Raw genomic sequence first — 56,261 nt, 5'->3', positions numbered from 1 at the left:
AGCGGTAGGTCGCCGCGAGCGGAATGCCGAAGCGCGCCTGCACGTACTCGGGAAAGCGCGTGTGATAGGCGGTCGTGAACGGCAGGTCATGGTCGATCGCATAGCGGCGCGCGGCGAGCCCGAGCGGGCCTTCGGTCGCGATATGGATGGCGTCGGGGCCGAACGCGCTGACGCGCTCGCGCAGATGCCGCTTCGGAAAGAGCGACAGCTTGATTTCCGGGTAGGTGGGGCACGGCATCGTGCGGAACTCGAGCGGCGTGAGCATATCGACCTGGTGCCCAAGCGCGATGAGTTCGCGCGTCGTGTTCTTCAGCGTTCGAACCACGCCGTTGACCTGCGGCTCCCATGCATCGGTCACGATCATTACTTTCATCGGTCGTCGGCCCTCTTGTCGTTCGGTGGTGCGGTTATGGCTGCGTGGCGCAGATGGGTGCTGCGGTACTCAGTCAATCGATCGGTAAATCGGGCAATCGGTCGATCGGTCGATCGGTCGGTCAATCGGTTACGCGCGACCGCCACGGATCAGGCGGCGCTCACGCGAGCCTTGCGGGCGGAGGCCTGCGCCTCGGGCGCGCGCATCACGGTCCAGTAGACGATGCGCAATTCGCCCTCGAAGGTCTCGACGAGCGCGGTGAGGCTTTCCACCCAGTCGCCGTCGTTGCAGTAGAGGATGCCGTCGATGTCGCGGATCTCGGCCTTGTGGATGTGCCCGCACACGACGCCGTCGCAGCCGCGCCGGCGCGCTTCGTCGGTCATCACGCGCTCGAACGACGAGATGAAGTTCACCGCGTTCTTCACCTGGTGCTTGAGGTACTGCGAGAGCGACCAGTACTGGAAGCCGAGCTTCGCGCGAATGCGGTTGAACCAGCGGTTGAGCAGCAGGATCAGCGTGTAGGCCGAGTCGCCGAGATAGGCGAGCCACTTGGCATGCTGGATCACGCCGTCGAAGAGGTCGCCGTGCACGACCCACAGGCGCTTGCCCGAGAGCGTGGTGTGGAAGGCCTCTTCGCGCACATGGATGTCACCGAACGCGAGATTGCAGAACTGGCGCGCGGACTCGTCGTGGTTGCCGGGGATGTAGATGACCTGGGTGCCCTTGCGCGCCTTGCGCAGCACTTTCTGCACGACGTCGTTGTGCGCCTGCGGCCAGTACCAGCCCTTCTTGAGCTGCCAGCCGTCGATGATGTCGCCCACGAGGTACAGGTATTCCGACTCGTTGTGGCGCAGAAAATCGAGCAGATACGACGCCTGGCAGCCGCCGGTCCCGAGATGGATGTCGGAGAGCCAGATCGTGCGATAGCGCGTCGGATCGGGATGATCGTCGTCGTGGCTGCCGGTGTCGGGGTCGTTGTCGAGCGGCAGGGGCGGGGCCGGGAAACTGGCGCCGCCCCCGGGGGCCGGGTGGAACGTGGCGGAGTCGGTGCCTCGTCCGGTGGTTTGCCGGAACAGGGTGGTCGCTGACGTCTTTTGGGCCATGGCGCACGCGGCGGGTTTGTAATACGCGCATTGCGCCATGCGGGCGTGACGGCAACATGACAGTCACGAGAAGGTCTTGTTACGCAGTCCTGCGTTGTGCCTTCCGGCCGGCAGGAGAGGCTTATGCCGTCGCGCGTTGTGGCGTGACGGCGACGATGCGCGTGCCCGCGATGCGGTCGTGCAGGAACTGCCGGTCGCGGGCGAAGCGGGCGCTCGCGGCCCAGAGCGCGAACCACGCAGCGCAGAGCGCAAGCGTGTGCGCAACGGTGAGATGCAGGAGCGGATGCAGCACGAGCGGCGGCAGGAACCAGAGCCACGCGGCCCCGTAGCGCAGCGCCGCGCGCGCGAGGGTGGGCGGCGCGCCGCGCGGACCCACCACGCGCAGGCGCCAGGTTTTCATCGGCAGCGTCTGGCCGCCCTTGTGCCAGAAGCCGACGAAGTACACGCCGGCCACGAGGATGATCCAGGCCGCCATCAGGTTGTGGTACGTGTAGCCGTTGCGCTGCTGCATGACGAGGCTGAACGCGAGCCCTGCGGCGAAGACCACGCCAAAGAGCAGCACGCTCTCGTAGACGAACGCGGCGAGGCGGCGTCGAATCGAGACCGGAGGCGCTTCGGTGGGAGTGGTCGCGGCGGCGGGCGGGAGGGCGGCGGCTTGGGCGCTTTCGGACACGATGGCGTCGGTTGGGAGACGAGTTGTGGACGAGGACGCCCCAAGCATAACCGCGAAAGCGCGCGCGGCGATACGGCGGCAAGGCCGCTACGGGGTTAACGATGGCGAGGCGATGCCCCGCGGGAATGTCGGCGGGGTGACGCGCCGGGGGGCTTCAGGAGCCCTTGAACGCCGCGGGGGCCTCGGCGGGCGAAACCGGAATCGGCGTGGCGGGCACGAAGCTGCCGGCAGCGGGAATGCCCGCCGCGAACGACGATGCCGCCGGTGGCTCACCGGGCGCGCCCGGCGTGGCGGGTGCGAGCCCCGAGCCCGTGCTGCTTGCGCCTGCGGCACCCGACGCGCCCGTGACGCCGGGCGGCGCATGGGGCAAGCCGCGCCGGTCGCGCTCGTTGACGAGCCGCTCGATATCGCGAATCTCGCTCTTGTTGCCGCTGGGCGGCGCGCTGACGACGGTCGGGCGGCGCTTGTGCTCGCTGGCGGCGAGGCGCGCCTTCTGCTCTTCGGAAAGCTGCTGATACGCCTTCCAGGCGCGCTGACGCGCCTGCGCCGGCAGCTCCTTGGACACCTGGTAGTTCTCGCGTGCGACGCGGCGCTGCTCGGGCGTCATGCGCACCCATTCGGTCATGCGCTCATGCAGTCGCTTTTGCGCTTCGGGTGACATCTTCGGGTAACGTGACGCGATCTTTAGCCATTTTCGCTTGCGCTCGTCACTGAACTGGTCCCAGTCGGCGGCGAAGGGGGCGAGTGCGGCGTGCTGGGCTTCGCTCAGGCGCGCCCATGCGAGCGGGCTGTCCTGGCCGGGCAGCGGCGCGAACGTGGTCGCGAGCGAACTGTCGGGCGTGGGGGCTTTCGCCTGCGTGGCGACACCGGCCGCGGGCTCGCCAGCCGGCTCGGGATGAAAGCGCGGGTAGGTCGCCACATACGACACTACCGCCGCGACCACAGATCCAATGACAACGGCCAGGCCGCGCTTGTAACTCACCCCGTCAGTCTCCCGCTTAAGCGTTTTTCCTTAGTGCGCGCGCGTCAGATACGCGTTGAACCCGTGATCGAGGTAGGCGGTGAGCGGCAGGTCGTCGCTCAACATGGCCGCGTCGATATCGGCGAGTTCGGCAGTGCGTTGCTGATCTTCGAAGTACGCGATGGCAAAGAGTCCCGCCACCAGCGCCGCGAGCGGCCAGGCGAGCGCGAAGCGCGCGAACGCCGAGCGGCGGCGCTTGGGCAGGCTCATATCCGCGCCGCTCATGCTGCCCACGCCCGGCGCGGCAAGCGCCGGCGCGCGCACGAGCACGAACTCGGCCTTTTTGCGGGCGAGCGCGGCCTTGCGGGCGGCGGCGAGTCGGGCAGTGGTGGGAGCGGGCAGGCTGGCGGCACTCTCGTCGAGCGCGCGACGCATCTCCTGCACGAACGCTAATTCTTTGTTTTCGAGGGCGGAGCTCATAGCGTGATTCCTTTGGCCTTGAGCGCATGAGCCAGCGTGTGGGTGGCCCGGGAGCAGTGCGTTTTCACACTGCCTTCGGAGCACCCCATGGCGGCGGCAGTCTCGGCGACATCCATATCCTCCCAGTAACGCATCAGAAACGCCTCCCGTTGACGTGCCGGTAATTTCTGGATTTCGTCGTCGATCATCTGGAGCACCTGGGCGCGCTCGATCTGCTGCTCGCTGCTTTCGGCGCCGACTGTGCCCTGCTGGGCCTCGAAGGTCTCGAGGGGGTCGAAGTCCTCGTCGTCGGCGTTGCCGAGCGACGAAAACAGGCTCACCCACGTATTGCGTACTTTCTGCCGACGAAAATAGTCGTGCATCGTATTTTGCAAAATACGCTGGAAGAGCAGGGGGAGTTCGGCGGCCGGACGGTCTCCGTATTTTTCCGCGAGCTTGATCATCGCGTCCTGCACGATGTCGAGCGAGGCGTCGTCGTCCCTTACGGCGTAGACCGTCTGCTTGAACGCGCGTCTTTCGACGCCTGCCAGAAAGTCGGCGAGTTCCTTGTCTGATGCCATCCGTTGCAGGGCGCCGCCACCAGCGTACGCGTAATCGTTCGAAAAATGTCGTAAAACTCGCGGATCCTAGCAAATTTTCGCGCCTACAGGGTAGCGGGAAGGCCGTGAGAATGCTTCGCATCATGGATGTGCGTGCCTTGGCAGCCACCCGCCAGCCTCTTTGTGGGCTGCTTTACCGGCCTTCGCCGCCGCCGCGAGGTGTGCGCGCTCGCGCAACGTTCATGCCCGGCTTCTCAATAATTGCTTGACCGAAAGGCGGCGAGCCGCTATCTTCGACGGTTCGCAACATAAGTGACTTGTCTCAATTCAGGTGTGGCCCATGAGGCTCATCTGTCAACTGGACGCGCCGCTTGAACCCGAGCCACAAGCCCGGCAGAGAGCACCCGATCAATTTTTTGCCGAAAATTCGAAAGGTCAATGATGAATATGCCCAGCGCGGAATTCTCCACGTCGGTCCCCCCTTCGCAAGAATCTGACCCCCAAGCTCATACCTCCATCGGCGGAACCGTGCTGATGAAGGCGCTCGCCGACGAGCAGGTCGAATTCATCTGGGGTTATCCCGGCGGCTCGGTACTCTACATTTACGACGAGCTGTACAAGCAGGACAAAATCCAGCACGTTCTCGTGCGCCACGAACAGGCAGCCGTGCACGCGGCCGACGCCTACGCGCGTTCGACCGGTAATGTCGGCGTGTGTCTCGTGACCTCGGGACCTGGCGTCACCAATGCGGTGACGGGCATCGCGACGGCCTATATGGACTCGATCCCGATGGTGATCATCAGCGGCCAGGTGCCTACCGCCGCGATTGGTCAAGACGCCTTCCAGGAGTGCGATACGGTCGGCATCACGCGTCCCTGCGTGAAGCACAACTTCCTCGTGAAGGACGTGCGAGACCTCGCCGCTACCGTCAAGAAAGCTTTCTACATTGCGCGCACCGGCCGTCCCGGCCCCGTGCTGATCGACATTCCGAAGGACGTGTCGAAAACGCCGTGCGCGTATGAACCGATCAAGAGCGTCTCGCTGCGCTCGTACAACCCGGTCACCAAGGGCCACTCGGGGCAGATCCGCAAGGCGGTGTCGCTGCTCCTCTCGGCCAAGCGTCCGTATATCTACACCGGCGGCGGCATTATCCTCGCGGATGCGTCGCGCGAACTGAACCAGTTCGCCGATCTGCTCGGCTATCCGGTCACGAACACGCTGATGGGTCTGGGCGGCTATCGCGCAAGCGACCGCAAGTTCCTCGGCATGCTCGGCATGCACGGCACGTACGAAGCCAACATGGCGATGCAGCACTGCGACGTGCTGATCGCGATCGGTGCGCGCTTCGACGACCGCGTGATCGGCGACCCGGCGCACTTCGCCTCGCGTCCGCGCAAGATCATTCACATCGACATCGACCCGTCGTCGATTTCGAAGCGCGTGAAGGTCGACATCCCCATCGTCGGCGACGTCAAGGAAGTGCTCAAGGAGCTCATCGAGCAACTTCAGCACGCCGAACACGGCCCGGATACGGCCGCCCTGGCCGACTGGTGGAAGGACATCGAAGGCTGGCGCGAGAAGAACTGCCTGAAGTTCGACCGTTCGAGCGAAATCATCAAGCCGCAGTACGTGGTGGAAAAGGCGTGGGAACTCACGGGCGGCAACGCGTTCGTGTGTTCGGACGTCGGCCAGCACCAGATGTGGGCTGCGCAGTTCTACCGCTTCAACCAGCCGCGCCGCTGGATCAACTCCGGTGGCCTCGGCACGATGGGCTTCGGCCTGCCGGCGGCGATGGGCGTGAAGATGGCGCACCCGGACGACGACGTGCTGTGCATCACGGGCGAAGGCTCGATCCAGATGTGCATTCAGGAGCTGTCGACCTGCAAGCAGTACGACACGCCCGTGAAGATCATTTCGCTGAATAACCGCTACCTCGGCATGGTCCGCCAGTGGCAGCAGATCGAATACAGCAAGCGCTATTCGCATTCCTATATGGATGCGCTGCCTGACTTCGTGAAGCTCGCCGAAGCGTTTGGCCACGTCGGCATGCGGATCGAAAAGACTGCGGACGTCGAGCCGGCGCTCAAGGAAGCGCTGCGCCTGAAGGACCGCACGGTGTTCCTCGATTTCCAGACCGACCCTTCCGAAAACGTCTGGCCGATGGTACAGGCCGGCAAGGGCATCACCGAGATGCTGCTCGGCTCGGAAGACCTGTAACGGTATTTGCACGGCGCCGTTTCGACCTCGCGCGGCGCGCGTCCACACAACGGGCGCGCGAGTTCGCGGGGGAGGGCGGCACCCAGGCTAACTGGATAAATCGCGGATCACATCATGAGACACATCATTTCCGTTCTGCTGGAAAACGAGCCTGGCGCGCTCTCGCGCGTGGTTGGCCTCTTCTCCGCACGCGGCTACAACATTGAAACCTTGACGGTGGCGCCGACCGAAGACCGTTCGCTCTCGCGCATGACCATCGTTTCCATTGGCTCGGACGACGTGATCGAACAGATCACGAAGCATCTGAACCGCCTGATCGAGGTGGTGAAAGTGGTCGACCTTACCGAGGGCGCCCACATCGAGCGCGAGCTGATGCTGATCAAGGTAAGGGCGGTCGGCAAGGAACGTGAGGAGATGAAGCGGATGGCGGATATTTTCCGCGGACGCATCATCGACGTCACCGAAAAGACCTACACGATCGAACTGACGGGCGCGAGCGACAAGCTCGACGCGTTCATCGAAGCGATCGACGCAACCGCGATTCTCGAAACCGTCCGTACGGGCGGCTCGGGCATCGGGCGCGGAGAGCGCATTCTGAAGGTGTGACCCGACCACAGTCGATCTTGCACCGGAACTTGACCGGATGCGTCTTTAATCGCATCCGGTGCAGCAAAAGCTAACAGCAGTACCGAAATTCACCAGACTCTCGCCAAGGAACCAACATGAAAGTTTTCTACGACAAGGACGCCGATCTCTCCCTCATCAAGGGCAAGCAGGTCACGATCATCGGTTACGGCTCGCAAGGCCACGCCCACGCGCTGAACCTGAAAGACAGCGGCGTGAACGTCACGGTCGGTCTGCGCAAGAACGGCGCATCGTGGAGCAAGGCTGAGAACGCCGGCCTGCAAGTCAAGGAAGTGGCCGACGCGGTGAAGAGCGCCGACGTTGTCATGATGCTCCTGCCCGACGAGCAGATCGCCGATGTCTACGCGAAGGAAGTTCACGCGAACATCAAGAACGGCGCAGCCCTCGCATTCGCGCACGGCTTCAACGTTCACTACGGCGCGGTGATCCCGCGTGCGGATCTGGACGTCATCATGATCGCGCCGAAGGCGCCGGGCCACACGGTTCGCGGCACCTACTCGCAAGGCGGCGGCGTGCCCCACCTGATCGCTGTCCACCAGGACAAGTCGGGCGCAGCACGTGACATCGCCCTGTCGTACGCAGCAGCGAACGGCGGCGGCCGTGCCGGCATCATCGAAACGAACTTCCGCGAAGAAACGGAAACCGACCTGTTCGGCGAACAGGCTGTTCTGTGCGGCGGTACGGTCGAGCTGATCAAGGCTGGCTTCGAAACGCTGGTGGAAGCCGGCTACGCGCCGGAAATGGCGTACTTCGAGTGCCTGCACGAACTGAAGCTGATCGTCGACCTGATCTATGAAGGCGGCATCGCCAACATGAACTACTCGATCTCGAACAACGCCGAGTACGGCGAGTACGTGACGGGCCCGCGCGTCGTCACGGCAGAGACGAAGAAGGTCATGAAGGACGTTCTCAAGGACATCCAGACCGGCGAATACGCCAAGAGCTTCATCCTGGAGAACAAGGCCGGCGCACCGACGCTGCAATCGCGTCGCCGCCTGGGCGCCGAGCACCAGATCGAAACGGTCGGTGCGAAGCTGCGCGCGATGATGCCGTGGATCGCTGCAAACAAGCTCGTCGACCAGTCGAAGAACTAATCTGACGGTTTCGGGCTGATTGCGCGTGCGGTTTTATGTAGTCGCGCAGCAGCTTGATCTGAGTCAGACCCGAAAAAGCCGCCCAGGTGGGATGAACCCTGGGCGGCTTTTGCTATCCTACGGTTTTTAAAATAACAGCGAAGCCACCATGAATTACCCTCATCCGATCATCGCGCGCGAAGGCTGGCCGTTCATCGCCATTGCGGCCGTCGTGGCGCTCTTGATCCATGCGGTCGCAGGCTTCGGACTCGCATGGCCCTTCTGGCTGATCCTGATCTTCGTCGTGCAGTTTTTCCGCGATCCGCCGCGCCCGATCCCGAGCCAGCCCAACGCCGTGCTGTGCCCGGCCGACGGCCGCATCGTCGCCGTGGAAACCGCGCATGACCCGTATGCAAACCGTGAAGCGCTGAAGATCAGCGTGTTCATGAACGTCTTCAATGTGCACTCGCAGCGCTCGCCCGTGGACGGCGCCGTCGCCAAGGTCGAGTACTTCCCGGGCGCGTACCTGAACGCCGCCATCGACAAGGCTTCGACCGAAAACGAGCGCAACGCAGTGGTCCTGACGATGGCCGACGGCACGACCGTGACCTCGGTACAGATCGCGGGTCTGATCGCGCGGCGCATTCTCTGCTACGTGCGCGCCGGCGAGCCGCTTTCGCGCGGCCAGCGCTATGGCTTTATCCGCTTCGGCTCGCGTGTGGACGTCTACCTGCCGGTGGGCAGCCGCCCGCGCGTGTCGATTGGCGAGAAGGTGTCCGCCTCGTCGACGATCCTCGCCGAACTGCCGACCCAATCGGCATAAAGGAGGGCAGCGATGGCCGGATTCAAACAGCGTCGACCCCGTAACCCGGCCGGCGCGCCGTTGCCGCGGCCGTTTCGGCGCAACAAGGCCGTGCAGGAGCCCATGGGCGTCGCCGCGAGCCGGCGCGCGGCGCGCCAGGAATTCCTGAAAAAGCGCGGCATTTACCTGTTGCCCAACGCGTTCACCACGGCGGCGCTCTTCTGCGGCTTTTTCGCGGTCGTGCAGGCCATGAACGTGCGCTTCGAGGTGGCGGCGATCGCCATTTTCGTGGCGATGGTGCTTGACGGCATGGACGGGCGCGTCGCGCGCATGACGCACTCGCAAAGCGCGTTCGGCGAGCAGTTCGACAGCCTCTCGGACATGGTGTCGTTCGGCGTGGCGCCCGCGCTCGTGATGTACGAGTGGGTGCTCAAGGATCTCGGGCGCTGGGGCTGGCTGGCGGCTTTCGTCTACTGTTCGGGCGCGGCATTGCGTCTCGCGCGCTTCAACACGAACATTGGCTCGGTCGACAAGCGCTTCTTCCAGGGCCTGCCGAGCCCGGCCGCAGCGGCGCTCATTGCCGGCTTCGTCTGGCTCGCCACCGACAACCGCGTGCCCGTGAAGCTCTCGTGGCTGCCGTGGGTGGCCTTCGTGCTGACCATTTACGCGGGCGTGACCATGGTGTCGAACGCGCCGTTCTACAGCGGCAAGGCGCTCGACGTGCGCCACCGCGTGCCGTTCGCGGCCACGCTGCTCGTGGTGGTGGCGTTCGTGCTGGTGTCGTCGGACCCGCCGCTGATGCTGTTTGGCCTGTTCGTGCTCTACGGCCTTTCGGGCTATGTGTTCTGGGCGTATCAGGCCATGCGTGGACGCAACAATCCGGCCCGCTCGTCGCCGCGTGAGCGGTAGGGCGCACGCGCCGGATCGATGAAAAAGAGGGCTGCGCGTGAGCGCGGCCCTTTTTCTTTTTCCGGTCGGCCGCGCTGGTCGCTTCCAATTGCGCTATCGGCGGATTCCGGCTATAGTCGGCGGCATGGACACCATCCAGTTCCCCCTCTTTTCCCTTCAAGCCGGCGCGCTACTAAGCACGCTAGCGCTAGCGCGCCTGCCGCGCTGATCTCGCTCGCCCTCCGTAAGCCTCGTTCATTGTCAGCGTCGCCATCGGTGGCGCGAACACCCAAAATCCGTTTTAGACACTGAACAAGTCCCCCTGGAGACCCGAAATGGCAGCAGACAAGCTCATCATCTTCGATACGACGTTGCGTGACGGTGAACAGTCGCCCGGCGCGTCGATGACGAAGGAAGAGAAAATCCGCATCGCGAAGCAGCTCGAGCGCATGAAGGTCGACATCATCGAAGCCGGCTTCGCGGCCAGCTCGAACGGCGACTTCGACGCGATCCACACGATCGCAGGCCTGGTGAAGGACAGCACGATCTGCTCGCTCGCCCGCGCGAACGACAAGGACATCCAGCGCGCCGCCGACGCGCTCAAGCCCGCCGACCACTTCCGCATTCACACGTTCATCGCCACCTCGGCGCTGCACATGGAGAAGAAGCTGCGCATGTCGCCGGAACAGGTGCTCGAGCAGGCCAAGCTCGCGGTGCGCTTCGCACGCAAGTTCACGAACGACGTGGAATTCTCGCCCGAAGACGGCAGCCGCTCGGACATGGACTTCCTGTGCCGCGTGCTCGAAGCCGTGATCAACGAAGGCGCGACCACGATCAATATCGCCGATACGGTCGGCTACGGCATTCCGGAGCTCTACGGCAAGCTCGTGAAGACGCTGCGCGAGCGCATTCCGAACTCGGACAAGGCCGTGTTCTCGGTGCACTGCCACAACGACCTCGGCATGGCCGTGGCGAACTCGCTGGCCGGTGTGCAGATCGGCGGCGCGCGCCAGGTGGAGTGCACGATCAACGGTCTCGGCGAGCGCGCGGGCAACACGTCGCTCGAAGAAATCGTGATGGCCGTGAAGACCCGCAAGGACTACTTCGGCCTCGACCTCGGCATCGACACCACGCAGATCGTGCCGGCGTCGAAGCTCGTTTCGCAGATCACCGGTTTCGTCGTGCAGCCGAACAAGGCGGTGGTGGGCGCGAACGCGTTCGCACACGCTTCGGGCATCCACCAGGACGGCGTGCTCAAGGCGCGCGACACCTACGAGATCATGCGCGCGGAAGACGTGGGCTGGAGCGCGAACAAGATCGTGCTCGGCAAGCTCTCGGGCCGCAACGCATTCAAGCAGCGTTTGCAGGAACTGGGTATCCAGCTCGACAGCGAAGGCGAACTGAACAACGCATTCGCGCGCTTCAAGGAACTGGCCGATCGCAAGTCCGAAATCTTCGACGAAGACATCATCGCGATCGTCACGGAAGAGTCGGCGCAGGCGCAGGACCAGGAGCACTTCAAGTTCATCTCGCTCGCGCAGCACTCGGAAACGGGTGAGCGTCCGCACGCACGCGTGGTGTTCTCGGCCGACGGCAAGGAAGTGACCGGGGAAGCCGCGGGCAACGGCCCGGTGGACGCCACGCTCAACGCGATCGAAACCGAAGTGGGCAGCGGCTCGGAACTCCTGCTGTACTCGGTGAACGCGATCACGACGGGCACCCAGGCGCAGGGCGAAGTGACGGTGCGTCTCTCGAAGGCCGGCCGCATCGTCAATGGCGTGGGCACCGATCCGGATATCGTCGCCGCTTCGGCGAAGGCGTATATCTCGGCGCTCAACAAGCTGTACTCGGGCGACAAGGTGAATCCGCAGCGCTCCGAAGCGTAACAAGCGCTATCAGCGAAGGCGAGGCAATCCGCCTCGCCTCGTCACGCAAAATGAAAAACCCCCGGGCGCTGCAAGCGCGCGGGGGTTTTTGTTTCTGTGTCGCGAAATCAGAACGTGCTGCGACGGTCCGGGTCGTGCAGCGGGTCGGGCGTCTTCTGCGTGAGCCGCAAAATGCCCTGATCGTCGAAGTAGAAGCTGTAGAGCATGTACCAGACGTTGTCTTCCTGGTAGCGGTAGGTCCAGGCTTCTTTCTTCATCAGCGGGAAGTAGGCGGTTTCCACCGGGCGGCCGAAGTTCACGAGCACGTCGGTGCGCGTCCATTTGCCGATTTCGGCGCGATAGAACTCGTTGGGTTGCAGCACCTGGCGCACGTTCATGACCTTGCCGCTCGCGTCGATGTCGGCGGCGGTGGTGGTTTCGCCCATTGGCTGGGTCGGCCACATGAGGCGCTTGCCGCCGTCGGGCAGGTCGTAGACCTCGGCCGGCGGCCCGAAGCGCGCGATGACGGATTGCGCGTCGTCGCCGGCGTGGAATTGCTGCCACGGCTGCGCGCAGCCGGCTAGCGCGAGGGCGCCCACGCCTGTTACGAGGGCGAGGCGCGCGTGGCGCGAGACGAGGCGCAGACGCGTGGCAAGCGAGGTTGAAAGGCGCGTGTGCATGATGTCCCCCGTTTGGCCTGGTTCCCGTGATCCAGTGGCCGCCGTGAATGTGGATCTCTTATTTTGACACGGCGCGCCGAGAGCGCGGGGCCCGGCTGTCTCGTTCTGTCTCGTTGCGTGGCGCAGGCCGGTCTTGCCGTCGCGCGCGCTCGCGGCCTATGATCCGCGCTTCGAATGGAAATCCGCTTGGCGCCATCCCGGCATCAAGTCGGCATCAGAAACGAGGGAAGAGCGCATGAAGGCACGAATGACGCGCGCCGCGGCGGCGATGCTCGCCATGGCGGCGGCGCTGGCAACGGGGTTGGCAGCCTCGCACAGCGCGCAGGCGGACGAGGCGCCCACGGGCAAGCCCATCCAGTTGGCGCTGATCGAGGGGATGTCCGGGCCGTTCGCCGACGCGGGCGCGGCCGTGGAGCGCAACCTGCGCTTCGGCGTGGAGCGCGTGAACGCGCGCGGCGGCGTGACGCTCGGCGACGGGCGCCATCCGCTCGAACTCGTCGTGCTGGACAGCAAGGGCAGCACCGAAGCGGCGCTCGTGCAGTTGCGCGCGGCCCAGGATCGCCACATCGGCTATGTCATGCAGGGCAACAGCTCGGCGGTGGCGGCGGCGCTCGTCACGGCGATCGACCGCCAGAACGCGCGCGAACCCGACAATCGCGAGCTTTTCCTCAACTATTCCGCCGACGATCCCGCGCTCACCAATGCGAACTGTAGCTTCTGGCACTTCCGCTTCGACGCGCACGCCGGCATGCGCATGGACGCGCTCGCGGACGTGATCGAGGCCGACAAGTCGGTGAAGAAGGTCTATCTGCTGAACCAGGACTACAGCTTTGGCCACGACGTGAGTACGCTCGCTCGCGCGGCGCTGGCGAAGGACCGGCCGGACATCGCCGTCGTTGGCGACGAGTTTCACCCGATCGGGCGCGTGAAGGACTTCGCGCCGTATATCGCCAAGATCCGCGCAGCCGGCGCGGACGCCGTTATTACGGGCAACTGGGGCAACGACCTCACGCTGCTCGTGAAGGCCGCGCGCGAGCAGGGGCTCGACACGAAGTTCTACACCTTCTATGGCAACAGCCTCGGTGCGCCGGCCGCGCTCGGCGACGCGGGCGTGAAGCGCGTGATCGCCGTGGCCGACTGGCATCCGAACGCGGGCGGCGCGGCCTCCGACGCCTGGTACAAGGCATTTCGCGCGCGTTATCCGGCTGCCCAGGACGACTACCCCGTGCTGCGCATGTCGATGATGGTGGAAATGCTCGCCCAGGCCATGACGAAGGCCGGAACGGCCGACCCCGTGGCGGTCGCGAAGGCGCTGGAGGATCTGCACTTCCAGGGGGACGAAAGCGGCTTCCACCCGATGTGGATGCGCGCCGACGACCATCAGGCGATCCAGCCCCTTTACGTCATGCAGATGGACAAGCAGGGCACGGCTGGTGTGCGTTACGACAACGAGGGTTCCGGCTACGGCTTTCGCACGATGCTGGCGCTGCCCGCGCAGCGCACCGTGCCGGCCACATCGTGCAAGATGAAGCGCCCTTGACGGCTTCTTGTGTGCGGGTTCGCGGCAAATCGGGGCTGTGCTACAATACGCCCCTTGTCGCAAATCCGCGGCAAGGCAGTAAAGAACCAAGCCACGGCACGGCCTTTCTTCCGTGACCGCTCGTTTGTTTTAAAGGAAAAGCAAAATGTCCGTAGCAGATATCAAGAAGTCCGAAGTCGTCGCGCAATTCGCGCGCGGCACCAATGACACGGGTTCGCCCGAAGTTCAGGTTGCGCTCCTGACGTCGCGTATCAACGAACTGACCGCGCACTTCAAGTCGCACGCCAAGGATCACCACAGCCGCCGCGGTCTGCTGCGCATGGTGAGCCGCCGCCGCAAGCTGCTCGACTACCTGAAGGGCAAGGACGCTGATCGTTACCGCGCGCTGATCGAAAAGCTGGGTCTGCGCAAGTAACCGGAAGGTCTTTCACAAAGATGCCTGTGTCAGTTCCGCTGATGCAGGCATTTTGTTTTTGAACGGCGCGCTTCGTACACGTCTTCGTACAAGTTTCACGCGCTGCGCGCCGGGTCAAAACACACAGCATCACCACGCAGCATCAGCAGTACAAGCAGCAGGGCCGGGCCTCGAGGCAGAGCTTTGTGTCATTCCAGCGGATCGTGCGCGCCTGTGTCGCAAGGTCGCGACCCGCTGGAATGGCATAACACTCCTCTACCTGTGCGGTGCCGGAGCCTGTCTTGCCGCAGCGCCCGCGTGTGCGGGCGCCGCATAACAAATGAGTAAGGAGTGAGTGACCATGACCATGTTCAATAAAGTCGTGAAGGAATTCAAATGGGGCCAGCACAATGTGCGCCTCGAAACCGGTGAGATCGCCCGTCAGGCGAGCGGTGCCGTCATCGTCGACGTCGAAGACACCGTCGTGCTCGCGACCGTCGTCGGCGCGAAGACCGCCAAGCCGGGCCAGGACTTCTTCCCGCTCACCGTCGACTACATCGAAAAGACCTATTCGGCCGGCAAGATCCCCGGTGGCTTCTTCCGCCGCGAAGGCCGTCCGTCGGAAGGCGAAACGCTGATCTCGCGCCTGATCGACCGCCCGCTGCGTCCGCTCTTCCCGGAAGGCTATTACAACGAAGTCCAGGTCGTGATCCACGTCCTGTCGATCAACCCGGAAGTCCCGGCTGACATCCCCGCGCTGATCGGCGCGTCGGCTGCGCTGGCGATCTCGGGTCTGCCGTTCAACGGCCCGGTTGGCGCCGCACGCGTGGCCTACATCAACAACGAATACGTGCTGAACCCCACGCGCGCGCAGATCAAGGAATCGCGCCTCGACCTCGTCGTGGCCGGTACCGAGCGCGCTGTGCTGATGGTGGAATCGGAAGCCGACCAGCTGCCGGAAGACGTGATGCTCGGCGCGGTCGTGTTCGGCCACGAGCAGATGCAAACGGCTATCGACGCCATCCACGAACTGGTTCGTGACGGCGGCAAGCCCGAGTGGGACTGGACGCCGGCGCCGAAGGACGAAGCGCTCATCGCGCGCGTCACGGCCATCGCCAACGACAACCTGCTCGCCGCGTACCAGTTGCGCGACAAGCAACAGCGTTCGACCAAGCTGAAGGAAGTCTACGCAGCCACGTCGGCCAAGCTCGAAGAAGAAGCGGCTGCGGCCGGCACGACGGCGGCCGACAAGGCCACGGTCGGCAACGTCATGTTCGACCTCGAAGCGAAGATCGTCCGCTCGCAGATCCTGAACGGCGAGCCGCGCATCGACGGCCGCGACACGCGCACGGTTCGCCCGATCGAAATCCGCACGGGCGTGCTGCCGCGTACCCACGGTTCGGCGCTCTTCACGCGCGGCGAAACGCAGGCGCTGGTTGTGGCGACGCTCGGCACCAAGGGCGACGAGCAGATCATCGACGCGCTTGAAGGCGAATACCGCGACCGCTTCATGCTCCACTACAACATGCCCCCGTTCGCGACCGGCGAAACGGGCCGTGTTGGCTCGCCCAAGCGCCGTGAAATCGGCCACGGCCGTCTCGCGAAGCGCGCGCTCGTCGCGTGCCTGCCGAGCGCCGAAGAGTTCGGTTACTCGATCCGCGTGGTGTCGGAAATCACCGAATCGAACGGTTCGTCGTCGATGGCTTCGGTGTGCGGCGGCTGCCTCGCGCTGATGGACGCAGGCGTGCCGATGAAGGCGCACGTCGCCGGCATCGCGATGGGCCTGATCCTCGAAGGCAACAAGTTCGCCGTGCTGACCGACATCCTCGGCGACGAAGATCACCTCGGCGACATGGACTTCAAGGTTGCCGGTACGGAAGCCGGCGTGACCGCGCTCCAGATGGACATCAAGATCCAGGGCATCACCAAGGAAATCATGCAGGTCGCCCTCGCGCAAGCGAAGGAAGGCCGTATGCACATCCTCGGCAAGATGACCTCGGCGGTGTCGGGCGTGAACACGGAGCTGTCGGCTTACGCTCCGCGCATGATCACCATCAAGATCAACCCGGAAAAGATCCGCGACGTGATCGGCAAGGGCGGTTCGGTGATCCGCGCGCTGACGGAAGAAACCGGCACGACGATCGACATCTCCGACGACGGCGTCGTGACGATCGCTTCGACGTCGAGCGAAGGCATGGCCGAAGCGAAGAAGCGCATCGAGAACATCACGGCCGAAATCGAAGTGGGCCAGGTGTACGAAGGCGCCGTCCTCAAGCTGCTGGACTTCGGCGCGATCGTGAACCTGCTGCCGGGCAAGGATGGTCTGCTGCACATCTCCGAGATCGCCAACGAGCGCATCAAGGACATCAACGACTATCTGAAGGAAGGCCAGGTCGTGAAGGTCAAGGTCATCCAGACGGACGAGAAGGGCCGCGTGCGCCTGTCCGCCAAGGCGCTGCTCAACGAGCAAGCCAGCGGCGCACCGCAGGGCGAACCGCAGGAGTAAAGCGGTAAGCTCCAACGGCCGGCAGCGTGCAGAACGCGCCGGCCGTTTTTTATGACAATGAGGGTGAATGGCCTTGCGCACGCGTCGATCATGTCGCGTGCGCAGCGCCATCCAGACAGGGGCGCGGAGCTCTGAGGAGAGGTGACATGAAGGCAGTCGAGATTACCGAATTCGGTGCGCCGGACGTGCTCAAGCTGGCCGAGCGGCCGACCCCCGAGCCGAAGGCGGGCGAGGTGCTGATCAAGGTGGGCGCCTCGGGTGTGAACCGTCCCGACGTGTTCCAGCGCAAGGGTTCGTACGCGCCGCCGCCGGGTATTTCCGACCTGCCGGGCCTCGAAGTGGCGGGCGAGATCGTCGGCGGCACGGTCGACGAAAAGAACAATCCGTTCGGCCTGAAGATCGGCGACCGCGTGTGCGCGCTGATCGCGGGCGGCGGCTACGCCGAATACGCGGTCGCGCCGCTCGGGCAGTGTCTGCCCGTGCCGAAGGGGCTCACGGACGTCGAGGCGGCGTCGCTGCCCGAAACCTTCTTCACGGTCTGGAGCAACGTGTTCCAGCGCGCCTATCTCGGCAAGGGCGAGGGCGGCGAGAACGAAACGCTGCTCGTGCAGGGCGGGTCGAGCGGCATTGGCGTGACGGCCATCCAGATCGCGCATGCGCTCGGCTTTCGCGTGTTCGCGACCGCAGGTTCCGACGACAAGTGCCGCGCCTGCGAGGCGCTAGGCGCCGATCGCGCCATCAACTATCGCACCGGCGATTTCGTGGAGGTCGTCAAGGCGCTCACGAATGATCGCGGCGTGGACGTGATTCTCGACATGGTGGCGGGCGGCTATGTGTCGCGCGAACTGTCGGCGCTGGCTACCGGCGGCCGTATCGTGCTGATCGCGACGCTGGGCGGCTCGAAGGCTGAGTTGAACATGGGCGAGATCCTGCGTCGCCGCCTGACGGTCACCGGCTCGACGCTGCGCGCGCGTTCCGTCGAGTTCAAGGCGCAGATCGCGCAGGAACTGAAGACGACGGTCTGGCCCCTGATCGAAGAGGGCCGCATCAAACCCGTCGTGTTCCGCGTGTTCCCCGCGACGCAGGCTGCCGAGGCCCATGCGCTGATGGAAAGCAGCGAGCATATCGGCAAGATCGTGCTCGATTGGAGCAGCGCGGCCTGAGTCCAGCGCTGATCGCGGCCCGGCGCGAGCGGCTTGCGCCGGTTCCCCGCGGTTCGTGCTTGATTATTCGGGATTTTTTCGGGTATTTTTTGCGCCTCGCGGACGGTGTGGTTTGACCCGCCTGGATTTCACGCAGTAAAATTATGTGTTTTGCGTCCGCTTTTAACAGCAACCGGAACAATGACGAAACAACGATCGAAGCTCGTAGTCGGTAACTGGAAGATGCACGGCCGCCTCGCGGCCAATGCGGCATTGCTCGAAGGCGTCGCGCGCGGCGCGCAGGCGCTGCCCGCGGACGTGCGCGTAGGCGTGTGCGTACCGTCTGTCTACCTGGCGCAGGCGCAGGCGCTGCTCGGCGGCAGCCGGGTCCTGTGGGGCGCGCAGGACGTGTCCGCGCACGAGCAGGGCGCGTACACGGGCGAAATCGCGGCGGGCATGGTCGCCGACTTCGAAGCCGCTTTTGCGATCGTTGGTCACTCGGAGCGCCGCGCTTACCATGGCGAAAGCTCCGAACTCGTCGCGCAGAAGGCGCAACGCGCGCTCGCGGCAGGCATCACGCCCATCGTCTGCGTAGGCGAAACGCTCGAGGAGCGCGAGTCGGGTGCGACCGAGCGCGTGGTTGGCGCACAACTCGACGCGGCGCTGGCGGTGTTGTCGGCCGACGAGGCGGCGCGCATCGTCGTCGCCTATGAGCCCGTCTGGGCGATCGGCACGGGCAAGAGCGCGACCTCGGAGCAGGCTCAGCAGGTACACGCGTTCCTGCGCGGGCGTCTTGCGGCCAAGGGCGCCCAGGTGACGGACGTGCCGCTGCTCTACGGCGGCAGCGTGAAGCCGGAAAATGCGGCGGAGCTCTTCCGTCAGGCCGATATCGACGGTGGCCTGATCGGCGGTGCATCGCTGAAAGAAGGGGATTTCCTCGCGATCTGCGCGGCCGCTGCGGCGGGCGCCAGCGTTGCGGGCTAAAGGCTTGCGCACGGCTCGCTCGGGATAGAGCGCGTCGTGCGGGCTGCTTATGCGTTTGCCTCGGCCAGGGGCGGGCGCTCAACCAGGACTCAGGTGAGTGTGATGCTGTATTTGAAAACGTTGATTATCGTCGTCCAGCTTCTGTCGGCGCTCGGGGTGATCGGCCTCGTATTGCTGCAACACGGCAAAGGCGCGGACATGGGCGCGGCTTTCGGCAGCGGCGCCTCGGGCAGCCTGTTCGGCGCGAGCGGTTCCGCGAACTTTCTTTCGCGGACTACTGCCGTTCTCGCAACGGTGTTTTTCGTGTCGACCCTTGCATTAACCTACCTGGGGTCGTATCATGCGAAGCCTTCGGCGGGCGTGCTTGGCGCTGCGGCACCAGCCCCTGTCGTGGCCTCGGCTCCGGTTGCTTCGGCACCCGCGGCATCTGCTCCGGCGGCGGCTTCTCCGGTTGCAGCAGCCTCGAACCCGGGCAACGATGTACCGAAATAATTCTGAAAAACTTGTTTTTGTGCGTTGAACAAAGAACGGAAACAAGTTAGAATTTAAGTCTTGAAGCGATTCGCGGGTTACAAGAATTTGTTGTCCCGGATTGCATGTAGTGCCGACGTGGTGAAATTGGTAGACACGCTATCTTGAGGGGGTAGTGGCGAAAGCTGTGCGAGTTCGAGTCTCGCCGTCGGCACCAATGTTATCTAAAAAATGCCAGCCGCTTGCTTCAGCTTCGGCTGGCATTTTTGCTTCTTACGTCGTGTTCGTTTTCTGTTCGCAGCGCGAAGTACGTGAAGTGATTCCCGCGGAGCGATGCAAGTTCCTGCGGAACCTCAGAACCAACCGATATAGAGGATAGCCTTGAACCTCGCTGCCTATTACCCCGTCCTTCTATTCCTCCTCGTAGGTCTCGGTCTGGGCATAGCGCTAGTGACAATTGGCAAGGTCCTCGGTCCCAACCGGCCAAACAGCGAAAAAAATTCGCCGTACGAGTGCGGCTTCGAAGCATTCGAAGACGCGCGCATGAAGTTCGACGTACGCTACTACCTGGTCGCCATCCTTTTCATCATCTTCGACCTCGAAACGGCATTCCTGTTTCCGTGGGGTGTGGCCCTGCGCGACATCGGCTGGCCCGGTTTCCTGTCGATGATGCTGTTTCTGCTCGAATTCCTGCTGGGCTTTGCCTACATCTGGAAGAAGGGCGGTCTCGACTGGGAATAATGGGTTAATCGCCGGATAGCATGGGCGGCACTGCGGGGAAACTGTGGGCTGTCCGTCTGGAGTGGAAAGCACATGAGTATCGAAGGGGTCTTGAAGGAAGGGTTTGTCACCACCACGGCTGACAAGCTGATCAACTGGACGCGCACTGGCTCGCTGTGGCCGATGACGTTCGGTCTGGCGTGTTGCGCGGTCGAGATGATGCACGCGGGCGCGGCCCGCTACGACCTCGACCGTTTCGGCGTGGTGTTCCGCCCGAGCCCGCGCCAGTCGGACGTCATGATCGTCGCCGGCACGCTGTGCAACAAGATGGCGCCCGCGCTGCGCAAGGTCTACGACCAGATGGCCGAGCCGCGCTGGGTCATTTCGATGGGGTCGTGCGCCAACGGCGGCGGCTACTACCACTATTCGTATTCGGTCGTGCGCGGGTGTGATCGCATCGTGCCGGTCGATGTCTATGTGCCGGGTTGCCCGCCGACAGCGGAAGCCCTGGTCTACGGGGTGATCCAGTTGCAGGCGAAGATTCGCCGCACCAGCACCATCGCCCGTCAATAAAGGCCGCGGCCTCCCCACAATATGGCAAGCAAACTCGAGACCCTGAAAGCGAACCTCGAAGCGGCCCTTGGCGCGCGCATCGTCAGCCTCACCGAGGCACTTGGCGAGCTGACGCTGGTCGTCAAGGCGGGTGAGTACCTCGGCGTGGCCAAGGAGCTGCGCGACAACCCCTCGCTGCGCTTCGAGCAATTGATCGACCTGTGCGGCGTCGACTATCAGACCTACGGCGACGGCGCATGGGAAGGCCCGCGTTTCGCGGCCGTGTCGCAACTGCTCTCCCTCACGAACAACTGGCGCCTGCGCCTGCGGGTGTTCGGCCCTGACGACGATGTGCCCATCGTGCCTTCGGTCGTCGAGATCTGGAGTTCGGCGAACTGGTACGAGCGCGAGGCGTTCGACCTCTTCGGCATCGTCTTCGAAGGCCACCCCGACCTGCGCCGCATCCTGACCGACTATGGCTTCATCGGACACCCGTTCCGCAAGGACTTCCCGATCTCGGGTTACGTCGAAATGCGTTACGACCCGGAGCAGAAGCGCGTGGTCTACCAGCCGGTCACGATCGAGCCGCGCGAGATCACGCCGCGTGTGATCCGTGAGGATCGCTACGGTGGTCTGAGGAAACACTAAGAGGGTCGCATGTCAGAGATCAAGAACTACACGCTCAACTTCGGCCCGCAGCACCCGGCAGCGCACGGTGTGCTGCGCCTCGTGCTCGAGCTCGACGGCGAAGTGATCCAGCGCGCCGATCCGCACATCGGGCTGCTGCATCGCGCGACGGAAAAGCTCGCCGAGAACAAGACGTTCATCCAGTCGGTGCCGTACATGGACCGTCTCGACTACGTGTCGATGATGGTCAACGAGCACGGCTATGTGATGGCCATCGAAAAGCTGCTCGGCATCGAAGTGCCGGTCCGCGCGAAGTACATCCGCGTGCTGTTCGACGAAGTCACGCGCGTGCTGAACCACCTGATGTGGATCGGCTCGCACGCGCTCGACGTCGGCGCGATGGCGGTGTTCCTCTACGCGTTCCGCGAGCGCGAGGACCTCATGGACGTGTACGAGGCGGTGTCGGGCGCGCGCATGCACGCGGCCTACTACCGTCCGGGCGGTGTGTACCGCGATCTGCCCGACGCGATGCCGCAATACAAGGCTTCGAAGATCCACAACGAGAAGGCGCTCGCCCGCATGAACGAGGCGCGCCAGGGTTCGCTGCTGGACTTCATCGACGACTTCTTCACGCGCTTCCCGGGTTGCGTCGACGAGTACGAAACGCTCCTCACCGACAACCGGATCTGGAAGCAGCGTCTTGTCGGCATCGGCGTGGTGAGCCCCGAGCGCGCCATGCAACTCGGCCTCACGGGCGCGATGCTGCGCGGTTCGGGCATCGAGTGGGATCTGCGCAAGAAGCAGCCGTACGAAGTCTACGACCAGATGGACTTCGACATTCCGGTGGGCGTGAACGGCGACTGCTACGACCGTTATCTTGTGCGCGTCGAGGAAATGCGCCAGTCCACCCGTATTGCGAAACAGTGCATTGAGTGGCTGCGCAAGAATCCGGGTCCGGTGATGGTCGACAATCACAAGGTTGCGCCGCCTTCGCGCGTGAACATGAAGTCGAACATGGAAGAGCTGATTCACCACTTCAAGCTCTTCACGGAAGGCTTCCATGTGCCCGAAGGCGAGGCATATGCTGCCGTCGAACATCCGAAGGGTGAATTCGGCATCTACCTGGTGTCAGATGGCGCGAACAAGCCTTATCGTCTGAAGATCCGTGCGCCGGGTTATGCCCATTTGTCCGCGCTCGATGAAATGGCGCGCGGCCACATGATCGCCGACGCGGTCACGATCATCGGTACGCAGGACATCGTGTTCGGTGAAATCGACCGCTAGGTAGCAAGCTGCCGGCGCGCTTCGCAGGAGCGGAGCGCACGGCGAAATACCGGGAACGCCAGGACTGTCGCAGCGAGCAGGAATGCGCAACGCGCGGCAGGGGTTTGTCTGGCGGGAATTGAAACGGTAGGAATTGAAAGAGTCGTGTCTGAAAATGATCTCAGCTGAAGGCCTGAAAGAAATCGATCGCGCGTTGACGAAGTACCCCGCCGATCAGCGACAGTCCGCCGTGATGGCGGCTTTGGCCGTGGCTCAAGAAGAGCAGGGCTGGCTGTCCCCCGAAATCATGCAGTTCGTGGCCGACTACATCGGCATGCCGCCTGTCGCGGTCCAGGAAGTCGCCACGTTCTACACGATGTTCGAGACGAAGCCGGTCGGCAAGCACAAGATCACGCTCTGCACGAATCTGCCGTGCCAGCTCGGCCCGGATGGCGGCTCGGAGAGCGCCGCCGACTACCTGAAGCAGAAGCTCGGTATCGACTTCGGCGAAACCACGCCCGATGGCAAGTTCACCTTGAAGGAAGGTGAGTGCATGGGCGCGTGCGGCGACGCACCGGTGATGCTCGTGAACAATCACCGCATGTGCAGCTTCATGAGCCGCGAGAAGATCGACCAGCTGCTCGAGGAGCTTTCGAAATGACTTCGTTGCACGACCGTCACATCAAACCCCTGATTCTCGCGGGCCTGAACGGCGAGAACTGGCATCTCGAAGACTACGTCGCGCGCGGCGGCTACAAGCAGCTGCGCCGTATCCTCGAAGAAAAGATTCCGCCCGAGCAGGTGATCGCCGACGTGAAGGCCGGCGGCCTGCGCGGCCGAGGCGGCGCGGGCTTTCCGACCGGCCTGAAGTGGAGCTTCATGCCGCGTCAGTTCCCGGGCCAGAAGTATCTCGTCTGCAACTCGGACGAGGGCGAGCCGGGCACGTTCAAGGACCGCGACATCCTGCGCTGGAATCCGCATAGCGTGATCGAAGGCATGGCCATCGGCGCGTACGCCATGGGCATCACCGTGGGCTACAACTACATCCACGGCGAAATCTTCGAGGTGTATCGCCGCTTCGAGGCCGCGCTGGAAGAAGCGCGCCAGGCGGGTTACCTCGGCGACAACATTCTCGGCACGGACTTCTCGTTCCAGTTGCACGCTCACCATGGCTATGGCGCGTACATCTGCGGCGAGGAAACCGCGCTGCTCGAGTCGCTCGAAGGCAAGAAGGGCCAGCCGCGCTTCAAGCCGCCGTTCCCGGCGAGCTTCGGCGTGTACGGCAAGCCCACCACGATCAACAACACCGAAACGTTCGCCGCGGTGCCGTTCCTGCTGACCGTGGGTCCGCAGACGTACATGGAACTCGGCAAGCCGAACAACGGCGGCACGAAGATTTTCTCGGTGTCGGGCGACGTGGAGCGTCCGGGCAACTACGAGATTCCGCTCGGCACCCCGTTCGCGAAGCTCATGGAGCTCGCAGGCGGCGTGCGCGGCGGCAAGAAACTGAAGGCCGTGATTCCGGGCGGCTCGTCGGCGCCGGTCATTCCGGGCGACCTGATGATGCAGACGGACATGGACTATGACTCCATCGCCAAGCAGGGCTCGATGCTCGGCTCGGGCGCGGTCATCGTCATGGACGAAACGCGCTGCATGGTGCGCTCGCTGCTGCGTCTCTCGTACTTCTACTACGAAGAGTCGTGCGGCCAGTGCACGCCGTGCCGCGAAGGCACGGGCTGGCTGTATCGCGTGGTGAACCGCATCGAGCACGGCGAGGGCCGCCAGGAAGACCTGGACCTGCTGAATTCGGTGGCGGGCAACATCATGGGCCGTACGATCTGCGCGCTGGGCGACGCGGCGGCCATGCCGGTGCGCGGCATGCTCAAGCACTATTGGGACGAATTCGAATATCACGTGCACAACAAGCGTTGTCTCGTCGGCGGTCATGCCGGCTCGCACGCGGCCTCGGAAACGGTGGCTGCCTAAAGGGCGAAGGACAGCGCGTTGTGTGCGAACCGCGTAGCACGACGCAACGGCGATGTGACGGGGAATGCCGCTGTGAAATTGAGCGGTAACAGGTTAGGGACGATTAACCATCATGGTTGAACTTGAAATAGACGGCAAGAAGGTGCATGTGCCCGAGGGCAGCATGGTGATCCAGGCTGCGCAGCGGGTGGACACGTACATTCCGCACTTCTGCTATCACAAGAAGCTGTCGATCGCGGCCAACTGCCGGATGTGTCTCGTCGATGTCGAGAAGATGCCGAAGGCCGTGCCCGCGTGCGCGACGCCGGTGTCGCAAGGCATGGTCGTGCGCACCATGTCGGACAAGGCCGTGCAGGGTCAGCAAGCCGTGATGGAATTCCTGCTGATCAACCACCCGCTCGACTGCCCGATCTGCGATCAGGGCGGCGAATGCCAGCTTCAGGATCTGGCCGTCGGTTACGGCAAGTCCGCTTCGCGCTACAGCGAAGAAAAGCGCGTGGTGTTCCACAAGAACGTCGGTCCGCTCATCTCAATGGAAGAGATGTCGCGCTGCATCCACTGCACGCGCTGTGTGCGCTTCGGCGACGAAATCGCCGGCGTGATGGAGCTCGGCATGCTCGGTCGCGGCGAGCACTCGGAAATCACCTCGTTCGTCGGCAAGACGGTCGACTCGGAGCTCTCGGGCAACATGATCGACCTGTGCCCGGTCGGCGCGCTCACGAGCAAGCCGTTCCGCTTCTCGGCGCGTACGTGGGAACTGTCGCGCCGCAAGTCGGTGAGCCCGCACGACGCAACGGGTGCGAACCTCGTCGTGCAGGTGAAGAACAACCGCGTGATGCGCGTGCTGCCGTTCGAGAACGAATCCATCAACGAATGCTGGATCTCGGACAAGGACCGTTTCTCGTACGAAGGCCTGAACGCCGAAGACCGTCTCACGCGCCCGATGATCAAGCAGGGCGGCCAGTGGGTGGAAACCGACTGGCAGACCGCGCTCGACTACGTCGTGAAGGGCATCAAGGGCATTAGCGACGAACACGGCGAGAGCCAGCTCGCGCTGCTCGCGAGCCCGCACAGCACGACCGAAGAACTCTATCTCGCGAAGCAGTTCGCAGACGCGATCGGCACGCCGAATGTCGACTTCCGCCTGCGTCAGAGCGACTTCTCCGCGCCGCTGGAAGGCGCGCCGTGGCTCGGCACGAAGATCGCCGACCTTTCGTACGCCGACTCGGCGTTCGTGATCGGCTCGTTCCTGCGCCGCGATCACGCGCTGTTTGCCGCACGCCTGCGCCAGGCCGCGAAGGGCGGGGCACAGGTCACGTTCCTGAACGCGACCGCCGACGGTTCGCTGATCCCGAACGCGCAACGCATCGTCGCCGCGCCTTCGGCATGGCTCGACGAACTGGCCTCGATCGCGGCGGCGGTTGCCGAAGCGAAGGGCGTTGCGGTGCCGGAAGGCTTCGCGGGCGCACAGGCCAGCGAAGCCGCGAAACAGGTTGCCGCATCGCTTGCGAGCGGCGAGCGCCGCTTCGTGCTGCTCGGCAACGCCGTGGTTCAGCATCCGGAATTCTCACGTCTGCACGCAGCCGCGCAGTTCATCGCCGAAACGACGGGCGCAAGCCTCGGCTTCCTCACGGAAGCGGCCAACACGGTTGGCGCGCACCTCGCGGGCGCACTGCCGGGCCGCGACGGCCTGAATGCGCGCGAAGCGTTCGAGCAGCCGCGCAAGGGCTATCTGCTGTTCAACGTCGAGCCGGAATTCGACACCGCGAACCCGGCCGCCGCACGCGCCGCGCTCGCGCAGGCCGAAATGGTCGCCGTGTTCTCGCCGTACAAGACGGGCCTCGACTACGCGGACGTGCTGCTGCCGATCGCGCCGTTCACGGAAACGTCGGGCACCTTCGTCAACGCCGAAGGCACGGCTCAGACCTTCAACGGCGTCGTGCGCCCGCTCGGCGAAGCGCGTCCGGCATGGAAGGTCCTGCGCGTGCTGGGCACGCTGCTCGGCGCCCCCGGCTTCGAATACGACACCGCCGAAGAAGTGCGCCGCAAGGCGCTTGGCGACGGCAGCTTCGAAGGCCGCCTGTCGAACAAGGCGAGCGCCACGATCGCCCGCGGCAGCCTCGCCAAGGCAGCCGCAGGCCGCTTCGAGCGTATTGCCGACGTGCCCATCTATCACGCCGACCCGATCGTGCGCCGCGGCGAAGCGCTGCAACTCACGATGGCCGCCCGCGTGGCGAACGCCGTCGGCCTGCCCGCCGCGTATTTCGACGAACTCGGGCTGAAGGAAGGCGACGCCGTGCGCGTGCGCCAGGGCGAACTCTCGGTGAGCGCGCCGGCAACGCGCGATGCGAATCTTGCGCCGACGGTGGTGCGCGTGTCGGCGGCGACGCCGGCCGGTGCGCAACTCGGCAGCCTGTTCGGTGAACTGCTGGTGGAGAAGGCGTAAATGAGCTTGTTCGATACGATCAATGCGGGCGGCAGCCAGCTGCTCGGCGTGGCCTGGCCCACCGTGTGGGCGCTGGTGCGCATTCTCGTCGTCGCGGTGGTGATCCTGCTGTGCGTCGCGTACCTGATCCTGTGGGAGCGCAAGCTGATCGGCTGGATGCACGTGCGTCTCGGTCCGAACCGCGTCGGTCCCGCCGGTCTCTTGCAGCCGATCGCCGACGTGCTGAAGCTGCTCCTCAAGGAAGTCATCCAGCCCGCGCAGGCGAGCCGCTGGATCTACATGGTCGCGCCGATCATGGTGGTGGTGCCGGCCTTCGCGGTCTGGGCGGTGATTCCGTTCCAGGCGGGCGCGGTGCTCGGCGACATCAACGCGGGTCTGCTCTACGCGATGGCGATCTCGTCGATCGGCGTGTACGGTGTGATTCTGGCGGGTTGGGCCTCGAACTCGAAGTACGCGTTCCTCGGCGCGATGCGCGCCGCGGCGCAGATGGTGTCGTACGAAATTTCGATGGGCTTCGCGCTTGTCGTCGTGCTGATGGTGTCGGGCAGCCTGAATCTTTCCGTGATCGTTGAAGGCCAGATGCGCGGCATGTTCGCGAACTGGGGCATCACGTTCCTCTCGTGGAACTGGCTGCCGCTGCTGCCGATGTTCGTCGTCTACTTCATCTCGGGCATTGCCGAAACGAACCGTCACCCGTTCGACGTGGTGGAAGGGGAGTCGGAAATCGTCGCGGGTCACATGGTCGATTACTCGGGTATGGCGTTCGCGCTGTTCTTCCTCGCCGAGTACATCAACATGATCGTGATCTCGGCGCTTGCCTCGGTGCTGTTCCTTGGCGGCTGGAGCGCCCCGTTCGGGTTCCTCGACTTCATCCCGGGCGTGTTCTGGCTGGTGCTGAAGGTCTTCTGCCTGCTGTCGGTCTTCATCTGGGCCCGCGCGACGTTCCCGCGCTATCGCTATGACCAGATCATGCGTCTGGGCTGGAAGGTGTTCATTCCGGTGTGCATCGTGTGGCTGATCGTGGTCGGCTTCTGGTACATGTCGCCGTTGAGCATCTGGAAATAAGGGGCGAACACAACCATGAACGCTATCCAAAGCTTCTTCAAGACGTTTTTTCTGACCGAGCTGCTCAAGGGGCTCGCGCTGACGGGGCGTTACGCCTTCAAGCGCAAGTTCACCGTGCAGTTCCCGGAAGAAAAGACGCCCATTTCCCCGCGTTTTCGCGGTTTGCACGCGCTGCGCCGCTATGAAAATGGCGAAGAGCGCTGCATCGCGTGCAAGCTGTGCGAGGCCGTGTGCCCCGCGCTCGCGATCACGATCGAATCGGAAGTGCGCGAGGACAACACGCGCCGCACGACGCGTTACGACATCGACCTGACCAAGTGCATCTTCTGCGGTTTCTGCGAAGAGAGCTGCCCGGTCGACTCGATCGTCGAAACGCACATTCTCGAGTATCACGGCGAGAAGCGCGGCGACCTGTATTTCACGAAGGATATGCTGCTGGCCGTTGGCGATCGCTATGAAACGCAGATCGCGGCGAACAAGGCAGCGGATGCACCGTACCGTTGATCTTTCAGTTTGACGCTGCATCGGCCCGCGGTTCGGGCCGGCTGTTGGGAGCGCGTGTGCCAGATGGGCCGCGCATGACCTCAGCCTGACCGCCGCGGCGCGACGCTCACTGGTCTGGCCGCCAGTTTGCGCCGCGCAATCCGCCTCACGAAGGCCTCAACGATGAACCAGTAATCATGGAATTCACGACCGTCCTGTTTTACATCTTCGCGCTGCTGCTCACGCTGTCAGGGCTGAAGGTGATCACCTCGCGCAATCCTGTCTCGTCTGCGCTCTTCCTCGTGCTCGCGTTCTTCAACGCGGCCGCGATCTGGATGCTGCTCGAGGCCGAATTCCTCGCGATCCTGCTGGTGCTCGTCTATGTGGGCGCGGTGATGGTGCTGTTCCTGTTCGTGGTGATGATGCTGGATATCAACATCGACGTGTTGAGCCGCGACTTCAAGCGCTTCATCCCGGTGGCGACCATCGTGGGCGCGATCATCGTGATCGAAACCGCGCTGATCCTGTGGCACGGCTACGGTGCGACGAGCACGCCGGTGCCCGACACCACGCCGGCTGCCGCCGCCGCGATCTCGAACGCGCACCTGATCGGCAAGATCATCTATACCGACTACATCTTCGCCTTCGAAGTCGCCGGCCTCGTGCTGCTGGTGGCGATCGTCGCGGCCATCGCGCTGACCGTGCGCGAGCCGAAGGACTCGAAGCGCCAGGACGTGTCGAAGCAGGTCAGCGTGCGTCGCCAGGACCGCGTGCGCCTCGTGAAGATGCAGGCCGTCGTGGAAGTGCCGGAGCCGGCGGAACCGGCGCAAGCCGAAGCCGGCGCTGCACCCGCGGCGCCCGCCGCACCGGCTGCACCGGCAACGAAGAGCTAAGCGCGAAGGAGCGAACCATGCTGACACTGGCCCATTACCTCGTCCTCGGCGCGATCCTCTTTGCGATCTCGATCGTTGGCATTTTTCTCAATCGGCGCAACGTCATCATCATCCTGATGGCGATTGAGCTGATGCTGTTGGCGGTGAACACGAATTTCGTCGCGTTCTCGCATTATCTCGGTGACGTTCACGGACAGATTTTCGTGTTCTTCGTGCTAACTGTTGCGGCAGCGGAAGCCGCGATTGGTCTGGCTATTCTTGTGACTCTGTTCCGCAGCCTCGACACGATCAACGTCGAGGACCTCGATCAGCTCAAAGGCTAAGGCAGGCTGCTATGGCAACAACACTCAACGAATCCTTATTGCTGGCGATCCCGCTGGCGCCACTCGCCGGATCTCTCATTGCCGGTTTGTTCGGCAAGACGGTCGGGCGCGCGGGCGCGCATACGGTGACCATTCTGGGCGTAGCGATTGCGTTCGTGCTTTCGTGCATCACGTTGCTCGACGTGATGGGCGGCGCGAGCTTCAACGCAACGGTCTACGAATGGATGTCGGTTGGCGGCCTGAAGTTCGAAGTCGGCTTCCTCATCGACTCGTTGACGGCGCTCATGATGGTCATCGTGACCTTCGTGTCGCTGATGGTGCACATCTACACGATCGGCTATATGGCGGAAGAAGAGGGCTACCAGCGCTTCTTCTCGTACATCGCGCTGTTCACGTTCTCGATGCTGATGCTCGTGATGAGCAACAACTTCTTGCAGCTGTTCTTCGGCTGGGAAGCGGTGGGTCTCGTCTCGTACCTGCTGATCGGCTTCTACTTCAAGCGTGAAAGCGCCATCTACGCGAACATGAAGGCGTTCCTCGTGAACCGCGTGGGCGATTTCGGCTTCCTGCTCGGCATCGGTCTGCTGCTCGCGTACGGCGGCTCGCTGAACTACAACGACGTGTTCGCGAAGGGCCACGAAATCGCCGCGCTGACGTTCCCGGGCACCTCGTGGAACCTGCTCACCGTTGCGTGTATCTGCCTCTTCATCGGCGCGATGGGTAAGTCGGCGCAGTTCCCGCTGCACGTGTGGCTGCCCGATTCGATGGAAGGCCCGACGCCGATCTCCGCACTGATCCACGCGGCAACCATGGTGACGGCCGGTATCTTCATGGTCGCGCGCATGTCGCCGCTGTTCGAGCTTTCGGAAGCGGCGCTCTCGTTCATCGTCGTGATCGGCGCCATTACCGCGCTCTTCATGGGCTTCCTCGGCATCGTCCAGAACGACATCAAGCGCGTGGTCGCGTATTCCACGCTGTCGCAGCTCGGCTACATGACGGTGGCGCTCGGCGTCTCGGCCTACCCGGTCGCGATCTTCCACCTGATGACGCACGCGTTCTTCAAGGCGCTGCTGTTCCTCGGCGCGGGTTCGGTCATCATCGGCATGCACCACGACCAGGACATGCGCAACATGGGCGGCCTGCGCAAGTACATGCCCATTACGTGGATCACGTCGCTCGTCGGTTCGCTCGCGCTGATCGGCACGCCGTTCTTCTCGGGCTTCTACTCGAAGGACTCGATCATCGACGCCGTGAAGCTCTCGCACCTGCCGGGTTCGGGCTTCGCCTACTTTGCCGTCGTGGCCAGCGTGTTCGTCACGGCGCTGTACTCGTTCCGCATGTACTTCCTCGTGTTCCACGGTGAAGAGCGCTTCCGCGGTCCGAAGCATCCCGAGTCGCCGATGGGCATCGAAGCCGCGCATTCGGCTCACAACGGTCATGGTCACGGCCACGACGATCACCACGCACACGTGCCGCACGAGTCGCCGTGGGTGATCTGGGTGCCGCTCGTCCTGCTCGCGATTCCTTCGGTGATCGCCGGTGCGTTCGCGATCCAGCCGCTGCTCTTCGGCAACTTCTTCTCCAATGGCGTGGCGTTCCAGAACGTCATCTTCATTGGCGAGAACCACGAAGCGCTCGCGGAAATGGGCAAGGAGTTCCAGGGCTGGGCCGCGATGGGCGCGCATGCGTTCTCGGGTCTGCCGGTATGGCTCGCACTCGCGGGTGTGGTGGTGGCGTGGTTCTTCTACATGAAGCGCCCGGAACTGCCGGCCGTGGTGTCGCGCACGTTCTCGCCGGTCTACAAGCTGCTGTCTAACGCGTATTACCTCGACAAGATCAACGAAATCGTCTTCGCTCGCGGAGCGGTCGCTATCGGTCGCGGTCTGTGGAAGGAGGGCGATGTCGTCGTGATCGACGGCGTCGTGAACGGGAGCGCCAAGTTTATCGGCTGGTTTGCAACTGTCATTCGTTTCCTGCAATCCGGCTATATCTATCACTACGCATTTGCCATGATTATTGGCATGCTTGGCCTCCTTACCCTGTTTGTAACGCTCAGCGGCAAATAAGGCGAGGAAACGCATGCACGCAACTCCGATTCTCAGTATTGCGATCTGGATGCCGATCGTATTCGGCATCATCGTTCTTGTAGTGGGTTCCCGTCGGAACCCGAGTGCGGACCGCTGGCTCGCACTCATCGGTTCGGTGCTTAGTTTCCTCGTCACCCTTCCGCTCGTTGCGGGTTTTGATACGACCACGGCTTCTCTTCAGTTCGAAGAGAAGTCGGTCTGGATCGAGCGGTTCAATATTTCGTATCACCTGGGCGTCGACGGCATTGCGATGTGGTTCGTGGTGCTCACGGCGCTCATCACCGTGATCGTCGTGATCGCGGGCTGGCAGGTCATTACGAAGAACGTCGCGCAGTACTACTCGGCGTTCCTCATCCTGTCCGGTTTGATGATCGGCGTGTTCTGCGCCGCCGACGGTCTGCTGTTCTACGTGTTCTTCGAAGCCACGCTCATTCCGATGTACATCATCATCGGCGTGTGGGGCGGCCCGAACCGCGTGTACGCCGCGTTCAAGTTCTTTCTTTACACGCTGGCCGGCTCGCTGCTCATGCTGGTTGCGTTGCTGTACCTGTACCGCATCACGGGGACCTTCGATCTCGCCACCTGGCAGGATGCGAAGATTGCAATGACGCCGCAGATCCTGCTGTTCATCGCGTTCTTCTTCGCCTTCGCCGTCAAGGTGCCGATGTGGCCGGTCCACACGTGGTTGCCGGACGCGCACGTGGAAGCGCCTACGGGCGGCTCGGTCGTGCTGGCCGCCATCATGCTGAAGCTCGGCGCATACGGTTTCCTGCGTTTCTCGCTGCCGGTCGCCCCGGATGCGAGCCACTACCTGGCGCCGGTCATCATCACGCTGTCGCTGATCGCCGTGATCTACATCGGTCTCGTGGCGATGGTGCAGGCGGACATGAAGAAGCTGGTCGCGTACTCGTCGATTGCCCACATGGGCTTCGTCACGCTCGGCTTCTTTATGTTCGGCCCGTCGAGCCAGCTGGCCGTGGAGGGCGCGCTGATCCAGATGATCTCGCACGGCTTCGTCTCGGGCGCCATGTTCCTGTGCATCGGGGTGCTGTATGACCGCATGCACACGCGCGATATCGCCGACTACGGCGGTGTGGTCAACACCATGCCGAAGTTCGCCGCGCTGGCCATGTTGTTCGCGATGGCCAACTGCGGCCTGCCGGGCACCTCGGGATTCGTCGGCGAATTCATGGTGATCCTGGCGGCTGTGAAGTTCAACTTCTGGATCGCATTCGGGGCGGCGTTCACGCTGATCCTGGGCGCGGCCTATACGTTGTGGATGTACAAGCGGGTGTACTTCGGCGCCATCGCGAACGATCATGTTCGCGAGCTGAAGGACATCAACTGTCGCGAATACTTCATTCTTGCGGTGCTCGCGCTGTTTACGCTTTTCATGGGCATCTACCCGAAGCCCTTTACCGATGTGATGCACGTTTCCGTGGAAAACCTCCTCTCCCACGTCGCAGTGTCGAAACTGCCGCTGTCACAGTAATACCGAGCGGAGGAACAAAAGATCATGCCAAACGCCCCTTTGAACGCTCTGCTACCCGACGCCCTGGTGATGACCGGCCTCGTCGTCGCGTGGATTAACGACACGTTCTCCGGCCCTTCGGGCCGTCGCACGACCTATTTCATCGCGCTGCTGACTACGGTCGTGGCCGGCATCTGGTTTGCGGTGAACGCGTTCGATCCGCAAGTGCACTACTACTTCACGCGCATGTACGTGGTCGACCCGTTCGCCAGCGCGATGAAGTCCGTGGTCACGCTCGGCTACGCCGTGTCGATCGTGTACTCGCGCAAGTACCTCGAAGACCGCGACATGTTCCGGGGCGAGTTCTTCCTGCTTGGCATGTTCTCGCTGCTTGGCCAGATCTGCATGATCTCGGGCAACAACTTCCTCACGCTGTACCTCGGCCTCGAGCTGATGTCGCTTTCGCTCTACGCGGTCATCGCACTGCGTCGTGATGCGGCGCAGTCGAACGAAGCGGCGATGAAGTACTACGTGCTCGGTGCGCTGGCTTCCGGCTTCCTGCTCTATGGCATCTCGATGCTGTACGGTGCGACCGGTGCGCTCGAACTGAACGAAGTGTTCAAGGCCGTCGCCTCCGGTCACATCAACGATATCGTCCTGCTGTTCGGCGTGGTGTTCATCGTCGCGGGCGTGGCGTTCAAGATGGGCGCGGTGCCGTTCCACATGTGGGTGCCCGACGTCTATCAAGGCGCGCCCACGGCCATGACGCTGCTCACCGGCGGCGGCCCGAAGGTCGCGGCATTCGCCTGGGCCGTGCGCTTCCTCGTGATGGGTCTGCTGCCGCTGGCCGTGGACTGGCAGGAAATGTTGATCATCCTCGCGGCGCTGTCGATGATCGTCGGCAACATCACGGGTATCGTGCAGCGTAACGTCAAGCGGATGCTCGCGTACTCGGCCATTTCGAACATGGGCTTCGTGCTGCTCGGCCTGCTCGCCGGCATCGTCGACAACAAGGCGACGGGCGCGGCCAGCGCGTACAGCTCGGCCATGTTCTACAGCATCGTCTACCTGATCACGACGCTCGGCGCGTTCGGCGTCGTCATGCTGCTGACCCGCCGCGACTTCGAGGCGGAAACGATCGACGACTTCAAGGGCCTGAACCAGCGCAGCCCGGTGTTCGCGTTCGTCATGATGCTCATGATGTTCTCGCTCGCCGGCATTCCGCCGACCGTCGGCTTCTATGCGAAGCTCGCCGTGCTCGAAGCGACCATGAACGCGGGCCTCACGTGGCTTGCCGTGCTCGCCGTGATCACGTCGCTGTTCGGCGCGTTCTACTACCTGCGTATCGTCAAGCTGATGTACTTCGACGCGCCGCAGGACACCGCGCCGATCGAGAGCCACGCATGCAACCGTGCGCTGCTCACGCTCAACGGCGTGGCGGTGCTCGTGCTCGGCATCATTCCGGGCCCGCTGATGTCGCTCTGCTTGCAGGCCGTTTCGCATACGTTGCCGCTCTGATGTCGGCAGCGGGCTGGTTTATCGTGCTGTTGGCGCTCGCGGGCGCCAACCTGCCGTTCCTCAACCAGCGATTGTTCGGCGTCGTACCGCTTCGCGCACCGAAGAAGAGTGCGTGGATTCGCATCGCTGAAATGATCGTGCTGTATTGTGTGGTCGGTGCGTTCGGCTTCCTGCTGGAAGCGCGCGCCGGCAACCGCTTTGACCAGGGCTGGCAGTTCTACGCGATCACCTTCAGTCTTTTTGTCGTGTTCGCGTTTCCCGGCTTCACCTGGCAATATCTCGTCAAACGCCGCACGGCGTGACGCGCGCGGCCCGGCCTGACGGCCGGCGCGCGGCGTTCGATCGAATCCCGTTCAAGCGGCGCGCCCGCAATTTCCCGACTTCTTGAGCACCCACGAGGCTGAACATGGCTGAACATCATCAACACGATCCGGCGCTCGCCGAGACGTGCGTGGAAAGCACGACACTTTACGCGGGCAACTTTCTGACCCTCAAGCGCGACACCGTGGCCCTGCCGGACGGCAAGCACGCCACGCGCGAGTTCGTTCAGCATCCCGGCGCGGTGATGGTGATTCCGTTGTTCGACGATGGGCGCGTGCTGATGGAGCGCCAGTACCGCTATCCGCTCGCGCGCGTGATGACGGAGTTCCCGGCCGGCAAGCTCGACCCGCAGGAGGGTGCGCTCGCTTGCGCGATCCGCGAACTGAAGGAGGAGACGGGCTACACGGCGCGCGAGTATATCTATCTCACGCAGATCCACCCTGTGATCTCGTACTCGACTGAGTTCATCGACATCTATCTGGCGCGCGGCCTGACGGCGGGCGCGGCGCAGCTCGATGACGGCGAGTTTCTCGAAACCTTCACGGCGACGGTTCCCGAATTGCTCGAATGGGTCCGCACGGGCAAGATCACCGACGTGAAAACGATCATTGGCACGTTCTGGCTCGAAAAGGCGCTCTCGGGCGCATGGCCGCTCGCGCAGCCGGAGCAGGGCTGACACGCGCGGCGTGCATCGATTTCCCGGTAGACGGCGGCCCGCGTGGCCGCCGTTTTTCATTGAGGCAACCGTATGGAGCAAGGCGGAAGCCGAAGCACCTTCAGCGCGCCCGTGCCAGCGGAGCTACAATCGATCGCCCGCGATAATCCGTGGTGGTTGGCCGCAAGATTTTTTTCGAACGGTCGTTCACAAATTTACGTTTTGCGCTACACTCAACGCAAGCCTCGATTCCCATGAAGGTCCTCGATTTACAGTGTCCAGACGGCCACCGGTTTGAAGGCTGGTTCGCATCGGTTGACGACTTCGAGTCGCAACTGTCCCGCAAGCTGGTCGAATGTCCGATGTGCGGCGCCACCCATGTGACCCGCGTGCCGTCCGCGCCCCGGCTGAACCTCTCCGGCGCGAGCGAAACGCCCAAGGCGTCGCCTCGCGATCAGGCGGAGCAGTGGCAGGCGCATGCGATGCGAGTGATACGCGAGGTCCTCGAGAAGACGGAGAACGTAGGCGACCGTTTCGCCGAGGAGGCGCGGCGCATTCACTATAACGAAGCGCCGTCGCGCAACATCCGTGGAGTCGCTTCCGCGGAAGATGCGCAAGCTCTCGTCGAAGAAGGCATCGATGTGATGCCGCTGCCGGTTCCGGCCGCGCTGAAGGGTCCGCTGCAATAACGTCACGCGGGTCTTCGCCGCGGCGCGGGTTCGATCCGCACCGGCCGCGGCCAGGAGACACTGCGCATGGATCTGGACTACACCCCCGCCGACGACGCGTTTCGCGCCGAAATCCGCGCCTGGCTCGAGGCTAACCTGCCTCAAGCGATGCGCGACAAGGTTCTCAACCACAAACGCCTCACGCGCGACGACATTGCCAGCTGGCACAAGCTGCTCGGCAAGAAGGGCTGGTCCGCGCCCGCGTGGCCCGTGGAATGGGGCGGCCCCGGCTGGAGCGAAACGCAACGCCATATCTGGGACGCCGAGTGCGGCCGCATTGGCGCGCCGATGGTGCTGCCGTTCGGCGTTTCGATGGTCGCGCCCGTGCTCATGAAGTACGGCAACGAGGCCCAAAAGCGTCGCTATCTGCCGCGCATCCTGTCCGGTGAGGACTGGTGGTGCCAGGGCTATTCGGAGCCGGGCTCCGGTTCCGATCTCGCCTCGCTGCGCACCCGCGCCGTGCTTGTCAAAAGCGGCGAGGGCGACCACTACGTCGTCAACGGCCAGAAAACCTGGACCACGCTCGGCCAGCACGCCGACATGATGTTCTGCCTCGTGCGCACCGATCCGGCAGCGAAGAAGCAGGAAGGCATCTCGTTCATCCTCGTCGACATGAAGACGCCCGGCATCACCGTGCGCCCGATCATCACGCTCGACGAAGACCATGAGGTCAACGAAGTATTCTTCGAGGACGTCAAGGTGCCCGTCGAGAATCTCGTCGGCGAGGAGAACCGCGGCTGGACCTACGCGAAGTATCTGCTCGGCCATGAGCGCACGGGCATCGCCCGGGTGGGCGCCTCGAACCGCGAACTCGCCTTCCTCAAGGGCGTCGCGCTCAAGCAGAAGAAGAACGGCAAGCCGCTGCTCGACGATCCCGTGTTCGCCGCGCGCGTGGCGGCCGTCGAAATCGAGTTGATGGCGCTGGAAGTCACGGCCGAGCGCGTGATCGCGAGCGCGTCCAACGGGCGCGGCCCCGGCCCCGAGGCGTCGATGCTCAAGATCAAGGGCACCGAGATCCAGCAGGCGCTGACCGAGTTGATGGTCGATGCGGTCGGCCCGCTTGCGGCGCCGTTCGATCCGGCCTTCCTGGAAGGTGAGCGCGCCCACGCGGCAGGCGGCGACGACGACGCGGCACCGCTCGCGGCGTACTACTTCAACTATCGCAAGACGTCGATCTACGGCGGGTCGAACGAAATCCAGAAGAACATCATCTCGCAGATGATCCTGGGGATTTGAGGAGCGGCGCAATGAACTTCAATTTCACCGAAGAACAACAGCAACTCGCCGACGCGCTGCGTCGCTATCTCGACAAGAACTACGGCTTCGAAGCACGCCAGGCGATCGTGAAGTCGCCCGCGGGCGTGTCGAGCGAGCACTGGAAGGCGTTCGTCGAACTCGGCCTCACGGCCTTGCCGGTGCCTTCGGAGCAGGGCGGTTTCGACGGCACGCCGTTCGACATGCTCGTGGTCATGCAGGAGTTGGGCCGCGCGCTGGTCGTGGAGCCGTACTGGGCGAGCGCCGTGGGCGTCGAAGCGCTCAAGCTCGCCGGTGCCTCCAACGCGGAAAACGCGGCGCTGCTCGAACGGGTCGCCTCGGGCGAGGTCAAGCTCGCCGCCGCGTTCCACGAACCGCAGGCGCGCTACGACCTGTTCTCGCTCGATACGCAGGCGCAGGAAACCGGCGACGGCTTTGCGCTCTCCGGCACGAAGTCGGTCGTGCAGCACGGCGCCCAGGCCGACTACTGGATCGTGCCGGCGCGGCTGGCTGGCGAGGTGGCGCTCTTCATCGTCGCTCGCGACACGAAGGGCGTCGAGGTGAGCGACTACCGCACGATCGACGGTCAGCGCGCCGCGACGCTCACGTTCAGGGACGCGCACGCGCGCCGTCTGGGCGACGCGCACACCGGCGCCGCCACGTGGGAGAAGATCGCGGACTACGCCACCTTCCTGCTGTGCGCGGAGGCGGTGGGCGCGATGGACGCGCTCAACCATGCGAGCGTCGAATACACGAAGACGCGCCAGCAGTTCGGCGTGCCGATCGCGCGCTTCCAGGCATTGCAGCACCGCATGGCGGAGATGCTGATCCACGCGGAGCAGGCTCGTTCGCTCACGTACCTCGCCGCCGCACGTTACAGTAGCGAGTCGCCCGACGAGCGGCGTCGCGCCATCTCGGCGGCGAAGGTGCGCGTGGGGCAGGCGGCGCGCTTCGTCGGCCAGCAGGCCGTGCAGTTGCACGGCGGCATGGGCGTCACCAACGAAGTCGCGGCGGCGCACCTGTTCAAGCGTCTCGCGATCATCGAAACGACGCTTGGCGACGTCGATCATCATCTTGCGCGCTTCGCGTCGCTGCCCGGCTTTGCGCGGGCGGCGTGAGGCGCGGTGGCAGCACGGCATACAAGCGGAGAGTCTGGGATGGGCCTGAGTTACGAAGATCTTGAAGTCGGCAAGCGCTATGTGATCGGTTCGCACACGTTCGGGCGCGACGAGGTGGTGCAGTTCGCGGAGCAGTTCGATCCGCAGCCGTTCCACCTGAGCGAAGCGGCGGGCGAAGCGTCGATGTTCGGCGGGCTCGTCGCGAGCGGCTGGCACACCTGCTCGATCATGATGGGCATGCTCGTGCGCAACTTCCTGAGGGACTCCACGTCGATGGGTTCACCCGGTGTCGACGAGATCCGCTGGCTCAAGCCCACGCGCGTGGGCGACACGCTCACGATGACGAATACGGTCGTGAGCAAGCGCGTGTCGCAGAGCAAGCCCGATCGCGGCATCGTCGAAACGCTGTGGGAAGGGCACAACCAGCATGGCGAACTGATCGTGACGGTGCGCTCGAAGGCGCTGTTCGGCCTTCGCCATCCGGGGGCCGCATCATGAGCGAAAGTGACGTGATGCAGATCGCCGACGCAGCCGCGTTGCGCGCGCTGATCGGCGCGCCCGCGCTCGTGAGCGGCTGGCGCGTGGTGACTGAAGCGGACGTGCAGGGTTTTGCCGATGCCACGGGCGATCACCAGTGGATTCATATCGACGCGGAACGCGCGCGCCGCGAGTCGCCGTTCGGCGGCCCGATCGCGCACGGCTTCCTCACGCTCTCGCTCATTCCCGCGCTGCTCGGCGAGACGCTGCATATGCGCCAGCGCATGGGCGTGAACTACGGCCTGAATCGCGTGCGCTTCACGCAGCCGGTGCCGGTGGGCGCGAAGGTGCGCGCGCGGATCGCGGTGAAGGAAGCGAGCGACGTGGAAGGCGGAGGCGTACAGGTCGTGTGGGATGTGAGCATCGAGCGCGAGGGCGGCGAGCGGCCCGCTTGCGTGGCCGAATTCATTACGCGCCACTACTTCTAGGAAGGTTGCGCGCGCAATAAAAAGGGGCGCTCCGCTGCAAGGCGGGCGCCCCTTGTTTTTACCGCGCGGCGATCAACCTGCCGCGTGCTTCGCGTACTGGGTCGCGCCGAACAGCATTTCCTTCGCCTTGTCGTCCATCAGCGGCTTGCGCGCGTTCGCGAGCACCTCGACGCCGCGCTTGACCGCCGGACGCGCTGCGATCGCTTCGTGCCAGCGCTTCACGTTGGGCAGCGCGTCGAGATCGACGCCCTGGTTCTGCCAGGAGCGCGTCCACGGGAACGCGGCGATGTCGGCGATGGTGTACTCGTCGCCCGCCAGATACTCGGTCTTTTCGAGCTGCGTTTCCATCACGTTGTAGAGGCGCTTCGCCTCGTTCGTATAGCGATTGACCGCGTAGTCGATCTTCTCGGGCGCGTAGATGCGGAAGTGGTGCGCCTGGCCGAGCATCGGCCCGAGGCCGCCCATCTGGAACATCACCCATTGCAGCACGTCGTAGCGCGCGGCGAGATCTTCGGGCATGAAGCGGCCCGTTTTCGCGGCGAGATAGATCAGGATCGCGCCCGACTCGAACAGCGAGAACGGCTCGCCGTCTGCCCGGCGCGGGCCTTCGGAGTCGGTGATGGCGGGAATCTTGTTGTTCGGGCTGATGGCGAGGAATTCGGGCTTGAACTGGTCGCCGGCGCCAATATCGACCGGATGCACGCGGTACTCGAGGCCGGTTTCCTCGAGCATGATATGGACTTTGTGACCGTTCGGCGTGGCCCAGCTGTAGACATCGATCATCGTGGCTCCTTGGCACCAGTGAGGGAGGGCGCCGCGACACCTGGCGCGACGCCGGATCTGGCGCAAATTAGCATAGATCGGGGGGCGGCGCTGAGCGTGCTCCAGTGACCTCAATCGCCTCATGGGTTCCTTCTGCGCCGCTGACTGGCATCATGGCGTTTATCGTTCAAACACAGTGGTTCGCACAAGGTCTGTGATGGTCGAGCAAGCGACGCCTTTGACACGTTTTCTGCCCAGTCATACGTTTTATGAGCGCCATGAAGCGCCGGTAGCCGGGGCCTCGTCAGCGCACATTATCGATGCCGTCGCGAGTCTCGATATGCGCTCCGATCCGGTCATCGATGGGCTCCTTCATCTGCGCGAGTGGCCAGATCGCCTCGTCCGGCGCATGCACGCGAAGCCGTACGTGTCCTTCGGCTTCGGCACGTTCACGCTGCTTCAGCGCGATGACCACGAACTCTCGCTCGGGCTCGCGGGTCGCTTCTGGCGGCCCGATTTCGGGCTGCTGGAAGTGGCCGATGCCGACGCATTCGCGGCGCTCGTGCGCCCCGATGTCGCGAAACTGGTTTTGCGTTTTCGCGTGGCGACGTTGGGGCAGGGGAATGCGCGCCTTGTGACCGAAACATTCGTCCATTGTCCATCGTGGCGCACGAAAGCGATGATGACGCCCTACTGGTTCGCCATTCGCGCATCGAGCGGGTGGATCCGGCGCCGCACGCTGGCCATGGTGGTGAAGGCACTCACCGTGCAACCGTGACGAGCGCCTCGCACTGCATCGGGCCGCTTCGCGTGACGCGAAGGCCGTGCCCGATGCAACCGCACGTTGACCTGCTTACGACCGCGTAACCGGCATCTCCACGCGCGAGGCCGCACCCGCGTCCATGTAGCGCGCGAGTTCGAGCTTGGCGATGGCGTTGCGGTGCACTTCGTCGGGGCCGTCGGCGAAACGCAGCGTGCGCGCCGAGGCGTACGCGTAAGCCAGCGGGAAGTCGCCGCTCACGCCCGCCGCGCCGTGCACCTGGATCGCCCAGTCGATCACCTGGCAGGCCATGTTCGGCGCCACCACCTTGATCATGGCGATTTCGCCGCGCGCGCCCTTGTTGCCCACGGTGTCCATCATGTACGCGGTCTTGAGCGTGAGCAGGCGCGCCTGCTCGATCATGCAGCGCGCCTCGGCAATGCGCTCCTGCGTGACGGTTTGCTGGGCGACCGCCTTGCCGAACGCCACGCGCGAGAGGGCGCGCTTCGCCATGCATTCGAGCGCGCGTTCGGCCAGGCCGATCAGGCGCATGCAGTGATGGATGCGGCCGGGCCCGAGCCGCCCCTGCGCGATCTCGAAGCCGCGGCCCTCACCGAGCAGAATGTTCGAGGCGGGCACGCGCACGTTGTCGAGCTTGATCTCCATGTGGCCGTGCGGCGCGTCGTCGTAGCCGAATACGGTGAGCGGGCGGCGCACGGTGATGCCGGCGGTGTCCGAGGGCACGAGGATCATCGACTGCTGCGCATGGCGCGGTGCGTCGGGATCGGTCTTGCCCATCACGATGTAGATCGCGCAGCGCGGGTCGCCCGCTCCCGAGGACCACCACTTCGTGCCGTTGATCACGTACTCGTCGCCATCGCGCTCGATGCGCGTCTGGATGTTGGTCGCATCCGATGAGGCCACGTCGGGCTCGGTCATCAGGAACGCCGAGCGGATCTGGCCTTGCAGCAGCGGCGCGAGCCATTGCTGCTTGTGCGCTTCGCTGCCGTAGCGCTCGATCGTCTCCATGTTGCCGGTGTCGGGCGCGCTGCAATTGAACACTTCGGGCGCCCAGTGCACGCGGCCCATGATTTCGCACAGCGGCGCGTATTCGAGGTTCGTGAGGCCCGCGCCGCGCTCCGAGGCGGGCAGGAACAGGTTCCACAGGCCCGCTTCGCGCGCCTTCTCCTTGAGTTGCTCGACGATTTGCGTGGGCACCCACGGGTTGCCGTCCGCACGATTGCGCTCGATTTCCTCGTGGAATACGGCTTCGTTCGGATAGATATGTTCGTCGAAAAACGCGAGCAGCTTCTCGCGCAGCGCCTGCACTTTCGGGGAGTAATCGAAATTCATCGGTGGCCTCGCAATGCGATGCAATGACTATGAAGAGGAAGAGGGCGTCGTGCTCGAATGAGTTTCAGCGAACCTTCTGCGCGTAGCGCCACGCGAGTTCGGCCATCGGTCGGGCGCGCCGGCCGGCGTCGATGGCCTGGGCGCTCGCGGCCGTGCCGTCCACCACGCGTTTCATGATGCCCTGAAGGATCGCCGCGATCCGGAACATGTTGTATGCGAGGTAGAAGTTCCAGTCGCCGCGAATCTCGAGACCGGTGCGCGCCTGATAGCGCTGCACGTAATGCGCTTCGTCGGGAATGCCGAGCGCCTGCCAGTCGAGCCCCGCGATGCCGCGGAACTGCGCGGGATCGACGTGCCACGCCATGCAGTGATAGGAAAAGTCGGCGAGCGGGTCGCCGAGCGTGGAGAGTTCCCAGTCGAGCACGGCCAGCACGCGCGGCTCGCTCGGGTGGAAGATCAGGTTGTCGAGCCGGTAGTCGCCGTGCACGACCGAGACGCGCGCGCCGCCGTCGCCGGTTTCGTCGGGCATGTGCTGCGGCAGCCACGCGATCAGGTGATGCATCGCGTCGATACGCTCCGTTTCGGAGGCCTGATACTGGCGGCTCCAGCGATCGATCTGGCGTGCGAAATAATTGCCGGGCTTGCCATAGTCGGCAAGACCCACCGCCTCGGGCTTCACGTTGTGGAGCGCGGCGATCACGCGGTTCATCTCGTCGTAGATCGCGCCGCGTGCTTCGCGTGTCATGCCGGGCAGCGACTGGTCCCAGAGCACGCGGCCCTCGACGAACTCCATCACATAGAACGCGCGGCCGATCACGGCTTCGTCGTCGCAGAGCGCGAGCATCTTCGCAACGGGCACATCGGTCGCGGCCAGCGCGTCCATCACCCGGTATTCGCGCTCGATCGCGTGCGCCGAAGGCAGCAGCTTCGCCTTCGGACCAGGCTTGGCGCGCATGACGTAGGTGCGGCCGGGCGTGACGAGCTTGAACGTGGGGTTCGACTGGCCGCCCGCGAACTGCTCGACCGTGAGCGGGCCCTCGAAGCCTTCCACGTGGGCCGTGAGCCAGGCGGCGAGCGCGCCGGCGTCGAAGCGCTGTCGCTCGGCAACCGGGCGCGTGCCTTCGAACACCGAGTAGTCGGTGCGCGTTTGCGCGTTGTCCTTCGTGTCTCCATCCGGGGTGGCTTGCGCCATCGTTGTCTCCCTTCTCGTGTGTCTCCTGTGGGCCGCCGCGCGCTACGCGCCCGGTCGATAACGCAGGTACTGCGCGTAAAGCATCTCCATCGTCGTGTTGCGGACCTCGCTGTGCAGCGGCGAGGGCGGCGCGTAGTTGAGCGTGCGCACGACCCAGTCGCGTGGCGCGCTGCCGACATCGAGCGCGTTGACGCAGCCCGTGGCCTGCGCGAGATGGCCGAAGAACGTGCGGCCGCCCGCCGTGATCGCGTGCGAGAGAATCGCGCGGTTCACGCCGCCGTGCAGCACGAGCAGCACCGTGTCCCATGCGGGATCGTCACGCAGCGCGCCCAGCGCCGGCAGCACGCGGTCGAGCAGCTCGCCGATGGTCTCGCCGCCCAGAAAGCGCGTGTCTTCGGGCACGATGCCGTCGAACACGCGCAGGAACGCATCGCCGACTTCGACGGGTGTAATCGAGGCGAGGCGCCCGCCGCGAATCTCCTCCCACGCGCGCTGCACTTCGAGTTCGACCGACTGGCCCGTTGCCGCGAGCACGTGCTGCGCGGTTTCGACCGTGCGGCGCAAGCCGCTCACGATCACACGATCGAAGCGCACGCCCTGTGAGGCGAACGCCACGCCCGCCGCGCTTGCCTGGGTGCGGCCGTTCTCGTTGAGCGGCACGGTGTCGGGGTCGATCGCGCGACCCGAGTCGTCGAAGTAGGTGACGTCGCCGTGCCGCATCAGATAAATGCGGCGGCGCTTGGGCAACTGGTATTCGCTCATGGGCGTGTCGGTCTCGCGTTTTACTTGTAGACGGGGGCGCGTTTCTCGAGGAACGCCGAAATGCCTTCGAGGCCGTCGCGGTGGTGCAGCGACGCGACGAAGCTGTCACGTTCGGAGGCGAGTTGCGTTTCGAGCGGCTGCGTGTCCGCCCCGTTCGTGAGGCCCTTGATGCGCGCCACCGAGTTGGGCGAGATCTTCGCGAGCTCGTCGGCCCAGGCTAGTGCCGTGTCGAGCGCCGCTTGCGGCTTCGCTAGCCGGTTCACGACGCCAAGCTCGGCGAGACGCGCCGCGCCAATCGGCTTGCCTTCGACCATCAGTTCGAACGCGAGCGAGCGTGGCAGCGAGCGGGCGAGAAACCACGAGCCGCCGCCGTCGGGCGTGAGGCCCACGCGCGAATAGGCCATCACGAACTTCGCGTCGTCGGCGGCGACGAGCAGGTCGGCGGCGAGCGCGAGCGAAAAGCCCGCGCCGGCGGCCGCGCCTTCCACGGCCGCGATGATCGGCTTGCTCGACTGGCGCATGGCCGTGACCCACGCGGCCAGCATGTCGATGCTGGCGGCCTGCACAGACGGATCCTTCGCGCGGTTTTCCAGCAGGCGGTTCAGATTGCCGCCCGCGCAGAAGAAGTTGTCCGCGCCGGTGAGGACGATCGCGCGCAGCGACGAATCGCGCTCGGCGGCGTCGAAGGCCTCGATAGCGGCGGCGTACATGTCGGGGTGCAGCGCGTTGCGCGCGCCCGGGTTCGACAGCGTAAGAACGAGTGTCGATTCGTGACCTTGCGGGCGGGTGCTGCGGAGTTCGGCGCTCATTGCGGTGCCTCGTTCGATGCGTTGATGTCGGTTGCTTCGGATGCTTCTGCGTGCGTCAGCGAAAGGCCGAGCTGCGCGCGGCGCGCGAGCCATGGCGAAGGGCGATAGCGCGGATCGCCGAGCACGGTGTGGATATTGCGCAGGATCGTGAGGATCGTGCGCGCACCCAGCGCGTCGCCGAGCGCGAGCGGGCCGCGCGGGTAGCCCAGGCCGAGCGTGACCGCGAGGTCGATATCGCGCGGCGTGGCGATCTGCTTTTGGGCGATGTCGCAGCCGATGTTGACGATGGTCGCGACGATGCGCTGCGCGACGAAGCCCGTCGAATCGCGGATCACCGTGACGGGCACGCCGTCGGCGGCGAAGAGCGCGTGGCCGGCGTCGCGCGAGGCGCGCGTGGTCGCGGGCGTCGTCATCAGCGTGCGGCGCTTCGCGGTGTCGAGCGGGAACAGCGCGTCGATGGCGACGACGCGGCGCGCGTCGAGTTGCTCGTCGAGCGCGGCGGTCGTGGCGTCGAGACCGAGCGGCGCGACCACGATCAGCGCGTCGGCGGCGGGCGTCTCGGCATCGTCCACGAGCACACCCGCTTGCGCGGCGAGCGCGATCACGGCGTCACGCGCGGCGGTGTGGCGGCGGCTCACCCACACGCGCGCGGGCAGGGCGGTGGGCGCGGCCGGTTCGTCGGGTGCCTGCTGCTTGCCGTCGACATAGCGATAGAAGCCTTCGCCTGCCTTGCGGCCGACGAGTCCGCCCGCAAGCCGCACGCCGGTAATCGGCGAGGGCGTGAAGCGCGGCTCCTCATAGAACTGGTGATAGATCGACTCCATCACCGGATGCGAGACGTCGAGTGCGGTCAGGTCGAGCAGTTCGAACGGCCCGAGCCGGAAGCCCGCCTGCTCGCGCATGATGCGGTCGATCTCGACGAAGCTCGCCACGCCTTCACCGGCCACGCGCAGGCCTTCGGTGTTCATGCCGCGGCCCGCGTGATTGACGATGAAGCCCGGCATGTCCTTTGCGCGCACCGGCGTGTGGCCCATACGGCGCGCGAGCGCCATCAGCGCGTCGCCGGCGGCGGGGTCGCTGCGCAGGCCGTCGATCACTTCGACCACCTTCATGAGCGGCACGGGGTTGAAGAAGTGATAACCCACGACGCGGGCCGGGTCGCTGCAAGCGGCGGCGATGGCGGTGATCGACAATGAGGAGGTGTTCGAGGCGAGCACGCAACGCTCACTCACCACGGTTTCGAGTTCGCGAAAGAGTGTGCGCTTCGCTTCGAGGTTCTCGACGATCGCCTCGATCACGAGATCGCAGCCCGCGAGTTCGTCGAGCGTATGCGCGCCGCTCACGCAATCGAGCGCGGCCTTGGCGGCGGGCTCGTCGAGCTTGCCTTTTGCCGCGAGTTTCGCGAAGGTGTCGGCGAGATAGTCGCGCGCGGCGGCGATGGCCTGGGGGTTCGTATCGTAGAGGCGCACCGCAAGGCGCGCCTGCGCGGCGATCTGGGCGATGCCGCGGCCCATTGCGCCGGTGCCGACGATGCCGATTGTCTCAATGTTGAAATGATGTGAAGTCATTGGAAGCCTGGCTCCATGATTGGCCTAGAATAGCACGGTCGTACAATTTTATGAAAATGGTTCGGCGGCGCCGCCACGCGTAGCGCCGCTTTCAAGGAGGCAATGAGGATGATCAAGCTGCATGGTTTCGCGCTCTCGAACTACTACAACAAGGTCAAGCTCCTGTTGCTCGAGCATGACATTCCGTTCGAGGAGGTGATAACGAAACTGCCGCTCGACGAGGCGCTGCTCGCGCAGTCGCCGGGCGGCAAGGTGCCGTTTATCGAAACCGAACAGGGTTTTCTGTGCGAGTCGGCAGTGATCGTCGAGTATCTGGCGGCGCGCTTTCCGGACAAGCGCATTTTCGCGGCGGACCCGTGGCAGGCCGCGAAAGAGCGCGAGCTCATCACGTTCATCGAGACGCACCTCGAACTCAACGCGCGTGAGCTTTACGGCGAGGCGTTCTTCGGCGGCAAGGCGAGCGACGAGGTCAAGGCCGCGATGGAGAAGCGTCTGCGCCGCTATGTGGCGAGCTTCAAGCGGCTCGCGAAGTTCGCGCCTTACGTGGCGGGCGAGCAGTTCGGCGTGGTGGATGCGGCGGCGTTCGTGAGCCTGCCGCTCGTGGGCCGCGCGACGCAGGCGGTCTATGGCAGTGACTTCCTCGCCGATGCGGGCATCGACTGGAAGTCGTATATCAAGCTGATCGGCGAGCGGGCAACGGCGCAGCGCGTCAACGCCGACCGCAAGGCGTACATCGAAGCGAGCGCGTAAGCGCGGCGAAACTGCGCGCGATGATCGGGAACGCTTTGCCGTTCGCGGATTCATCGCGCGCACAAGGACGTCAGAGCCGGGCGAGCCGCTCGAGCGCGGTCGCGAGCGTGCTCTCCTGCTTGGCGAAGCAAAAGCGCACGACGCCCGATTCGTGCGGCTCGTGATAGAACGCCGACACAGGAATGGCGGCCACGCCGATTTCCGTCGTGAGCCACTTCGAGAATTCCGCCTCGGGCAGATCGCTGATCGCCGAATAGTCCACGCACTGGAAGTAGGTGCCGGTGCACGGCAGCAGCTTGAAGCGCGTGTTGGCGAGACCGGCGCGGAAGAAGTCGCGCTTTTTCTGATAGAACGCGGGCAGTTCCAGATACGGCTTCGGATCGCGCAGGTATTGCGCGAGGCCGTACTGCATTGGCGTGTTCACGGTGAACACGTTGAACTGGTGCACCTTGCGGAACTCCGCCGTGAGCGGCGCGGGCGCGGCCACATAGCCCACCTTCCAGCCCGTTACGTGATAGGTCTTGCCGAAGCTCGACACGATAAAGCTGCGCGCGGCCAGTTCGGGGTAGCGCGCCACGCTCTCGTGCGGCTGGCCGTCGTAGACCATGTGCTCGTACACCTCGTCCGAGAGGATCAGCACGTTGGTGCCGCGCACGATATCTTCGAGCTTCTTCATGTCCTCGGCGCGCCACACCGTGCCCGTCGGATTGTGGGGCGTGTTGATGAGGATGAGGCGCGTTTTCGGCGTGATGGCCGCGGCGAGGCGGTCGAACGGAATCGCGTAGTCGGGCGCTTCGAGCGTCACGAACACGGGCTTGCCGCCTGCCAGCTCGATCGACGGCAGATAGCTGTCGTAGGTCGGTTCGACCACGATCACTTCGTCGCCTGCGTGCACGGTCGCGAGAATCACCGTGAGCAGGGCCTGCGTGGCGCCCGCCGTTACGGTGATCTCGCTGTTGGCGTCGTAGCGGCGGCCGTACACCTGCTCGATCTTGTCCGCGATCGCCTCGCGCAGCGCGCCGACGCCCGCCATCGGCGGGTACTGGTTGTGGCCCTCGCGCATGGCTTGCGCGACCGCGTCGACGATGCGCGTGTCGCAATCGAAGTCGGGAAAGCCCTGGCCCAGGTTCACCGCGCCCTTTTCGGCGGCGAGCGCGCTCATCACGGTGAAGATCGTCGTGCCGACATTGGGCAGACGCGACGGAAAAGAGGGCGTGAGCAGGGTGTCCTGCGAATTCTGCGTGGGATGCGGTGCGTTCATGTCGCGGGCGGTCAAGGGACGTGGGAACGGGAAAGGTTGATTGTAGGCAAATCGGCGCGGCTGCGGGGCGCAGGGCGGGCGCGCTCGCTTTATCAGGCTATTAGGCCTGCGCCGCTACCGTGGCGCCTGGCACGCATTCGGCGACAAACACGTCGGGTGTCGCGATGCGAAAGCCGAAGTCGCGCGCCACGCGCCGCGCAAGCTTGAGCACCGCGCGATCTTTCGAGACGAGCCACTGCGCGCCGCTTGCGCGCGTGAGTTCGAGAAACTTCTGGTCGTCGCGGTCGCGGCATTGCGGCAGGGGCCGCACGTCGGCGGGCAACTCGGGCAATTCGACCGGCTCCACGAGCGCGGCCAGCGCGGCGAGGGCGTCCGCCTTCTCGACGCCGCGTCCGGCGAATTGCGGGTAGTCGAGCACGTGGGCCAGTTCGGCCTGGCAGCGTGCGTCGATCAGCGCCCGGAGCGCGCCGCGCTCGAGTGCCGCGCGAATCGGGCGCGTGTGCGGATCGTCGAACACGAGAATATCGAGCCAGACGTTCGAGTCGAGTACCACGGGAAGCGCCGCGGCGGCGGCGCAAGAGAGGGGGGCTGAGGTTGGGGGCGTGAGGCCGGTCATTCGTGAATTCGCTACAATCGGGCTTTCGCCTTTGAACATCGGCACGCTCGTGCCTGCAAGCCTCTATGATAATCGTTCTGTCGCCGGCCAAATCGCTCGACTATGACACGCCGGCGCACATCGAAACCCACACCATCCCCGATTTCGTCGACGACGCGGCCGAACTCATTGCCGGCCTGCGCCGCCTCTCGCCGCAGCAGATCGGCTCGCTCATGAGCATCTCCGACCCGCTCGCGCGTCTGAACTTCCAGCGCTATGCCGACTGGTCGAAGCAGTTCAGCCAGGTCAATGCGAAGCAGGCCGTGCTGGCGTTCAACGGCGACGTCTACGAAGGCCTGGATGCGAAATCGCTCTCGCTGGCCGATCTCGACTATGCGCAGCAGCACGTGCGCGTGCTCTCCGGGCTCTACGGTCTGCTGCGTCCGCTCGATCTGCTCCAGCCTTATCGCCTGGAAATGGGCACGCGTTTCGAAAACGCGCGCGGCAAGGATCTCTATGCTTTCTGGGGCGAGCGCATCACGCACGCGCTCAACGCGCAGATCGAGCACAACCACGCGAAAGCGGCCAGCGGCGCGCGCGTGCTCGTGAACTGCGCATCGAACGAATACTTCAAGGCCGTGAAGCCGAAGCAACTCGCGGCGCCTGTCATCACGCCCGTGTTCGAGGACTGGAAGGGCGGCCGGTACAAGATCATCAGCTTCCACGCGAAGCGCGCGCGCGGGTTGATGGCGCGTTATGCGGTGGAGAACCGCATCGCCGAGCCCGAGGCGCTCAAGGCGTTCGATGTGGAAGGCTACGCATTCGATGCGGACGCATCGAATGATTCGACCTATGTATTTCGTCGGCGCATCGCCGAGTGATTGACCCGATCGACCCGATCTACACGATACGTGACCCGGCCAGCGGGAAGGAAACTACCATGACGATTGCCATCTCCAGCCAGTTCGATGCGGGCGCGATCGAGGTTCTGTCGTGCGAACGCGCTGACGATATCCGCTTGCGCGTGCGGGCGGACAACCAGTCGGAATTCGCGCAGTGGTTCTATTTCCGTTTGTCGGGCGTGCGCGGCGAGCGGTGCGTGATGACGTTCGAGAATGCCTCGGCCTGCGCGTTTGCCGAAGGCTGGCGCGACTACCAGGCCGTGGCGAGCTACGACCGCGTGAACTGGTTCCGCGTGCCGACCACGTACGACGGCAAGCAGTTCGTGATCGACCACACGCCCGACTTCGACAGCATCTATTACGCGTACTTCGAGCCGTACAGCGAGGAGCGGCATGCGGAGTTCCTCGGTGCGCTGCAACAGCTGCCGCAAGCGGCGCTCACCGAACTGGGCCAGAGCGTGCAAGGCCGGCCGATGTCGCTGCTTTCGCTCGGCATGCCCGGCGACACCGCGCCCGACGGCAAGCCCAAGAAAACGGTCTGGATCATCGCGCGCCAGCATCCGGGCGAGAGCATGGCTGAGTGGTTCGTGGAAGGCCTCGTCAAGCGCCTGGCGGGCTGGGGCGACTGGGCGGGCGATCCGGTCGCGCGCAAGCTCTACGACCGCGCCGTGTTCCATATCGTGCCCAACATGAATCCGGACGGCAGCGTGCTCGGCAATCTGCGCACCAATGCCGTGGGCGCGAACCTGAACCGCGAATGGATGGAGCCGGACGCGCAGCGCAGCCCCGAAGTGCTGGCCGTGCGGGACGCGATCGAGGCGACGGGTTGCGATCTCTTCTTTGACATTCACGGCGACGAGACGCTGCCTTATGTGTTCGTCGCGGGCTCCGAGATGCTGCCGGGCTTTACCGACCAGCAGCGCGTCGAGCAGAAGGCGTTCATCGAGGCATTCAAGGTGGCGAGTCCTGACTTTCAGGACAAGCATGGCTACGAGGCGAGCCGTTATCGCGAAGACGCGCTCAAGCTCGCTTCGAAGTACATCGGCCATCGTTATGGCTGCCTCTCGCTCACGCTCGAGATGCCGTTCAAGGACAACGCCAATCTGCCTGACGAGCGGGTCGGCTGGAACGGCGAACGCAGCGCCGCTCTTGGCGCCGCCATGCTGCAAGCTATCCTGCATCACGTCGAAACGTTCGCCTGATGCGTGCGGGTAAGTGACACGGGTAGGTGACGCAAGTCACACCCGCATGAAGAAAGGGGGAAGCAGTCTGGCCGCTTCCCCCTTTTTGTTTCAAGGCCGCACGTGGTTTCAGTGAGCCGTGGCGGGCTTCTTCTTCGAAGCTGTTTTCTTCGTCGTGGATTTGCTGGCCGGCTTTGCGCCGCTGCTCGACGACTTGTGGCTCGACTTGCTCGACGTCGCCTTCTTCGAACCCTTGCTGGTGGCCTTCTTCGTCGAATGCTTGCCCTTCACATGAGCGGTGCCGGTCGAGGCCGTGCTGCGCTCGCTGTGCGCGCGCGCCGGCGGCACCGGATCGTTCCAGCTGAATGCGAGCATCTGCTGGCCCACATAGCCACAGCGAAACTTCAGGTCGTAGGGCGAGTTGCCGCTTTCCTTCGGAATACCGATACCGTCGACGGTCACGATCGTGTCGACTTTCACGCGCTGCTTGCCTTCATCGAACGAGTCGTTCCACGGCGTCACGCTCGCGTGCGCAGTGTCGAACGAACTGGGCGGGAACTCAACGTGATCGAGCGCCGCGGAGGTGTTCGCGACGAAGTCGCCGTGCGCCGCGCAATCCGCGACGAGCGGATCGGCGTGCATCTGGGTGACGAACTGGGTGACGAGATCGTTGTGCCGATCGAGTTGATCGGCTTGGGCGGCGGGCGCGGCGATGAGCATAAGGCTCGCGGCGCACGCGGCCAGTTGGCCGGCTACGATCAGCAGCCGGCGGGATGCATGGTTGCAGTCCATCTGCTTCTTACGGAAGAGGGGTGTGACGTCAGGCCAGGTAAGATGCCGCGCGATGGGGATGAGTTCAATCTGGAAACAATTATTTTCGCGCGTCTGACACAAGTGTTTGGAGCAGACGCCGCGCCGCGCGTACGGCAGCGGCCCGATCGCGACCTGTCGTCGCGCCCGGTGCCTTGGGCTGGCGGGCGAGCGGGACGATCGATCCGGGTGCTATTTCAGGCGACGCTCAGGTGCGCGGGCCGCCCAGCCGATAGCGGCGTACGTCATACGTGGTGACCCACGCGGGCCGATAGACGGCGATCAATGCCGTTGCCATGCCGGTGAACCAGGCTTCGCCGGACGCGAGCAAAAATACGCTGAATGCATAGCCCGCCGGCACAGTGAGTGCCGAGCCGCTGTTGAGCGCGACATGGGTGCCGAGCGCCAGATAGGCGGCGGCAGAAACGGCGATAGCGGGCGACACGAAACCCTGGCCCACGATGAACATGAAGAGGTTGCGCGGCAGCCACGCCGTGAAGGCGCGTTGCAGCAAGGCGGAAATCAAGACCGGAAAGGCGCCGAATACCAGGAAGGTCAGGGCGACCCCTTCCCATGTCGCGTCGAAGACCAGCGCCGCGAGCCCGACGACGGCGCCCATGGCGACGAGCGCGAGCCCCCAGTCGAATAGCGTGACTACGAGCGTGGCCCCGAGCAGGTGCAGCACGGTGCCGTCTTCGAGCCACGCGTTGCTCGCCCACAGCACGGAGATCGCGACGACGATCGCAAGCCACACGTGCTGGAGCGTTGCGTCCTGAAGACGCTTGAAGGGGTTCTTCCATAGCGCGAACGCGAGCAGACCCACGGTGACAATCCATGCACCGATAGCGGCCCAGAGCGGAAGCGGTGTAAATAGGAACCCCATGTGCTTCATATTACTCGTTGGAAGGCAAACCGTGTGTGCGAGCGGGCAATGGCGTTTCCTCGTCGGGGTTTTCAGCGGCCTCGCCAGGCTGTTCCAGCACCACCTGCTGCGCCGGCGCCGGGTCGCCGTAGGGCGCGTCCGGCTCCGCGGCGATGGGCAGCGGCTCCACACTGTCGCCTGCCAGCAACGGATAGTGGAACGTCAGGGCCTCGCGTGTGCGCAAGGGCACCGGGCCGTGCTCGCCGTGCTTCGGTTTGGGCGCTCGCTCGGCCTGGGCGCGCAGCACCTGTAGCTGGTTCGCAAGCAAGCCGTTATAGATCGCCACCGCCGCCGCGCGATTGGGCGCGCCGAGTTGCTGAAAGATGCTTGTTAGATGGACTTTCACCGTGCCCTCGCTGATGCCTAGCGCTCGCGCGATCATCTTGTTCGTGTTGCCCATATGGACACAGCGGAGGATCTGCTCCTGGCGTGGCGAGAGATGGACCTTCGGCCGCAGCTTGCGGGCTTGCGCGGCACTCTTGGCGTTGCGCCGCGGCGGCAGCGGCCACGGCGCGTAAGGGCCGAGCACATCGGCGGGCAAATGGTCGCCGCCGAGCAGGATGAGCTCGAGAAACTTCACGATCAGAATGGAATCCGTGGTGCGGCGAATGATGCCGCGCGCGCCTTCGTCGATGAGCGCCCGCACGGTAACGGGTGTTTCCGTGCCATCGATCAGCACCGCAACGGGCAGGCTGCGATGCCGCGCAACGAAGTGGCGCAACTCACCTGCACGTATGCCGTCGTGCCAGTCGATCGCAATGAGGTTGGGCGTGAAGCGTTGCATTGCGCGCTCGGCGCTGCGCCAGTCCGGCGCGTCATTGAAGCGTGCGCGACGATCGATTTGTCTTAACAGCGCCTTGAGCCCTTCGCGCCGTTCGGCGTCCGGATTGAGTACAACGAACCGCATGGGTATGCCCTCCTCTCGTTGACAGCCTCTCGAAATGTTGTGCACCGCGCACCGCTTCTATATGGCGGTGAACCAGACCAACAGCACCATGATGGCAAAAAGGTTGCGCGCTGGCGGCCTGTCCAAAAGGCATAAGACATAGGGCAAAAAAAAGTCCCGCACACAGGCGGGACCGGGTAGGAATTCTGGAGTTGTCTTAGTGGAAGTGTGGCTGTACGGGCTCAGCATCTTCCGGCATCTCGGCGTGGACGATCTCGCCTAGTGGATCCGCATACAGCGGCACGCCGCAGTCATCGCAATATTCCGGCTCGAAACGGCCCGCGTGGCGACGGATGTCGGTGATGCCCGATTCCTTCAGCAGCGCAACGATCTCTTCGAGCGGCCCGCTGCTCACGTTTTCCTCGGTCGGTTCCTCGTCGATGTCGGCGTCGCCGTTCTCGCGGCCATAGAGCGGCCAGACCACGCCGTACAGCACGTCATTGCTGCCGCGCTTCGTGAAGCCGATGCGGTATTCGTCGATGCGGCGTTCGCCGAAACCCGCGACCACGGCGCGCAGGTCCTGGGCGCCGGCGCCGATCGTGTCGAGCAGGTAGCGCACGGCGGTGCGGATGGTGTGCGGGCGCACTCGTTCGTCCGCGTCGCGGCAGGCGGAGTAATAAGCGTCCGGCAGCAGGCATTCGAACTCGCAGCCGGGCATGACGACGGCAAGGTTCGCGCCGCCCTGGGTCGCCCACTGCTCGAGGCACTGGCCGCGCTCGATGCGCGAGCCGCCTTCTTCTTCCTGCCAGCGAAAGAGCGGGGCGCCGACCGGCGCGGCGACCACGGCAAGCAGGAAGCGCGGATCGGCGAGGATCGGCGACGTTTCGGGCAACTCGCCCGAACTGATCTTCGCCGGGCCGCCGCTTAGCGCCGCTTGCGAGAGCTGCTGCGCGAGCCGCCAGGTCTCGACATGGTGGCGCGGCAACTGGTCGATGCTATAGAGATAAGGCGCCATCGCCACGCGCGTGCCGCTTGCGAGCACATGGGCCTGGAGGTGCGTGCGCAGGGCGTCGGACGCGTCGACCTTCAGCGGACCCGAAGGAATCACGTAGCGCGTCCAGGCGAGCACCGGCGCGGCGACGAGCAGTGCCTCATATTGCGCGCCTTCGTGTTCGACGATGAACGATTCGCTGTGCGTTTCGGCCATATCGGCGAGCGCGCCGTACGCGTCTGGGTGGTTCTGCTGCAAATGATCGAGCGCGGCGTCGAGCGTAGTCTGATTGCCGTTGCGCACGACTTTCGCGAGCAGCGTGTCGAGCTTGGCCTCCCAGAAGCGGTCTTCGGTGCGGCTGCCCGAGGCGAACAGGGCGAGCGACAGGCCGACGAGCTTGTCGGCGTCAGGAGGGAGGCGTTTGGCGATTCGCGAGCGCATAAATCTGTGAGTTGGGGGCAGAGAACCCCATATTCTAGTCGGTTCCGTGCGCGCCATCGGATTGGGGAGCAGGGGCGCGTCGGATGGGCGCGGGCGCGATGCCGGAACGCGGCTGCGATCCGGCCGCCAGGCGCTGGCCGGAGGGGGTATGACGACTGCTATATAGTGCGCTTGCGGCGGCGCGCTTGCCTCTCACTTGCCTTTCATTTGCCCGTTTGCTAGCGCGTCAAAAAACCGCTTGCAAGATGTCACTTGCGTGACTAGAATTCCGGTCTTTCGCGCTTTCGATGAAGGCGCGGGGGAGACGGGAAGCCCAGGCGAAAGCCTTGTGGCGACTGGGTCTGCGGGCGGTTCGAAGTTAAGCGGCAGGTTAAGCGAAGTAAAAAAACTGTTGACAGATCGCCCGGCAGTCTTCATAATCTCGTTTCTCTGCTGCTGACGCAGCAACGCAGAAAGAAGCCGGTAGTCAAGCAGTTCTAATGGCAACTTCGCGATCGATCTTTAA

The 56,261-nt window shown here is 64.2% G+C and carries 56 protein-coding genes and 1 tRNA gene (1 of these 57 running past the window's edge); 38 read left to right on the top strand and 19 right to left on the bottom strand.

The window, feature by feature from the left end; genetic code table 11:
- The 6 genes from C7401_RS25890 to C7401_RS25865 all read right to left on the bottom strand — a co-directional run.
- Positions 1-373, bottom strand: the beginning of a protein-coding gene (locus C7401_RS25890) for a glycosyltransferase family 4 protein (RefSeq protein ID WP_112174281.1). The gene continues 659 nt to the left of window position 1, outside the view; the window shows 373 of its 1,032 coding nt (coding positions 1-373); the start codon lies at positions 371-373; its stop codon lies off the left edge, out of view.
- A gap of 149 nt (positions 374-522) precedes the next feature.
- Entirely contained in the window at positions 523-1,476 is a 954-nt protein-coding gene (locus C7401_RS25885; RefSeq protein ID WP_112174280.1) for a UDP-2,3-diacylglucosamine diphosphatase, read from the bottom strand.
- Positions 1,477-1,597: 121 nt separating this feature from the next.
- Positions 1,598-2,149: an RDD family protein gene (locus C7401_RS25880; protein ID WP_224044975.1), complete on the bottom strand. Its 552-nt coding sequence runs from the start codon at positions 2,147-2,149 to the stop codon at positions 1,598-1,600.
- 154 nt (positions 2,150-2,303) lie between these two features.
- A complete protein-coding gene (locus C7401_RS25875; protein WP_112174278.1) occupies positions 2,304-3,131 on the bottom strand; it encodes a DUF3106 domain-containing protein in 828 nt (275 codons plus the stop codon).
- 30 nt (positions 3,132-3,161) lie between these two features.
- Positions 3,162-3,590, bottom strand: coding sequence for a DUF3619 family protein (locus C7401_RS25870; protein ID WP_112174277.1), 429 nt, complete (start codon positions 3,588-3,590; stop codon positions 3,162-3,164).
- Entirely contained in the window at positions 3,587-4,150 is a 564-nt protein-coding gene (locus C7401_RS25865; protein WP_112174276.1) for an RNA polymerase sigma factor, read from the bottom strand. Before C7401_RS25865 ends, C7401_RS25870 begins: the two co-directional genes overlap by 4 nt.
- 420 nt (positions 4,151-4,570) lie before the next feature.
- Between C7401_RS25865 and C7401_RS25860 the strand changes: the two genes are divergently transcribed.
- From C7401_RS25860 to C7401_RS25835, 6 genes are all read left to right on the top strand, one after another.
- Entirely contained in the window at positions 4,571-6,346 is a 1,776-nt protein-coding gene (locus C7401_RS25860) for an acetolactate synthase 3 catalytic subunit (protein ID WP_112174369.1), read from the top strand.
- 114 nt (positions 6,347-6,460) lie between these two features.
- On the top strand, positions 6,461-6,952 hold the full coding sequence (gene ilvN, locus C7401_RS25855) for an acetolactate synthase small subunit (RefSeq protein WP_027795483.1): 492 nt from the start codon (positions 6,461-6,463) through the stop codon (positions 6,950-6,952).
- Positions 6,953-7,068: 116 nt separating this feature from the next.
- The gene (gene ilvC / locus C7401_RS25850) at positions 7,069-8,085 is read left to right on the top strand and encodes a ketol-acid reductoisomerase (protein ID WP_103701418.1); all 1,017 of its coding nucleotides are present in this window, start codon (positions 7,069-7,071) and stop codon (positions 8,083-8,085) included.
- 148 nt (positions 8,086-8,233) lie between these two features.
- Positions 8,234-8,887: a phosphatidylserine decarboxylase gene (locus C7401_RS25845; protein ID WP_112174275.1), complete on the top strand. Its 654-nt coding sequence runs from the start codon at positions 8,234-8,236 to the stop codon at positions 8,885-8,887.
- Between the two features lie 12 nt (positions 8,888-8,899).
- Positions 8,900-9,775, top strand: coding sequence for a CDP-diacylglycerol--serine O-phosphatidyltransferase (gene pssA / locus C7401_RS25840; protein WP_112174274.1), 876 nt, complete (start codon positions 8,900-8,902; stop codon positions 9,773-9,775).
- 314 nt (positions 9,776-10,089) lie between these two features.
- Entirely contained in the window at positions 10,090-11,640 is a 1,551-nt protein-coding gene (locus C7401_RS25835; RefSeq protein ID WP_112174273.1) for a 2-isopropylmalate synthase, read from the top strand.
- A gap of 107 nt (positions 11,641-11,747) precedes the next feature.
- On the opposite strand, the gene C7401_RS25830 is transcribed toward C7401_RS25835, so the two are convergent.
- Positions 11,748-12,299 (bottom strand): hypothetical protein, encoded by a 552-nt coding sequence (locus C7401_RS25830; protein WP_224044973.1) that lies wholly within the window; start codon positions 12,297-12,299, stop codon positions 11,748-11,750.
- A 235-nt stretch (positions 12,300-12,534) separates the two neighbouring features.
- On the opposite strand from C7401_RS25830, the gene C7401_RS25825 reads away from it, so the two are divergent.
- The 28 genes from C7401_RS25825 to C7401_RS25690 all read left to right on the top strand — a co-directional run bounded on the left by C7401_RS25825 (position 12,535) and on the right by C7401_RS25690 (position 39,811).
- Complete coding sequence (locus tag C7401_RS25825) at positions 12,535-13,839, top strand: branched-chain amino acid ABC transporter substrate-binding protein (RefSeq protein WP_112174367.1); 1,305 nt, start codon at positions 12,535-12,537, stop codon at positions 13,837-13,839.
- Positions 13,840-13,984: 145 nt separating this feature from the next.
- Positions 13,985-14,254, top strand: coding sequence for a 30S ribosomal protein S15 (gene rpsO, locus C7401_RS25820; RefSeq protein WP_028226251.1), 270 nt, complete (start codon positions 13,985-13,987; stop codon positions 14,252-14,254).
- Positions 14,255-14,594: 340 nt separating this feature from the next.
- Entirely contained in the window at positions 14,595-16,739 is a 2,145-nt protein-coding gene (gene pnp, locus C7401_RS25815) for a polyribonucleotide nucleotidyltransferase (RefSeq protein ID WP_112174272.1), read from the top strand.
- A gap of 146 nt (positions 16,740-16,885) precedes the next feature.
- Positions 16,886-17,902 (top strand): NAD(P)H-quinone oxidoreductase, encoded by a 1,017-nt coding sequence (locus tag C7401_RS25810; protein WP_112174271.1) that lies wholly within the window; start codon positions 16,886-16,888, stop codon positions 17,900-17,902.
- Between the two features lie 180 nt (positions 17,903-18,082).
- A complete protein-coding gene (gene tpiA, locus C7401_RS25805) occupies positions 18,083-18,865 on the top strand; it encodes a triose-phosphate isomerase (RefSeq protein ID WP_112174270.1) in 783 nt (260 codons plus the stop codon).
- A 102-nt stretch (positions 18,866-18,967) separates the two neighbouring features.
- A complete protein-coding gene (secG, locus tag C7401_RS25800; protein WP_112174269.1) occupies positions 18,968-19,357 on the top strand; it encodes a preprotein translocase subunit SecG in 390 nt (129 codons plus the stop codon).
- A gap of 111 nt (positions 19,358-19,468) precedes the next feature.
- Positions 19,469-19,553, top strand: a tRNA-Leu gene (locus C7401_RS25795).
- Positions 19,554-19,717: 164 nt separating this feature from the next.
- Positions 19,718-20,077 carry an NADH-quinone oxidoreductase subunit A gene (locus C7401_RS25790; RefSeq protein ID WP_112174268.1) on the top strand — a complete coding sequence of 120 codons (360 nt, stop codon included), beginning with the start codon at positions 19,718-19,720 and terminating at the stop codon, positions 20,075-20,077.
- Positions 20,078-20,149: 72 nt separating this feature from the next.
- Positions 20,150-20,629 carry a NuoB/complex I 20 kDa subunit family protein gene (locus C7401_RS25785; RefSeq protein ID WP_027819582.1) on the top strand — a complete coding sequence of 160 codons (480 nt, stop codon included), beginning with the start codon at positions 20,150-20,152 and terminating at the stop codon, positions 20,627-20,629.
- 21 nt (positions 20,630-20,650) lie between these two features.
- Positions 20,651-21,256, top strand: coding sequence for an NADH-quinone oxidoreductase subunit C (locus C7401_RS25780; RefSeq protein WP_112174267.1), 606 nt, complete (start codon positions 20,651-20,653; stop codon positions 21,254-21,256).
- Between the two features lie 9 nt (positions 21,257-21,265).
- Positions 21,266-22,519, top strand: coding sequence for an NADH-quinone oxidoreductase subunit D (locus C7401_RS25775; RefSeq protein WP_112174266.1), 1,254 nt, complete (start codon positions 21,266-21,268; stop codon positions 22,517-22,519).
- Positions 22,520-22,673: 154 nt separating this feature from the next.
- Positions 22,674-23,159 carry an NADH-quinone oxidoreductase subunit NuoE gene (nuoE, locus tag C7401_RS25770; RefSeq protein WP_112174265.1) on the top strand — a complete coding sequence of 162 codons (486 nt, stop codon included), beginning with the start codon at positions 22,674-22,676 and terminating at the stop codon, positions 23,157-23,159.
- Complete coding sequence (gene nuoF, locus C7401_RS25765) at positions 23,156-24,484, top strand: NADH-quinone oxidoreductase subunit NuoF (protein WP_112174264.1); 1,329 nt, start codon at positions 23,156-23,158, stop codon at positions 24,482-24,484. The genes nuoE and nuoF overlap by 4 nt, the downstream gene beginning before the upstream one ends.
- Positions 24,485-24,596: 112 nt before the next feature.
- Positions 24,597-26,930, top strand: coding sequence for an NADH-quinone oxidoreductase subunit NuoG (gene nuoG, locus C7401_RS25760; protein WP_112174263.1), 2,334 nt, complete (start codon positions 24,597-24,599; stop codon positions 26,928-26,930).
- Positions 26,931-27,995, top strand: a complete 1,065-nt coding sequence (nuoH, locus tag C7401_RS25755; RefSeq protein WP_112174262.1) for an NADH-quinone oxidoreductase subunit NuoH — start codon at positions 26,931-26,933, stop codon at positions 27,993-27,995.
- Between the two features lie 15 nt (positions 27,996-28,010).
- A complete protein-coding gene (gene nuoI / locus C7401_RS25750) occupies positions 28,011-28,499 on the top strand; it encodes an NADH-quinone oxidoreductase subunit NuoI (protein ID WP_112174261.1) in 489 nt (162 codons plus the stop codon).
- A gap of 176 nt (positions 28,500-28,675) precedes the next feature.
- Positions 28,676-29,371, top strand: a complete 696-nt coding sequence (locus tag C7401_RS25745) for an NADH-quinone oxidoreductase subunit J (protein WP_112174260.1) — start codon at positions 28,676-28,678, stop codon at positions 29,369-29,371.
- A gap of 17 nt (positions 29,372-29,388) precedes the next feature.
- The gene (gene nuoK / locus C7401_RS25740) at positions 29,389-29,694 is read left to right on the top strand and encodes an NADH-quinone oxidoreductase subunit NuoK (protein ID WP_006052894.1); all 306 of its coding nucleotides are present in this window, start codon (positions 29,389-29,391) and stop codon (positions 29,692-29,694) included.
- 11 nt (positions 29,695-29,705) lie between these two features.
- Positions 29,706-31,760 carry an NADH-quinone oxidoreductase subunit L gene (gene nuoL, locus C7401_RS25735; protein WP_112174259.1) on the top strand — a complete coding sequence of 685 codons (2,055 nt, stop codon included), beginning with the start codon at positions 29,706-29,708 and terminating at the stop codon, positions 31,758-31,760.
- Between the two features lie 13 nt (positions 31,761-31,773).
- Positions 31,774-33,273 carry an NADH-quinone oxidoreductase subunit M gene (locus tag C7401_RS25730; RefSeq protein ID WP_112174258.1) on the top strand — a complete coding sequence of 500 codons (1,500 nt, stop codon included), beginning with the start codon at positions 31,774-31,776 and terminating at the stop codon, positions 33,271-33,273.
- Positions 33,274-33,297: 24 nt separating this feature from the next.
- A complete protein-coding gene (nuoN, locus tag C7401_RS25725; protein WP_112174257.1) occupies positions 33,298-34,770 on the top strand; it encodes an NADH-quinone oxidoreductase subunit NuoN in 1,473 nt (490 codons plus the stop codon).
- The gene (locus C7401_RS25720) at positions 34,770-35,072 is read left to right on the top strand and encodes a DUF2818 family protein (protein ID WP_112174256.1); all 303 of its coding nucleotides are present in this window, start codon (positions 34,770-34,772) and stop codon (positions 35,070-35,072) included. Before nuoN ends, C7401_RS25720 begins: the two co-directional genes overlap by 1 nt.
- 104 nt (positions 35,073-35,176) lie before the next feature.
- Entirely contained in the window at positions 35,177-35,767 is a 591-nt protein-coding gene (locus C7401_RS25715) for an NUDIX domain-containing protein (RefSeq protein WP_112174255.1), read from the top strand.
- A 233-nt stretch (positions 35,768-36,000) separates the two neighbouring features.
- The gene (locus tag C7401_RS25710; protein WP_112174254.1) at positions 36,001-36,435 is read left to right on the top strand and encodes a DUF1178 family protein; all 435 of its coding nucleotides are present in this window, start codon (positions 36,001-36,003) and stop codon (positions 36,433-36,435) included.
- A 66-nt stretch (positions 36,436-36,501) separates the two neighbouring features.
- A complete protein-coding gene (locus C7401_RS25705; RefSeq protein WP_112174253.1) occupies positions 36,502-37,710 on the top strand; it encodes an acyl-CoA dehydrogenase family protein in 1,209 nt (402 codons plus the stop codon).
- Positions 37,711-37,721: 11 nt separating this feature from the next.
- The gene (locus tag C7401_RS25700; protein ID WP_112174252.1) at positions 37,722-38,846 is read left to right on the top strand and encodes an acyl-CoA dehydrogenase family protein; all 1,125 of its coding nucleotides are present in this window, start codon (positions 37,722-37,724) and stop codon (positions 38,844-38,846) included.
- 39 nt (positions 38,847-38,885) lie between these two features.
- Positions 38,886-39,344: a MaoC family dehydratase gene (locus tag C7401_RS25695; RefSeq protein WP_112174251.1), complete on the top strand. Its 459-nt coding sequence runs from the start codon at positions 38,886-38,888 to the stop codon at positions 39,342-39,344.
- Positions 39,341-39,811 carry a MaoC family dehydratase gene (locus C7401_RS25690; protein WP_112174250.1) on the top strand — a complete coding sequence of 157 codons (471 nt, stop codon included), beginning with the start codon at positions 39,341-39,343 and terminating at the stop codon, positions 39,809-39,811. Before C7401_RS25695 ends, C7401_RS25690 begins: the two co-directional genes overlap by 4 nt.
- 72 nt (positions 39,812-39,883) lie before the next feature.
- Here the strand turns inward: C7401_RS25690 and C7401_RS25685 are convergent, their stop codons facing one another.
- Positions 39,884-40,594 carry a glutathione binding-like protein gene (locus C7401_RS25685; protein WP_112174249.1) on the bottom strand — a complete coding sequence of 237 codons (711 nt, stop codon included), beginning with the start codon at positions 40,592-40,594 and terminating at the stop codon, positions 39,884-39,886.
- Between the two features lie 196 nt (positions 40,595-40,790).
- Here C7401_RS25685 and C7401_RS25680 point away from each other — a divergent pair, with 196 nt between their 5' ends.
- Positions 40,791-41,351 (top strand): hypothetical protein, encoded by a 561-nt coding sequence (locus C7401_RS25680; RefSeq protein WP_112174248.1) that lies wholly within the window; start codon positions 40,791-40,793, stop codon positions 41,349-41,351.
- 75 nt (positions 41,352-41,426) lie between these two features.
- On the opposite strand, the gene C7401_RS25675 is transcribed toward C7401_RS25680, so the two are convergent.
- The 5 genes from C7401_RS25675 to C7401_RS25655 all read right to left on the bottom strand — a co-directional run bounded on the left by C7401_RS25675 (position 41,427) and on the right by C7401_RS25655 (position 47,017).
- Positions 41,427-42,686: an acyl-CoA dehydrogenase gene (locus tag C7401_RS25675; RefSeq protein ID WP_112174247.1), complete on the bottom strand. Its 1,260-nt coding sequence runs from the start codon at positions 42,684-42,686 to the stop codon at positions 41,427-41,429.
- A 64-nt stretch (positions 42,687-42,750) separates the two neighbouring features.
- Entirely contained in the window at positions 42,751-43,878 is a 1,128-nt protein-coding gene (locus C7401_RS25670; RefSeq protein ID WP_112174246.1) for a phosphotransferase, read from the bottom strand.
- A 42-nt stretch (positions 43,879-43,920) separates the two neighbouring features.
- A complete protein-coding gene (locus C7401_RS25665; RefSeq protein ID WP_112174245.1) occupies positions 43,921-44,640 on the bottom strand; it encodes a histidine phosphatase family protein in 720 nt (239 codons plus the stop codon).
- A gap of 20 nt (positions 44,641-44,660) precedes the next feature.
- Complete coding sequence (locus C7401_RS25660) at positions 44,661-45,449, bottom strand: oxepin-CoA hydrolase, alternative type (RefSeq protein WP_112174244.1); 789 nt, start codon at positions 45,447-45,449, stop codon at positions 44,661-44,663.
- Positions 45,446-47,017: a 3-hydroxyacyl-CoA dehydrogenase gene (locus C7401_RS25655; RefSeq protein ID WP_112174243.1), complete on the bottom strand. Its 1,572-nt coding sequence runs from the start codon at positions 47,015-47,017 to the stop codon at positions 45,446-45,448. The genes C7401_RS25660 and C7401_RS25655 overlap by 4 nt, the downstream gene beginning before the upstream one ends.
- A 108-nt stretch (positions 47,018-47,125) precedes the next feature.
- Between C7401_RS25655 and C7401_RS25650 the strand changes: the two genes are divergently transcribed.
- The gene (locus tag C7401_RS25650; protein WP_112174242.1) at positions 47,126-47,767 is read left to right on the top strand and encodes a glutathione S-transferase family protein; all 642 of its coding nucleotides are present in this window, start codon (positions 47,126-47,128) and stop codon (positions 47,765-47,767) included.
- Between the two features lie 70 nt (positions 47,768-47,837).
- Here the strand turns inward: C7401_RS25650 and C7401_RS25645 are convergent, their stop codons facing one another.
- The gene (locus C7401_RS25645) at positions 47,838-49,028 is read right to left on the bottom strand and encodes a pyridoxal phosphate-dependent aminotransferase (protein ID WP_112174241.1); all 1,191 of its coding nucleotides are present in this window, start codon (positions 49,026-49,028) and stop codon (positions 47,838-47,840) included.
- Between the two features lie 100 nt (positions 49,029-49,128).
- Entirely contained in the window at positions 49,129-49,644 is a 516-nt protein-coding gene (locus tag C7401_RS25640) for a putative toxin-antitoxin system toxin component, PIN family (protein ID WP_112174366.1), read from the bottom strand.
- A gap of 65 nt (positions 49,645-49,709) precedes the next feature.
- On the opposite strand from C7401_RS25640, the gene yaaA reads away from it, so the two are divergent.
- The gene (yaaA, locus tag C7401_RS25635; protein ID WP_112174240.1) at positions 49,710-50,504 is read left to right on the top strand and encodes a peroxide stress protein YaaA; all 795 of its coding nucleotides are present in this window, start codon (positions 49,710-49,712) and stop codon (positions 50,502-50,504) included.
- A gap of 59 nt (positions 50,505-50,563) precedes the next feature.
- The gene (locus C7401_RS25630) at positions 50,564-51,727 is read left to right on the top strand and encodes a M14 family metallopeptidase (protein WP_112174239.1); all 1,164 of its coding nucleotides are present in this window, start codon (positions 50,564-50,566) and stop codon (positions 51,725-51,727) included.
- Positions 51,728-51,835: 108 nt separating this feature from the next.
- On the opposite strand, the gene C7401_RS25625 is transcribed toward C7401_RS25630, so the two are convergent.
- The 4 genes from C7401_RS25625 to C7401_RS25610 form a co-directional block, all read right to left on the bottom strand.
- Positions 51,836-52,498: a BspC domain-containing protein gene (locus C7401_RS25625; protein ID WP_112174238.1), complete on the bottom strand. Its 663-nt coding sequence runs from the start codon at positions 52,496-52,498 to the stop codon at positions 51,836-51,838.
- A 226-nt stretch (positions 52,499-52,724) separates the two neighbouring features.
- The gene (locus C7401_RS25620) at positions 52,725-53,399 is read right to left on the bottom strand and encodes an energy-coupling factor ABC transporter permease (RefSeq protein WP_112174365.1); all 675 of its coding nucleotides are present in this window, start codon (positions 53,397-53,399) and stop codon (positions 52,725-52,727) included.
- Between the two features lie 10 nt (positions 53,400-53,409).
- Positions 53,410-54,345: a helix-turn-helix transcriptional regulator gene (locus tag C7401_RS25615; protein WP_112174237.1), complete on the bottom strand. Its 936-nt coding sequence runs from the start codon at positions 54,343-54,345 to the stop codon at positions 53,410-53,412.
- 196 nt (positions 54,346-54,541) lie between these two features.
- Positions 54,542-55,756, bottom strand: a complete 1,215-nt coding sequence (locus tag C7401_RS25610; RefSeq protein WP_112174236.1) for a DUF2863 family protein — start codon at positions 55,754-55,756, stop codon at positions 54,542-54,544.
- Positions 55,757-56,261: the final 505 nt, after the last annotated feature.

The organism is Paraburkholderia unamae, from assembly GCF_003268775.1.
GTDB classification, from domain to species: Bacteria; Pseudomonadota; Gammaproteobacteria; order Burkholderiales; family Burkholderiaceae; genus Paraburkholderia; species Paraburkholderia unamae.
This window is presented reverse-complemented; position numbering and strand designations above follow the sequence as displayed.

Bases quoted from the DNA above. Each gene is read 5' to 3' on its own strand.
- tpiA (WP_112174270.1), top strand. From the start codon at position 18,083: ATGACGAAACAACGATCGAAGCTCGTAGTCGGTAACTGGAAGATGCAC.
- C7401_RS25620 (WP_112174365.1), bottom strand. From the start codon at position 53,399: ATGGGGTTCCTATTTACACCGCTTCCGCTCTGGGCCGCTATCGGTGCA.
- C7401_RS25675 (WP_112174247.1), bottom strand. From the start codon at position 42,686: ATGAATTTCGATTACTCCCCGAAAGTGCAGGCGCTGCGCGAGAAGCTG.
- yaaA (WP_112174240.1), top strand. From the start codon at position 49,710: ATGATAATCGTTCTGTCGCCGGCCAAATCGCTCGACTATGACACGCCG.
- ilvC (WP_103701418.1), top strand. From the start codon at position 7,069: ATGAAAGTTTTCTACGACAAGGACGCCGATCTCTCCCTCATCAAGGGC.
- C7401_RS25645 (WP_112174241.1), bottom strand. From the start codon at position 49,028: ATGAACGCACCGCATCCCACGCAGAATTCGCAGGACACCCTGCTCACG.
- nuoF (WP_112174264.1), top strand. From the start codon at position 23,156: ATGACTTCGTTGCACGACCGTCACATCAAACCCCTGATTCTCGCGGGC.
- C7401_RS25810 (WP_112174271.1), top strand. From the start codon at position 16,886: ATGAAGGCAGTCGAGATTACCGAATTCGGTGCGCCGGACGTGCTCAAG.
- C7401_RS25870 (WP_112174277.1), bottom strand. From the start codon at position 3,590: ATGAGCTCCGCCCTCGAAAACAAAGAATTAGCGTTCGTGCAGGAGATG.
- C7401_RS25745 (WP_112174260.1), top strand. From the start codon at position 28,676: ATGGAATTCACGACCGTCCTGTTTTACATCTTCGCGCTGCTGCTCACG.
- pssA (WP_112174274.1), top strand. From the start codon at position 8,900: ATGGCCGGATTCAAACAGCGTCGACCCCGTAACCCGGCCGGCGCGCCG.
- C7401_RS25780 (WP_112174267.1), top strand. From the start codon at position 20,651: ATGGCAAGCAAACTCGAGACCCTGAAAGCGAACCTCGAAGCGGCCCTT.
- C7401_RS25710 (WP_112174254.1), top strand. From the start codon at position 36,001: ATGAAGGTCCTCGATTTACAGTGTCCAGACGGCCACCGGTTTGAAGGC.
- nuoG (WP_112174263.1), top strand. From the start codon at position 24,597: ATGGTTGAACTTGAAATAGACGGCAAGAAGGTGCATGTGCCCGAGGGC.
- C7401_RS25665 (WP_112174245.1), bottom strand. From the start codon at position 44,640: ATGAGCGAATACCAGTTGCCCAAGCGCCGCCGCATTTATCTGATGCGG.
- C7401_RS25690 (WP_112174250.1), top strand. From the start codon at position 39,341: ATGAGCGAAAGTGACGTGATGCAGATCGCCGACGCAGCCGCGTTGCGC.
- C7401_RS25700 (WP_112174252.1), top strand. From the start codon at position 37,722: ATGAACTTCAATTTCACCGAAGAACAACAGCAACTCGCCGACGCGCTG.
- C7401_RS25685 (WP_112174249.1), bottom strand. From the start codon at position 40,594: ATGATCGATGTCTACAGCTGGGCCACGCCGAACGGTCACAAAGTCCAT.
- C7401_RS25660 (WP_112174244.1), bottom strand. From the start codon at position 45,449: ATGAGCGCCGAACTCCGCAGCACCCGCCCGCAAGGTCACGAATCGACA.
- pnp (WP_112174272.1), top strand. From the start codon at position 14,595: ATGACCATGTTCAATAAAGTCGTGAAGGAATTCAAATGGGGCCAGCAC.
- C7401_RS25625 (WP_112174238.1), bottom strand. From the start codon at position 52,498: ATGGACTGCAACCATGCATCCCGCCGGCTGCTGATCGTAGCCGGCCAA.
- C7401_RS25885 (WP_112174280.1), bottom strand. From the start codon at position 1,476: ATGGCCCAAAAGACGTCAGCGACCACCCTGTTCCGGCAAACCACCGGA.
- C7401_RS25650 (WP_112174242.1), top strand. From the start codon at position 47,126: ATGATCAAGCTGCATGGTTTCGCGCTCTCGAACTACTACAACAAGGTC.
- C7401_RS25865 (WP_112174276.1), bottom strand. From the start codon at position 4,150: ATGGCATCAGACAAGGAACTCGCCGACTTTCTGGCAGGCGTCGAAAGA.
- C7401_RS25825 (WP_112174367.1), top strand. From the start codon at position 12,535: ATGAAGGCACGAATGACGCGCGCCGCGGCGGCGATGCTCGCCATGGCG.
- C7401_RS25830 (WP_224044973.1), bottom strand. From the start codon at position 12,299: ATGCACACGCGCCTTTCAACCTCGCTTGCCACGCGTCTGCGCCTCGTC.
- C7401_RS25715 (WP_112174255.1), top strand. From the start codon at position 35,177: ATGGCTGAACATCATCAACACGATCCGGCGCTCGCCGAGACGTGCGTG.
- nuoK (WP_006052894.1), top strand. From the start codon at position 29,389: ATGCTGACACTGGCCCATTACCTCGTCCTCGGCGCGATCCTCTTTGCG.
- C7401_RS25640 (WP_112174366.1), bottom strand. From the start codon at position 49,644: ATGACCGGCCTCACGCCCCCAACCTCAGCCCCCCTCTCTTGCGCCGCC.
- secG (WP_112174269.1), top strand. From the start codon at position 18,968: ATGCTGTATTTGAAAACGTTGATTATCGTCGTCCAGCTTCTGTCGGCG.
- C7401_RS25730 (WP_112174258.1), top strand. From the start codon at position 31,774: ATGCACGCAACTCCGATTCTCAGTATTGCGATCTGGATGCCGATCGTA.
- C7401_RS25720 (WP_112174256.1), top strand. From the start codon at position 34,770: ATGTCGGCAGCGGGCTGGTTTATCGTGCTGTTGGCGCTCGCGGGCGCC.
- nuoN (WP_112174257.1), top strand. From the start codon at position 33,298: ATGCCAAACGCCCCTTTGAACGCTCTGCTACCCGACGCCCTGGTGATG.
- C7401_RS25835 (WP_112174273.1), top strand. From the start codon at position 10,090: ATGGCAGCAGACAAGCTCATCATCTTCGATACGACGTTGCGTGACGGT.
- nuoH (WP_112174262.1), top strand. From the start codon at position 26,931: ATGAGCTTGTTCGATACGATCAATGCGGGCGGCAGCCAGCTGCTCGGC.
- nuoI (WP_112174261.1), top strand. From the start codon at position 28,011: ATGAACGCTATCCAAAGCTTCTTCAAGACGTTTTTTCTGACCGAGCTG.
- ilvN (WP_027795483.1), top strand. From the start codon at position 6,461: ATGAGACACATCATTTCCGTTCTGCTGGAAAACGAGCCTGGCGCGCTC.
- nuoL (WP_112174259.1), top strand. From the start codon at position 29,706: ATGGCAACAACACTCAACGAATCCTTATTGCTGGCGATCCCGCTGGCG.
- C7401_RS25630 (WP_112174239.1), top strand. From the start codon at position 50,564: ATGACGATTGCCATCTCCAGCCAGTTCGATGCGGGCGCGATCGAGGTT.
- C7401_RS25670 (WP_112174246.1), bottom strand. From the start codon at position 43,878: ATGGCGCAAGCCACCCCGGATGGAGACACGAAGGACAACGCGCAAACG.
- C7401_RS25610 (WP_112174236.1), bottom strand. From the start codon at position 55,756: ATGCGCTCGCGAATCGCCAAACGCCTCCCTCCTGACGCCGACAAGCTC.
- C7401_RS25705 (WP_112174253.1), top strand. From the start codon at position 36,502: ATGGATCTGGACTACACCCCCGCCGACGACGCGTTTCGCGCCGAAATC.
- C7401_RS25680 (WP_112174248.1), top strand. From the start codon at position 40,791: ATGGTCGAGCAAGCGACGCCTTTGACACGTTTTCTGCCCAGTCATACG.
- C7401_RS25860 (WP_112174369.1), top strand. From the start codon at position 4,571: ATGAATATGCCCAGCGCGGAATTCTCCACGTCGGTCCCCCCTTCGCAA.
- C7401_RS25655 (WP_112174243.1), bottom strand. From the start codon at position 47,017: ATGACTTCACATCATTTCAACATTGAGACAATCGGCATCGTCGGCACC.
- C7401_RS25785 (WP_027819582.1), top strand. From the start codon at position 20,150: ATGAGTATCGAAGGGGTCTTGAAGGAAGGGTTTGTCACCACCACGGCT.
- C7401_RS25695 (WP_112174251.1), top strand. From the start codon at position 38,886: ATGGGCCTGAGTTACGAAGATCTTGAAGTCGGCAAGCGCTATGTGATC.
- nuoE (WP_112174265.1), top strand. From the start codon at position 22,674: ATGATCTCAGCTGAAGGCCTGAAAGAAATCGATCGCGCGTTGACGAAG.
- C7401_RS25615 (WP_112174237.1), bottom strand. From the start codon at position 54,345: ATGCGGTTCGTTGTACTCAATCCGGACGCCGAACGGCGCGAAGGGCTC.
- C7401_RS25775 (WP_112174266.1), top strand. From the start codon at position 21,266: ATGTCAGAGATCAAGAACTACACGCTCAACTTCGGCCCGCAGCACCCG.
- C7401_RS25845 (WP_112174275.1), top strand. From the start codon at position 8,234: ATGAATTACCCTCATCCGATCATCGCGCGCGAAGGCTGGCCGTTCATC.
- rpsO (WP_028226251.1), top strand. From the start codon at position 13,985: ATGTCCGTAGCAGATATCAAGAAGTCCGAAGTCGTCGCGCAATTCGCG.